This is a genomic window from Halopseudomonas oceani (assembly GCF_963677335.1).
GTDB lineage: Bacteria > Pseudomonadota > Gammaproteobacteria > Pseudomonadales > Pseudomonadaceae > Halopseudomonas > Halopseudomonas oceani.
Genome location: NZ_OY781932.1, coordinates 2779662 through 2836825, shown reverse-complemented (window position 1 = coordinate 2836825; position 57164 = coordinate 2779662). Strand labels below are relative to the sequence as shown.

Here is a 57164-nt window from a genome sequence, read left to right as displayed (position 1 = left end):
TTTCAATAGCGGAAATGTGTAGCATTTTGTGGCAGGATGGGGGCCGTTATCTCATTTCTGCTTTGCGCCCGATGCGAACCCGAATACTGGATCTGCCCGTTCAGACTGCCATTCATGAGCACCCCGAACACCAGTTGGTGATCGGCCTGAGCGGCTGCGCCGATTTTGAAGTGCAGGGGCAGGGTGGGGCGGTTAACCGGTTACATGCCTGTGTTGTGCCGGGTGGTGAGGCGCACGCCTTTTCCGGGCGTGGCCACAATCACATGTTGATCATGGATCTGCCGGTAGGCGTTGCTGATCATGGGCTCGAATACAGCATGGCGCGGTTGTTTGAGCGGCCGCGCTTTTTGCAGCTGGATCATCAGTTGCAGGGGCTGCTGGACTTTGCTCAACACGCGCTGGCTGATCCGAGTCCCGATCAGGATGGCCTGACCTGGCACCTCGGCGGCGTGTTGCTGGCGGCGCTCCAGCGTCGGGTTTCAGACACGCTGGTTGAGGCCCCACGACGCAGTGCGCTCAATTCGGCAGAGCTGCAGCGTCTGGATGCTTATGTTGCGGCCAATCTGGATCATCCGATCAGCGTTGCGGCGCTCGCTGCTCAAGTGTGCGTCAGCAGTAGCCATTTTCATGCGCTATTTCGTGAGTCTACCGGGGTAACGCCCCATCAGTATGTACTCGCACTGCGTTTGCGGGAGGCATCACGGCTGCTTCAGGAAACCGAGTTGCCGGTAGCAGAGGTTGCCAGTCGCTGTGGGTTTTCCAGTCAAAGTGCATTGACGCACGCCGTGCGGCGGCAGTGGGGGCAGACGCCTAGGGCTCTACGCTTGGGACGGGCCTGAGTTGCTGGTCAAATTACTCCATTAGCTGACTCGACGCGCCAGCCGGTGCTATGCAGTCTCCTCTTCGTGTCCCGATGCGCTGTCCTATGCTCCTCTGCAGCGCTGCTGCCTTCCGAGCTTTTGACAAAAACATCAGAGATTTCTGCAAGATTCCTCGGTTCTGCGCTTCTACAGTCGACTGCCGGCCTTTGACTGCCCGGAGGGCGGTCGGCTTCGTGCCGGTTCAATCACAACAAACGGGATGATTCGTCCTCTACGCTCGTATGGTCTAGGGTTGTAAGTAGGCGAACTCATATGTCCGCATCCCGCTGTCGGGAGTGGTCAATCCAGGAGCATGCCAGAATGTTTAAAGCCAGCGAGGCGCTGCAGGGCGATTTCCTGCGCAGTCAGCCAAGTGAATTTCTGCACAGGGTCAGTGCCAACTACGCCGTTGATGAAGACGATTATCTGCGCGAGCTGATCGAGTTGGCGCAGAGTCAGGACCTGAGCGCGATTGCGCGCAAGGCCAATCAACTGATTGTCGATGTACGCAAGCGTGACAACGCGGTCGACAGCATTGATGCGCTGTTGCAGCAATACAGTCTGGATACCCAGGAAGGCATCATGCTGATGTGTCTGGCCGAGGCGTTGCTGCGGGTGCCGGATGGCGATACCGCCGATGCGCTTATCCGCGACAAATTGAATGCCGCGCAGTGGGATCGCCACCTCGGGCAGAGCGAGCACACGCTGGTCAACGCCGCTGCATGGGGCCTGGTGATGACCGGCAAGGTGGTCAACATGGATCAGCGTCAGGACGGGACGCCGGGCACTGTACTGGGCCGTCTGATCAAGCGCAGCGGTGAACCTGTCATCCGCGCTGCGATGATGCAGGCAATGAAAATCATGGGTCGCCAGTTCGTCCTTGGTCGCACCATCACCGAGGCGTTGAAGAATGGTAAGCCGCAGCGTGACGAGGGCTACACCTACTCGTTTGACATGCTCGGCGAAGCTGCGCTGACCCGTGCCGATGCCGACAAGTATTTCCAGGATTACAGCAAGGCGATCGCCGCGCTGGTAGAAGACAAATACAAGGGGCGCAGCCCGAAGCCGACCATCTCTATCAAGCTGTCTGCCCTGCACCCGCACTACGAAGCGGCGCGCGAAGAGCAGGTGTTGCAAGAGCTGGGCGACAGCGTCCTGGCGCTGGTGCGCCAGGCCCGTGTCGGTGATGTGGGTATTACTATCGACGCCGAAGAGGCCGATCGCCTTGAGCTGTCACTGAAACTGTTCGAACGCGTGTATCGCCACCCTGACGTGCAGGGCTGGGGTAACTTCGGTCTGGTGGTTCAGGCCTATTCCAAGCGTGCGTTACCGGTTCTGTGCTGGTTGACACTGGTTGCGCGCTCCCAGGGCGACCGTATTCCGGTTCGGCTGGTCAAAGGGGCCTACTGGGACTCCGAGATCAAGTGGTCGCAACAGGCTGGTTTGAGCAGTTATCCGGTATTTACCCGTAAGGAGGCGACCGACGTCTCCTATCTGGCATGCGCCCGCTACTTGCTCAGCCCGTTGACCGAAGGTCATATCTATCCGCAGTTCGCTACCCATAATGCCCATACCGTCACCTGCATTCTGGATCTGGCCGGCCGCCGCGAATTCGAATTCCAGCGCCTGCACGGCATGGGCGATGCGCTGTATGACACCGTGATCGAACAGGCCAAATGTCCGGTCCGTATTTATGCGCCAGTCGGGGCCCACAAGGATCTGCTGCCGTACCTGGTTCGACGTCTGCTCGAAAACGGTGCCAACTCATCGTTTGTTCATAAGCTGGTTGATCCACGGGTGCCGGTGGATAGCCTCACCGCACATCCGGTAACTGCGCTCAAGCGCCACGCATCGCTGGCCAATCCGCGTATCCCGCTGCCACCGGCACTGTACGGTGAATCACGTCGTAACTCCCGGGGCGTCAACATGAATATCCTCAGTGAATGGCTGCCTCTGAAAGACGAGCTGGATAAGTGGTGGGATGCTCGCTGGACCGGTGCGCCACTGGTTAATGGCAAGCGGTTGGAAGGTGAAGTGCGTGCGGTTATGTGCCCCTACGAGCTGAGCCATCAGGTCGGTGAGGTGGTCTGGGCCTCGGCTGATCAGACCCGGGCGGCGATTGATGATCTGAGCGGCGCATTTGTGCGCTGGAATGCCACCCCGGTTGATGAACGTGCGGCTATTCTCGAGCGCGCCGCCGACAAGCTAGAAGAGCATATGCCCGAGCTGATGGCGCTCTGTACCCGTGAGGCCGGCAAGCTGCTGCAAGACGGTATCGATGAAGTGCGCGAAGCGGTCGACTTCTGCCGTTTCTACGCGATGCAGGCGCGTCAGCGCTTCGCCACCATCACGCTGCCTGGGCCGACGGGTGAAAGCAACGAGCTCTACCTGCAAGGCCGCGGTGTCTTCGCCTGTATCAGCCCGTGGAACTTCCCGCTGGCCATTTTCTTGGGTCAGGTCAGCGCTGCACTGGTTTGCGGTAACACCGTGGTTGCCAAACCGGCCGAACAGACCAGTCTTGTCGCCGTACGTTGTGTCGAACTAATGCACGAAGCCGGTTTGCCGGGTGACGTGCTTGCACTGCTGCCGGGTGATGGCGCACAGGTTGGCAGTGTCATCACTTCGGACCCGCGTATCGCCGGTGTGGCCTTCACTGGCTCCACCCAGACTGCACATGTGATCAACCGCGCGCTGGCCGCCCGCAACGGCGCGATTGCGCCGATGATCGCCGAGACTGGCGGTCAGAATGCAATGATCGTCGACTCCACTGCGTTGCCGGAGCAGGTCGTCAACGATGTTGTCAGTTCTGCGTTCCAGAGTGCCGGCCAGCGCTGTTCGGCGCTGCGCGTTCTGTTCGTGCAGGAAGATATTGCCGAGCGCGTTATTGAGCTGCTCAAAGGGGCGATGGCTGAGCTGCATGTGGGTGACCCGGCACGTCGCGATACTGATGTTGGCCCGGTGATTGACGCCGATGCTCGTGACGGGCTGCTCAAGCATGTACGTGAGATGAAGCAGGCAGGTTGCCTGATCGCCGAGACCCCGGTACCTGAGTCGCTGAATGGCCATTTTGTCGCCCCGGTTGCCTTCCGTCTGGATAGCATCAACGAGTTGAGCGACGAGCACTTTGGGCCAATTCTGCACGTGGTGACCTGGCGTGCACGTGACCTGGACAAGATCATTGATGATATCAACGCCACCGGCTTTGGCTTGACCCTTGGCGTGCATTCACGCAACGAGGATACTGCCGAGCATATTGATGCGCGGGTACGAATTGGTAATGTGTACATCAATCGCAACCAGATCGGTGCGGTGGTTGGCGTGCAGCCTTTCGGTGGTCAGGGGCTTTCAGGTACGGGGCCGAAGGCGGGTGGTCCGCACTATCTGCTACGGTTTGTCACTGAGCGCACGCGGACAATCAACACCACTGCGGTGGGGGGCAACGCCAGTCTGCTGTCGCTAGGTGATGGGGAACCTTAATAACTGGCAAAGAAGCAACAGGGATAGATGAGCAGCAAGGACAGTTCAGCAACCATGGATGCGAGAGCGGCTCGCGCTGACGACATTGACCGTCATGGTGCCGGCGGGTGTGCAGTCCGCCGGCGAGACCGATTCAAGCATCTCTAAGAGAGAGAATAAAAATGGAAGGTAATACTGCAGTCGTTACGGCGACGTTTATTGTGTACATCGGGGTGATGCTCGCGTTGGGCTATATTGCCTACAAGCGCACCACTAACCTGTCGGACTACATCCTCGGTGGGCGCTCGCTCGGTCCGGGCACTGCAGCACTGTCTGCCGGCGCGTCGGATATGAGTGGTTGGCTGTTGCTGGGCTTGCCGGGTTACGCGCTGTCTGCCGGCTATGAAGCGTCCTGGATCGCTCTCGGTCTGCTCGTCGGAACCTGGGCGAACTGGCTGATCGTCGCGCGGCGTCTGCGGGTCTACTCGCATCTGGCCAGTGATTCGCTGACCCTGCCAGCCTATTTTGAGAACCGGTTTGAAGATAACAGCCGCCTGTTGCGGGTGATTTCTGCTGTCTTCATCCTGCTGTTCTTCCTGTTCTACACCAGCTCCGGGCTGGTTGCTGCCGGCAAGCTGTTTGAAAGCACCTTTGGTTTCGGCTACGAGGTTGCTGTGGTTGTTGGCACCCTGGCGATCATTTCCTACACCTTCTTTGGTGGCTTCCTGGCGGTATCCTGGACCGATGTGATTCAGGGGCTGCTGATGGCGGCGGCATTGGTCGTGGTGCCGGTGATGGCGCTTAATGTTGTTGGTGGCTGGGACGCGGTGCACGGGGCAATGGAAGCACGCAACCCTGAACTGCTGAACCTCTGGACCAATGTAGAAGGCGAGCCGCTGGGTTTTGTGGCGATTATCTCGCTGCTGGGCTGGGGGCTCGGTTACTTTGGTCAGCCGCACATTCTGGCGCGCTTCAAGGCCATCGAGAGCGATGCTGCGCTGCCGACTGCGCGTCGCATTGCTGTGCTGTGGACCGGCGTTTGCCTGCTGGCATCGCTGGTGATTGGCTGGATCGGTATCGGCTACTTCGGAGAGGAAGGTCTGGCTGACGCAGAGACGGTGTTCCTGGCCTTGGTTCAGGCACTGATGCACCCGCTGGTTGCCGGTATTCTGCTGGCTGCGGTGCTGGCCGCGATCATGTCCACTGCCGATTCGCAGTTGCTGGTGTCGTCATCTGCTCTGGCGGAAGACTTCTATAAGGCGCTGTTCCGTCGCGATGCCTCCCAGCAGGAGCTGGTTTGGGTCGGTCGCGCGGCGGTGATCGGTATCGCCGCTCTCGCGCTGGTGTTTGCCTTTAACCCTGAAAGCACCGTACTGGGCCTGGTTTCCTACGCCTGGGCAGGCTTTGGGGCGGCCTTTGGGCCGGCGATCATCCTGTCACTGTTCTGGCGCCGGATGAACCGCTTCGGTGCGCTGGCCGGCATTATCGTTGGTGGTGTTACCGTTGTGGTCTGGAAGCAGATTGACAGCATTGGTCTGTACGAGATCATCCCGGGCTTTATTCTGGCAACCATCGCGATTGTTGTGGTGACTCTGGTTACTCCGGCCCCGGAAGGCAAGGTAACTGATCAGTTCGATGACATGGCCTCTCGGTTCTAATCGTCTGAGCGAAAAAAACCGCCGCACCCGCAAGGGCCGGCGGTTTTTTTATGCCGATGACTCGATGGTTCCGGCTCAGACGGTCAGCAGGAAGGTGTATTCCTCGGCAATATCGCGCATGGCTTGGTAGCGGCCGCTGGCACCGCCGTGCCCGGCACTCATCTGCGTTCGCAGCAGCAGTGGTTCGAAGTTGGTGCGCGTGGCCCGCAGTCGTGCGACCCACTTCGCGGCCTCCCAGTATTGCACCCGCACGTCGTGATAGCCGGCGGTCACAAAGAGAGCAGGGTAGGCTTGTGCGCGTACGTTCTCATAGGGGGCGTAGCCCTTGATGCGCTCGGCAACCTCAGGCTCGTTCGGATCTCCCCACTCTTCATATTCACCGATGGTCAGTGGCAGCTCCGGGTTATTCATGGTGTTCCAGACATCCACAAACGGCACATCCGCGACGGCTGCATGGAACAGCTCCGGGCGCTGATTGATTACGTTACCGATCAGCAGGCCGCCAGCGCTGCCGCCGGTGATGACCAGCTGGCTCGGGTCGGTCTTGCCCTGTTGAATCAAGTGCTCGGCGCAATGAATGAAATCGCTGAACGTATTGTCCTTGTGCTCCAGCTTGCCTTGCTGGTACCAGTGCTCGCCCATTTCCGCGCCACCTCGAACGTGCGCAATCGCGAAGCGCCAGCCACGCTCCAGCAGTGACAGACGGGCATGAGAGAACCAGGGGTCCATTGATGCACCGTAGGCACCATAACCGTAAAGGTATAGTGGGCCTGGGCCGCTTGTGTCATGGCGTTCAATCAGGCTGATCGGTACACGAGCGCCGTCCCCGGCAATCGCCCACAGGCGCTGGACTCGGTATTCCTCCGGAGCGAAGTGGCCCTCGACCGGTGTTTGCTTCAGAACATGCTGCTCGCCGGTCGCAAGGGTGAGGGCACGCACTTCGGCTGGGCGGTTGAGCGACTCGTAACGCAGGCGGACCTGGGGGCTGTGATACTCCTCACCCGCTTGCACGTGCAGGCTGTACACCGCATCGGGCATTTGCACTTGATAGGCGTCAGCACCGTCCGGCAGCACCTCCAGCTGAGTCAGGCCGGCGTTGCGGTATTGCAGAATCAGTGCACAACGTTGCACGTCGACGTCTTCGAGGGTACGTTCGGGGTCAGCGCTGCGCAGCACTTGCCAGTGCTGTTCCCCGAATGAGCCTGGTTGGCACAGGAACAAAGCAAAATTCTCTCCGGCACGGTTACTGCGGATAATGAAGCCCTGTTCGCCATGATCCGCGTCGTACTCATGACCGCTGCGGCGGGGTGCCAGGCAGCGCAATTCTACTGTTGGTTCGTCGGCGGGCAGATAATGACATTCGCTGGTGTTTTTGCTGTTGCTGGACAGACAGATGTATCGATCCGAGCTGGAGCGGTAAACCGACAGATAAAACAGCGCATCGCTCTCGTCGAATACCTTAGTCGGTTCCTGGTCTCGACGCAGGCGCCAGAGGTGCGCCGGGCGGGAGCTGTCATCCAGGCTAATGGCAAACAGGGTTTGATTGTCGTTGGCCCAGCAGAGACTGCCGCTGGCATCAGCCAGTGGCAGCTCATACTCTTCGCCGTCCACCAGCGAGCAGACGAACAGGCGATAGACCTCGTTGCCCTGGGTATCCAGGCTGTAGGCGAGCCAGTTCTGGTCTGGGCTGACACTGAAGTCGCCAAGCTCGAGAAAGTCCTCGTCGTTGGCCAGTTGATTAAGGTCCAGTAGCAGCTGTTCGGTCTGGATATCGATGTCCAGGCTGGTGGCGGTTTGACGGCGGCAACGGTAGTAGCGCGGGTACTCGGCTCCAGCTTCGGTGCGCTGATAGTAGAGCCAGTCGTCTTTGGGGCTTGGCAGGCCGAGGTCAGTTTCCCTTATGCGGCCGCGGATCTCCTGAAACAGCTGCTCACGCAATGCCTCATGGGGTGCCATCCAGTGATCGGTATGGCTGTTTTCTGCCTGCAGGTAGCTGATGACATCAGGGCTGTCGCGCTGCTCGAGCCAGTGGTATGGGTCGGTGCCGGGCTCGCGACGTGCAGTGGGTTGGTTGTGTTCAGGACTCATGGGCTAAAAACCGTTATCATGGCGCGGTTGATTTTGATCGGACGGATAGCAGGCAATGTTCAACGAAGCAGAGTATCAGACAGTCTGGTGGATTTACCTGGCAACGGCCGCTGGCTGCTGGTTGGTCTGGTGGAAAATGACTGCGCTGACGCGATGGTGGTTCATTCGTGAGCCGTTGTGTCTGGCCATGGGGGTGCTGCTGTTCACGCCGGTTGCAGTGGAGGCAGATGGCAGCTGGATGGCTCCGGCGCTACTTATCTACCTGCTCGATACCTTTCTTTCCACGGGCGAAAATCAGGCGCGCGCGCTGGGTGAGCTCGGCATGATGATGTCGCTGGCGTTTACCTGCTACGTTCCGATTGCGCTGGTGCGTGTTGCAGTACAACGCTGGTGGCGCCGGCGTCATCCCCCGGAGGAAGAAGAGCCGGCCGCAGCTGACGCCTGAGCCGAGTGCTACTCGCCCGTTTTGGCTTCGTACATCATGCGCGCAAGGCGCATGATCTGCTCTTGGAATTCAGTGCGCTGAGCGTCGGTCATCGGGCACATGTTTAGTTGCTCAAACAGGCGGTAGCCACGCACGGAGAAAAACAGGATGGCTGCCTGGGCTAGTCCGAGCGGGGATTGCTCCAGAATGTCGAACAGGCCTTGCACGTTGTCTGAGCTGGTTTGCAGCAGCGCGGGGTTGCTGGCAGCCGCGGCAAAAATAGCAGAGTCCAGGTTTTTCTCTTCGCTTGATTCGCTCATGTTGCTGAGCAACAGTGCCTTCAATTCGCGCATGGGCTCGTCGGGCAGTACGCTTTCATAGGCACCCCAGCGTACGCGGAAACGCTCAAGACGATACTCAATCATGGCGCTCAACAGTGCTTCACGGTCTGGAAACATGTTCTGCAGTGTGGCTTCATCGATCTTGCTGCGTTCGCTGAGGCTGGCGAAGGTCAGTTGCGATGCGCCCAGCTCACTGACGATGGCTTCTGCGGCGCGAAAGATGATCACTCTGAGTGCATCCGGGTTTTGACTGCTGACCGTGGTTTCCACTGGTAACCCCCTGTGAATTGCGTTCCTGCTCGCGACCGATTGTGGCTCGGGCGAGGGTAAAACGAGGCTGTTAGACGTGTTGCATCCGCGGGATACCCCGGGCAACAGCAGGGGTGTCGGATGACTTATATGCCGCATAGGGTACGCGGTCAGGGCGGCGGAGGCGAGTAGTTTTTAGCATTCCGCAGGCAACAAAAAACCCGGCCTGAGCCGGGTTTTTCTATTCAGTTATCGGATTAACCGATGATCTGAATGTTTGCAGCCTGCTTGCCTTTCGGACCAGTGGTCACGTCAAAAGACACTTTCTGGTTCTCAGCCAGGGACTTGAAGCCCTGAACCTTGATCTCGGAGAAGTGAGCGAACAGGTCGTCTCCACCGCCATCCGGAGTGATGAAACCAAAACCTTTAGTGTCGTTGAACCACTTAACTGTACCAGTTGCCATTTCAGCTAATTCCTATCAAATTGAAATACTTGAGCTTGCACTCAATTAAAGCGTGGGAATCAAAGATCACGAGAATGACAAACTTACGTACTGAAAAGTGCGCTTGCAGCCTACAACTCTATCTCTTGAAAACCTACGCGCTCACTCTGCGCCTTTCAGTGGGACAAGTCAAGAGCTCAACCAGACCCCTTCAAGGCGCGAATAAACGAAATTGAGTATACGACAGATTCAGGAAATGGCACGTCTTTCAAGAATTTTTTTCAAAACGCTGGAAATGCCCGTTTTACGCGCTTTCAGCCGCGCGTCGATAGGGGTAGACGTCCAGCACCTGACCGGCGCGAATTTGCTCCTGCAGGCCTTGCCAGTAGCTCGCCTCGAACAGGTCGCCGTGCAACCGCGAGAACAGGCGACGCTGATGCATGTCGGCAAATAGGAAGACGGGAAACTCTTCTGGGAATACATCGTTTGGCGATACCGAGTACCAAGGCTCCGAGGCCATTTCCTGCTCAGGATAAAGCGCTTCGGGGATTACCCGAAAGTTAACTTCGGTCAAATAGCTGATTTCATCGTAATCATAAAAAACGACACGGCCGTGGCGGGTAACACCAAAATTTTTCAATAACATGTCGCCAGGGAAAATATTCGCTGCGGCCAGTTCCTTGATGGCCTTGCCGTAATCCAGCAGGGCGTCGTAGGTTTGCTGCTCACTGGCATTTTCCAGATAGATGTTGAGCGGAGTCATGCGGCGCTCGGTCCAGCAATGACGAATCAGGATGGTGTCGCCTTCCTCTATGACCGTGGACGGGGCAACCTCCAGCAGTTCTTGCAGGCACTCCGGGTCAAAGCGATCACGCGGGAAACGGAAGTCGGCGAACTCCTGGGTGTCGGCCATGCGGCCCACCCGGTCGTGGCGTTTAACCAGACGGTATTTTTCAATGACCGTTGTGCGGTCGATGTTCTTGGATGGGGCGAAGCGATCCTTGATGATCTTGAATACGGTGTTGAAGCGGGGCAGGGTAAACACGCTCATGACCATGCCGCGTACGCCGGGCGCCATGATGAAGCGGTCGTCCGAGTGGGTCAGGTGAGCAATTAGCGAGCGGTAGAACTCGGATTTGCCCTGTTTGTAGAAGCCGATGGCGGTGTACAGCTCGGCCAGGTGCTTACCGGGTATCAGGCGTTTGATAAAGGCGATCAATTCACTGGGTACGGCGCACTCGACCATGAAGTAGGAGCGGGTGAAGGAGAAAATGATCGATACATCGGACTCGTCGGTAATAACGGTGTCGACGCTGATGCCCTGGTGTTCGCGGTTGACCAGTGGTAGTACGAAGGGCCACTGTTCCTGTTGGCTGATCAGGCGGCCGACCAAGTATGCTCCTTTATTACGGTAGAACACGCTTTGCACCATCTCAGCGGTCAAGCCACGATCCATCTGCGCCCAGTCGGGCAGCCCCTGCTGCAGCTGGTTAACGATCATATCCACATCGCGGGTCATGTCCTCCCAGGGGACGTCGAAGCTGTACTCGCTGAGAATCTGGTGGGCCAGACCCTGCAGCGAGCCTTCCGAGATAAACCCGCGGGTCAGCGAAATGCGTGACGGCGGGCGGGTAACCGGTCGGGTGCTGTGGACGAACATGGTGTCGTCACTGATTTGATCGTGTTGGTGCAGGCTGCAGAACACTGAGTTGAACCAGGTTTCGGCCAGCTCGTCGTCGAAGCGCTGATCAATCAGGGCGATGTAGGACTGGCGAATATCGGGCCAGACGGCGACATCGCGAACCTGGTCGCCAAGGGGCGCTGATGACGCCAGTTGGTCTGCCGTTTCCTGCACCTGCTCCTCGTAGGCATTGATCCGCAGCGTTGAGGCTTCCTGGATGTCATTCCAGCGGGCCTGTTCGAAGCGCGCGCGCGCGCCTGCGGTCAGGTCGCGGAAGATGCGACGGTAGCGGTCAAAGCCGGAAAGAATCTGCTGAGCAATCTGATCGGAAGCATAGGACATGAATAGCGCCTGCGGGGTAGGGAGCGAATGCTCGCAGCATAGCCAGTCATGAGGGTGCGGGGAAGGGTGTGTTGCGATCTGCCGCACCGAAGACCGGTGCGGCGATGGGGTGAATTACTGCACGGTTTCCTGGTCGGTAAACAGGTCGGTGAACAGCATGGTGGAGAGATAGCGCTCGCCAGAGTCGGGCAGGATGACGACGATGGTCTTACCCTGCATGCCAGGCTCTTCGGCAACCCGGCAGGCGGCAGCCATGGCCGCACCGCAGGAAATACCAACCAGAATGCCTTCCTCGCGCATCAGACGCAGGGCCATGTCCTTGGCTTCTTCGTCGGTGACCTGCTCGACCCGGTCAACCATGCCGAGGTCAAGGTTGGCAGGCACAAAGCCGGCACCGATGCCCTGGATTTTGTGCGGGCTGGGCTTGACCTCGTCGCCTTGCAGGGTCTGGGTAATAACCGGAGAGCTGGAGGGTTCCACCGCGATGGAGGTGATCTTTTTTCCGCAGGTCAGCTTGATGTAGCGGGAAATGCCGGTAATGGTGCCGCCGGTGCCGACACCGGAAACCAGCACGTCAATGCTACCGTCAGTGTCGTTCCAGATCTCTGGCCCGGTGGTCTTCTCGTGAATGGCCGGGTTGGCCGGGTTCTCGAACTGTTGCAGCAAGATATACTGCTCCGGGTGCTTGGTTGCCAGCTCCTGCGCCTTCTCGATGGCGCCTTTCATGCCCTTGGCTGGTTCGGTCAGTACCAGCTCGGCGCCCAGTGCCTTAAGTACCTTGCGCCGCTCCAGACTCATTGATGCCGGCATGGTCAGTACCAGCTTGTAACCGCGGGCGGCAGCAACGAACGCCAGCCCGATACCGGTATTGCCCGAGGTCGGCTCGACGATGGTCATGCCCGGCTTCAGGCGGCCGCTGGATTCTGCGTCCCAGATCATGCTCGCGCCAATACGGCATTTGACCGAATAGGCCGGGTTGCGGCCTTCGATCTTGGCCAAAATAGTCACGCCTTTGGGGCCAAGGCGATTGATACGAACCAGCGGCGTGTTGCCGATGGCCTGGGAGTTGTCTGCGAAGATGCGGCTCATGGCACGACTCCTTGTTGATAGGTGCAGCAGGGCAGGGGTAATCAAGCCAATCAGCCTATGCCGGGCGCTTACGCCCGTCAATGCGCTGCTTGACGCCCTCGGGCCTGATTGCTGCCCGTGATAATGGAAATCTCGCCGCCAATAATGAAGCGGTATCAGTCTGCCTTTGGTTGTGCCATGTCGCGTTTACAGTGAAAATCGTCGCAAGTTATAGTGCTCGATCATTTTTTCGTGCAATGCCTGGTCTTTACTACACCGGGCTCCGGCCCAAGGAACACTCAGATGAAGTTCGAAGGTACTCAGTCCTACGTCGCCACCGACGACCTTAAACTGGCGGTGAATGCTGCCATTACCCTGGAGCGCCCGCTGCTGATCAAGGGTGAACCGGGCACGGGTAAAACCATGCTGGCCGAGCAATTGGCCGAGTCCATGGGCGCCAAGCTGATTACCTGGCACATCAAGTCCACCACCAAGGCGCATCAGGGCCTGTATGAGTACGACGCGGTCAGCCGCCTGCGCGACTCTCAGCTGGGCGTCGACAAGGTTCACGACGTTGCCAACTACATCAAGAAGGGCAAGCTGTGGGAGGCGTTTGAGTCCGAAGAACGCGCCATTCTGCTGATCGACGAAATCGACAAGGCCGATATCGAGTTTCCGAACGACCTGCTACAGGAACTCGACAAGATGGAGTTCTACGTTTACGAGACCAACCAGACCATCAAGGCCAAGCAGCGCCCGATCATCATCATTACCTCCAACAACGAGAAAGAGCTGCCGGACGCCTTCCTGCGTCGCTGCTTCTTCCACTACATTGCCTTCCCTGATCGCGAGACCATGAAGAAGATTGTGGACGTGCACTTCCCGAAAATCGAAAGCGCACTGCTGTCCGAAGCCATGGACATTTTCTTCGATGTGCGCAAGGTGCCGGGTATCAAGAAGAAGCCGTCTACCTCCGAGCTGGTTGACTGGCTGAAGCTGCTGATGGCTGATCAGATTCCTGAGGCAGTGCTGCGTGACCGTGATCCGACCAAGGCGATTCCGCCGCTGTATGGCGCGCTGGTCAAGAACGAGCAGGATGTCCAATTGCTGGAACGCCTGGCCTTTATGACGCGTCGCCAGAACCGCTAGCAGGCGGTTGAAAGTCCAACTGCGCAGCGGGTGCGGCATGTCTGTCCGGCTATGAGCCTGAGGCGCGCCGCCTCGCCTGCTTTTCAACAACCTGCACAGGGGGTGCCCGATGTTACTGGGCCTGTTCAATGAAATGCGGGCAGCGAAAGTACCGGTGTCGGTACGCGAGCTGCTCGACCTGATCAATGCGCTGAAACACCACGTGGTGTTCGCCGATATGGACGAGTTTTACTATCTGGCGCGCACGGTCATGGTCAAGGACGAGCGGCACTTCGACAAGTTTGACCGTGCCTTCGGTGCCTATTTCAAGGGGCTGGAAAACCTCGACCAACTGATTGAGGCAATGATTCCGGATGATTGGCTGCGTAAGGAATTCGAGCGCATGCTGACTGACGAAGAAAAGGCCAAGATCCAGACCCTCGGTGGTCTCGACAAGCTGATCGAGGAGTTCAAAAAGCGCCTCGAAGAGCAGAAAGAGCGCCATGAGGGCGGCAACAAGTGGGTCGGTACCGGGGGCACCAGTCCCTTTGGTTCCGGCGGCTTCAATCCCGAGGGTATTCGTGTCGGCGACGCGGGCAAACGCCAGGGCAAGGCGGTCAAGGTCTGGGATCAGCGCGAGTACAAGAACCTGGATGATCAGATCGAGCTGGGTACGCGCAATATCAAGGTCGCTTTGCGCCGGCTGCGCAAGTTTGCGCGCCAGGGCGCTGCGGACGAGCTGGATATCGACGGCACCATTGATCACACCGCCAAGGATGCGGGTCTGCTGAACATTCAGATGCGCCCGGAGCGGCGTAACGCGGTCAAGCTGTTGCTGTTGTTTGATATTGGCGGCTCGATGGACGCGCACATCAAGGTGTGCGAAGAGCTGTTCTCCGCCTGCCGTACCGAGTTCAAGCACCTGGAGTATTACTACTTCCACAACTGCGTCTACGAGTCGGTGTGGAAGAACAACATGCGACGCACCAGCGAGCGCACCTCGACGCTGGACCTGCTGCACAAGTACGGTCCGGACTACAAGGTGGTGTTTGTCGGTGACGCGGCCATGGCGCCCTACGAAATCACCCAGCCGGGCGGCAGCGTAGAGCACTGGAACGAAGAGGCGGGCTACGTCTGGATTCAGCGCTTCATGGAAAAGTACAAGAAGCTCATCTGGATTAACCCGTACCCGAAGGATGCCTGGGAATACACCTCATCAACCAAGCTGATTCGCGAGCTGGTCGAGGATAAGATGTACCCCTTGACCCTTCAGGGTCTGGAAGACGGGATGAAGTACCTCAGCAAGTAGGCGGCGGCTTCGCCGCCGCAGTTGCAAGCCCAGACAGCAGCCGCAAGCTGAAAGCTATAAGCCTCAATCAGTCCCTGCAGGGGGCGCTTGAGGCTGAGGACCGTAGGGCGGAGTAAGCGCAGCGTCTTCGCCGCTTTTATCCCGCTAGCTGTTGCTTACGGACTTCTGTGGGCTTGCTGCTTAAGACGCGGAGACGCCGTTGGTTTTCTCCGCCCTACAGTGCTGATCTCCTGCGTTCTACCCGCAAAACAAAACCCGGCACAGTGCCGGGTTTGTTTTTAGCTTGCAGCTTGAGGCTTACCGCTTGTAGCTGCGGCTAAGCCGCAGTCGCTCAGCCCAACTGCACCGCTGGAGCCTGCGGGCGGTCGATGCTGACCTTCTCAGTCGGCGCCATCACGGTGGCGACACCATCCACAACCTGCTTGCCATCCTGATTGATCACGCGGGTGGCGATCTTTACGCGGTTCTTCGGCAGCTTTTCCAGCACTTCCAGCTCGATGGTGATGTTGTCACCCAGGCGCACCGGACGCAGGAAGCTCAGCTCCTGGCCGATGTAGATGCTGCCCGGTCCCGGCAGTTCGCAGGCGATTGCCGCCGAGATCAGTGCGCCGGAGAACATGCCGTGGGCGATGCGGCCCTTGAACGGCGTGGCTGCGGCAAATTCCTCGTCAAGGTGAACCGGATTGACGTCTCCGGAAACCGCGGCGAACAGTAGCAGATCATTTTCCTGTACCTGATGGGCAAGGCTGGCTTTGTCGCCAACATTGAGTTCGTCGTAGATGCGGTTTTCAAGCTTCTGCATGGCTGCTGCTCCGTTGCGGTAGGGTGGTCAGGCGCGAGTCCAGCCAGTCAAGCAGGTCGGAGATGACCTCATCCCGATTGGTTTCATTGAAGGCTTCGTGGCGAGCGCCCGGGTAAAGCCGCAATTCTACCTGCGATAGTCCGGCAGCGCGCAAGCGTTGTTGCAGTTTGGCCAAACCGCCACCGGCGCTGACCGGGTCGCTGTCTCCACCCAGAATCAGAACCGGCAGATTGGCGCGAATACTACTCAGTCGAGCCGGGCTGGCGATGTGCGTCAGCGCAGCAAACAGGCATTGCCAGTATTGACCGCTCAGTACGAATCCGCACAACGGGTCGGCGACGTACAGATCCACCTGCTGCGGATCGCGGCTAAGCCAGTCAAACTCGGTTCGGACGTCGCCGAAGGCGCGATTGAAACGACCAAAGGACAGGGTGTTCATTGTGCTGGCGGGCGCGTCGGGGCCGCGCAGCAGGCTTTCCAGCCGGGCGAGTTGTCGACCGATCCGGCATAGCGCTGCGGGGTTGGCGTTGCTGCCGCTGAGTACCGCAATGTCGATCTGGTCCGAGTGCTCTAGCAGTAGGCTCTGAACCACAAAGGTACCCATGCTGTGTCCGAGCAGAATCAGTGGAAGTGTCGGTGCTGCCTGACGTGCGTGTTCGATCACCAGCAGTAGGTCGGCGACCAGCGAGTTCCAGTCGGCACCGTCGGCGAGCTGTCCGCGCGGCTGGTCGGGGGTGCTGGTGCCGTGACCTCGTAGGTCCAGTGCCCAGACATTCAGGCCGACGGCGTTCATCTGCTCGGCCAGGTTCTGGTAGCGAGCGCCGTGTTCGGCCATGCCGTGGCAAATGACTACATTGGCACGGGGCAGGGTTCTAGAGGGCCAGTGGTGCAGGTTCAGGCTGGCGCCGTCGGTAGCAGAGAGTGTCAGTGATGTGTACGGCATTGTCGGTGGGCCCTGTCGTTGTTGTTATTGTTGTTGGCTGCGGTCTTGCAAGCTTGAGCTGGAGGCGGGGTATTCACAAACCAAATGAAACACTCCAGCATTTTGTATTTACGCTCAGCCCTGTTAGTTTTGAGCCACTTTAACAGCAGCACTCTGAGCTTCAATGCTCAATCGAAGCCAATGAATGGCGTCGCCTAATATAAGAAACTGCACCACCGGGGAATAGGAGAGTAACAATGGAAGCGTCCTTCTGGGCTGATAAGCGGCCGGCAGGGATTCCCAACGATATCGACCTGACTGAGTACAGCTCGATTATTGATGTGTTTGATCAGGCCTGTGTGAAGCACGCTAAGCTTTCCGCGTTCAGCAACATGGGTGTCACCCTGACTTACGCTGACCTGGATCGCCTGTCTGCTGCGTTTGCCAGCTACCTCCAGCAGCACACCTCGTTGCAGCCGGGCGACCGTATCGCGGTGCAGATGCCTAACGTGCTGCAGTTTCCGATTGCCGTATTCGGTGCCATTCGCGCCGGCCTGGTGGTCGTCAATACCAACCCGATGTATACCGCACGGGAAATGCGTCACCAGTTTCAAGATTCCGGCGCCAAGGCCTTGATCTACATGAATATGTTCGGTCATCTGGTGCAGGAAGTGCTGCCCGATACCGGGATCAAGTACCTGTTTGAAGCCCGTATGGGTGACATGCTGCCCGGAATGAAAGGCACGCTGGTCAACGCAGCGGTCAAGTACGTTAAGAAGCTGATCCCCGATTATTCGCTGCCGCAGGCGGTGCCGTTCAAAACGGCGCTCAAGCGTGGCAAGGGGCAACGTCCCAAGGCAGTGGTTCGTACCCTCGACGATGTGGCTGTATTGCAATACACCGGTGGTACCACTGGCGTGGCCAAGGGCGCGATGCTGACCCACGGCAACCTGGTGGCGAACATGCAGCAGGTGTATGCCAACATGCAGCAGCTCGACAGCAACGGCCAGAAGATCAACGGCGAAGCCGGTGAGGTCATCATCGCGCCGTTGCCGCTATACCACATCTTCGCGTTTACCGTTAACTGCATGTGCATGATGATCGCCGGCCACCACAACGTGCTGATCACCAACCCGCGTGATATCCCGGGCTTTGTTGCCGAACTCAAGAAGTGGCAATTCTCCTCGATTGTCGGGTTGAACACGCTGTTTGTAGCGCTGATGGACCATCCTGAGTTTGAAAAACTGGATTTTTCGCGTCTGAAGAGCACCGGCTCCGGTGGCACTGCGCTGGTTAAGGCCACTGCCGAACGCTGGCAGAAGAAAACCGGCTGCCTGATTGGCGAAGGGTACGGTCTGACCGAGTGCTCTCCGGTGGTGACCTCCAGCCCGGGCGACGGTTTGGCGCGTCTTGGCTCCGTGGGCCTGCCGGCGCCCGGCACTGCGCTGAAAGTGATCGATGAGGACGGTAATGAACTCGGTATCGGTGAGCGCGGCGAGCTGTGCGTGAAAGGGCCACAGGTGATGAAAGGCTACTGGAATCGTCCGGAAGCGACCGAGGAGGTGCTCGACGCCGACGGTTGGTTCCGCACCGGTGACGTTGCAATCATCGATGAAGATGGGTTTGTATCAATTGTTGACCGGATTAAGGATCTGATCATCGTCTCCGGCTTTAACGTGTACCCGAATGAGATCGAAGACGTGGTCGCGGCGCACCCGAAGGTTGCCAACGTGGCCGCTATCGGAGTGGAGGACGAGAAGTCCGGTGAGGCGGTCAAGTTGTTCGTGGTTGCCAGCGACCAGAGCCTCACAATTGATGAGCTCAAGGCTTATTGCCGCGCCAACTTCACTGGTTACAAGGTTCCGAAACACTACGAACTGCGTGATGCGCTGCCGATGTCTGCGGTTGGCAAGATTCTGCGTCGCGAGCTGCGCGACCAGTGATCAAAAGCCTTTCAGGGTGACCCGCCAGTCACCCTGAAAGGCCTTCAAAGTCAAGCCACAAGCGCTCTGGATACGATTTCAGGGTGCTGGTCTGCCTGTACAAAAGCTGCTAGTCTTCGGGCTCTTTGGCCCCTCGGATGCGTCATTTCGACGCTCGGCGAGGCGTCAGATGAGCGTCATGAAAAGAGTGCTTTAAGCACCTAAAGACACACCGAACATACTATAAGACTGCAGCGATACCAGTTCAGGAGCGGGCCTATATGCTTGAAAATTTCTGGAAAGACAAATATCCAGCGGGTGTTTCCTCCGAGATCGATCCCGACCAGTACCCCAACGTTCTCGCCGTCCTCAAAGACTCCTGCCAGCGCTTCGCAAACAAGCCTGCCTTTACCAACCTTGGTAAAACCCTGACTTACGGTGACCTTTACACCCTCTCAGGTCACTTTGCTGCCTACCTGCAAAAACACAGTGGCCTGCAGCCGGGCGACCGCATCGCTATTCAGATGCCAAACGTACTGCAGTACCCGATTGCTGTATTCGGCGCCATGCGCGCTGGCTATGTTGTGGTCAACACCAACCCGCTGTACACACCGCGGGAAATGGAGCACCAGTTCAATGACTCCGGCGCCAAGGCGCTGGTATGCCTGGCCAACATGGCCTACATGGCGGAAGAAGTGGTGCCGAAAACCGGCGTTAAGCATGTCATCGTCACCGAGCTGGGCGACATGCTGCCACCGCTCAAGCGTCTGCTGATCAATGCGGCGGTCAAGTACATCAAGAAGATGGTGCCGTCCTACAACATTCCGGGCATGGTTCGCTTCAATGACGCCATGGCCAAAGGCCGCAGCCTGAGCCTGACTGAAGCTAATCCGGCTGGTGGTGATGTTGCCGTGCTGCAGTACACCGGCGGCACCACCGGGGTTGCCAAGGGGGCGATGTTGACCCACCGCAACCTGGTCGCCAACATGCTGCAGGCCAAGGCGCTGATGGGCTCGAACATGGTGGACGGCGAAGAGATCGTCATTTGCCCGCTGCCGCTGTATCACATCTATGCGTTTACCTTCCATTGCATGGCAATGATGGTCAGTGGTAACCACAACGTACTGATCACCAACCCGCGGGACATCCCTTCGTTTGTGAAGGAGCTGTCCAAGTTCCGGTTTTCCGGTTTCGTTGGGCTTAACACCTTGTTCGTTGCTCTCTGTAACGATGCCGCATTCCGCGCTCTGGATTTCAGCAACTTCAAGGTCACCCTGTCTGGCGGTATGGCGCTGCAGCTGGCTACCGCCGAGCGCTGGAAGCAGGTTACCGGCTGTGATATCTGCGAAGGTTTTGGCATGACCGAAACCAGCCCGGTTGCCACCGTAAACCCGATCAGCAACATTCAGCTGGGCACCATTGGTATTCCGGTACCATCCACGCTGTGCAAGGTCATTGATGAAGACGGCAACGAACTGCCGCTGGGCGAACGTGGCGAGCTGTGCGTCAAGGGTCCGCAGGTGATGAAGGGCTACTGGCAGCGTCAGGATGCGACCGATGAAATTCTGGACGCCGAAGGCTGGCTGAAAACCGGTGACATCGCGATCATTCAGGAAGACGGTTACCTGCGCATTGTGGACCGCAAGAAAGACATGATTCTGGTCTCCGGTTTCAACGTGTACCCGAACGAGCTGGAAGACGTCATGGCGACCCTGCCGGGCGTGGTGCAGTGTGCTGCCATCGGTGTGCCGGACGAGAAGTCGGGCGAAGCGATCAAGGTGTTCCTGGTTAAATCCGCAGACTCGACCCTGACCGAGAAAGACGTGATCGCCCATATGCGAAGCAGTCTGACTGCCTACAAGGTGCCGAAGCACGTCGAGTTCCGTGATGCACTGCCGACCACCAACGTCGGCAAGATTCTGCGTCGCGAGCTGCGTGACGAGGAACTGAAGAAACTCGCCAGTCACTAAGCTGCACCCGTCGCTTCGATTTTGCGACAATAGAGCCCCGCCCGGCATCGCCGGGCGGGGTTTTTTAATGCCAAGGATCAACCATGTCAGCCAAGCACTTCAATGCGCCCGATTTCTCCCAGGTCATGGCCAGCGACCGTCATCGCCTGCTGCAGCAGTTTCAGCGCCTGCCCAAGGACGATCAGGGCAAGGCTGCAGCAACCTGGCTGGCGCGTTTTGAGGCTTCAAGCGAGCGAGTCAATGAGCGCACCCGGCTGATCCCGAAAATCATCTATCCCGATGCACTGCCGATTGCCGACAAGCGCGAGCAGATCAAGGCGGCCATCGCTGAAAATCAGGTCGTGGTGATCGCCGGTGAAACCGGCTCGGGTAAAACCACCCAGTTGCCGAAAATCTGTCTGGAACTGGGACGCGGCACCCACGGTTTGATTGGTCATACGCAGCCGCGGCGACTGGCGGCGCGCAGCGTGGCATCGCGTATTGCCGAAGAGTTGAATACGCCGCTGGGTGAGCTGGTGGGCTATCAGGTGCGCTTTACCGATCAGACCTCCGAGCGCTCGCTGATCAAGCTGATGACCGACGGCATTCTGCTGGCCGAAACCCAGAATGACCGTTACCTCAACCGCTATGACACCCTGATCATCGACGAGGCGCATGAGCGCAGCCTCAACATCGATTTTCTGCTGGGCTACCTCAAGACCATCCTGGCCAAGCGGCCTGATCTGAAAGTAATCATCACCTCGGCGACTATTGATCTGGAGCGCTTCTCGGCCCATTTCGACAATGCGCCGGTGATTGAAGTGTCCGGTCGTACCTACCCGGTGGATGTCTGGTATCGGCCGCTCAGCGCCGAACGGGACGAAGAGGGCAACACGGTCGAGGAAGACCTGAGTATCGATCAGGGTATCGTTGCCGCGCTGACCGAGATTCAGCAATTCGAGCGTAGTCAGGGTAAGGCGCCGGGGGATGTGCTGGTATTTCTGCCGGGCGAGCGAGAGATTCGCGATACCGCCGAGTACCTGCGCAAGGCCAACCTGAAACACACCGAGATTCTGCCGTTGTACGCGCGCCTGTCGGCCGCTGAGCAACAGAAGATATTTTCCTCCCACGCCGGGCGGCGTGTGGTGCTGGCAACCAACGTGGCGGAAACCTCGCTGACGGTGCCGGGCATCGTCTATGTGATTGACCCGGGCGAGGCGCGCATCAGCCGCTACAGCCCGCGCTCCAAGGTGCAGCGGCTGCCGGTTGAGGCTGTCTCGCAGGCCAGTGCCAACCAGCGCAAGGGTCGATGCGGCCGGGTCGCGCCCGGTATCTGTGTGCGGCTGTTCAGCGAGGAGGACTTCCTCGGTCGCCCGGATTTTACCGACCCGGAGATTCGCCGTACCAATCTGGCGTCGGTGATCCTGCAGATGCTGCATCTGCGCCTTGGCCGCATTGAGGATTTCCCGTTTATCGAGCCGCCGGACGGCCGGGCCATCAGCGACGGTTTTACCTTGCTGCAGGAGCTGGGTGCGGTCGACCGCAGCGGTGCGATGACCGACATTGGACGCCAGCTGGCGCGCCTGCCGGTCGATCCGCGGATTGGTCGCATGTTGCTGGAAGGGGCTCGTCAGGGCTGTCTGGCCGAACTGGCAGTGATTGCCAGCGCGCTGGCGGTGCAGGATCCGCGTGAGCGTCCGCTGGAAAAACAGCAGGCAGCCGATCAGGCCCATGCCCAGTGGAACGAGGAGGGCTCCGATTTTGCCGCCTTCCTGAATCTGTGGAACGGCTTTGAGGCCCAGCGTCAGGCACTGACCCAAAGCCAGCTGCGCAGTTGGTGCCGACGCAATTTCCTGAATTATCTGCGCCTGCGTGAGTGGCGCGAAACCCACCGGCAGATTCGTCTCACCTGCCGCGACATGGGGCTGGAAGAAAACAAGCAGCCGGCTTCCGGCGAGCCTGTGCACAAGGCACTGCTTGCAGGCCTGCTCAGTCACCTGGGCAACAAGACGGAAGAGGGCGATTATCTCGGCGCACGGCAACGCCGCTTCCTGCTGCATCCGTCCTCGGGCCTTGCAAAGAAGAAGCCGGCCTGGGTGATGGTCGCCGAGCTGACTGAAACCCGCCGTCTGTATGGTCGGCTGGCGGCAAAGATTGATCCGGTGTGGGTCGAGCCGCTGGCGGCGCACCTGGTCAAGACCAGCCACAGTGAACCGCACTGGGAGAAAAAGCGCGGTCAGGTCGTGGCCTTTGAGCAGGTCTCCCTGTACGGCTTGATCATCGTGCCAAAGCGCAAGGTGCACTTCGGCCCGATTGATCCGGTTGTCGCGCGCGAACTGTTTATTCGCCAGGCGCTGGTGGCGGGCGAATGGCACGGCAGGGCGGCCTTCAACAAGGCCAACCAGCAGTTGCTCAGCCAGCTGGATGAACTGGAAGCCAAGGCACGCAAGCGCGATATCGTGGTGGACGAGGAAACGCTGTACCGCTTCTTTGATCAGCGCATCCCCGAGAACATCTACCAGCTGGCGAGTTTCGAGCGCTGGCTCAAGCGCAGCAGCGAGACCGATCCCAAGCTGCTGCACATGACCCGCGACGACCTGCTGCAGCGCGAGGCCAATGATGTCAGCGCCGATCTGTACCCGGATCTGCTGCGTTGGGAGAGTGTGGCTTTGCCGCTCAGCTATCACTTCGAGCCGGGCCATCCGGCAGACGGCGTGACGGTGCGTATTCCTGCCTCGCTGCTGCGTCGTATCGACCCGCAGCGGCTCGACTGGCTGGTGCCAGGGCTGTTGTTCGACAAGTGCGTGGCGCTGGTACGTGGTTTGCCAAAGGCGATTCGCAAGAATTTTGTGCCGGTGCCGGACTTTGTGCGCGCCGCGCTGGAGCGCATGCCGTTTGCCGACGGTAGCCTGACCCAGGCGCTGGGCCGCGAGCTGACGCGGATGACCGGCGTACGGCTGGACGACGACGCCTGGACCGATGTTGAGTTGGAAGACCATCTGCGCATGCGTATCGAGGTGGTCGACGCAGAAGGCAAGCCGATTTGCGCCGGCCGTGATTACAGCGCCCTGTGCGCCCAGATCGACGGCCTGCCGCTGCAAGCTGAAGCACCGGTGGCGGAGCAGACATCCGCTGCCCCAGCGCAAACGCCCGGCACTTATGCGTTGCCGGAAACCCTGGTACGCAAGCAGGCCGGTATTGCGGTCAACTTCCACCCAGCCTGGGTGGAGCAGGGCGAGGAGGTCGTTGAGCAGCTATTTGACGTGCCACAGGTCGCTCTGCGTGAACATCGTCTTGGCGTGCAGCGGTTGCTGCTGCAAAGCCCGCAGCTGAATGAGCAGGCGCGGTATCTGCGCCAGAAGCTGACCACGCTCAAGGATGCCGCCATCTACTATCGCGACCTCGGTACGCAAAAGCAGCTGACGGACGATGTACTGCTGGGCGCAATCGATCGGGTGTTTTTGCCTGCCGGGGCGCCGTTGCCGCGTGATGCCGAAACCCTTGCTGCCCTGATCGAGGCCGGTCGTGGTGATTGGGTGCCTGCCTGTGAACAGCTGGCACAGCAGGTGCTGGCGATCCTCAAGCAATGGCACGGCTTGCGCAAGCGCTTCAAGGGCAAAGTGGATCTGGCCCATGCGCTGGCCATGAACGATGTCCGTGAGCAACTGTCTGAACTGGTCTTCCCGGGCTTTGCCCGCCAGGTGCCGGGCGAATGGCTGAGCCAGTACCCGCGTTACCTCAGTGCGATTGAGCAGCGGCTCGACAAGCTGCCGGGGCAGGTGCCGCGTGATCGCGCCTGGACCGACGAGCTGCAGGGTTTCTGGCAGCAGTACAAGGCGCTGAGCGAGCGTTTCCAGCGCGAAGGCCGCTGGGACCCGAGGCTGGACGAGTGGCGCTGGATGCTGGAGGAATATCGGGTGTCGCTGTTTGCCCAGCAACTGGGTACGCGCATGCCGGTGTCCAGCAAGCGGCTTGCGAAACTGTGGCGGGAAATCACTGCCTGAATGGCAGCCAACGAGCAAGGACGTGAGCGTGGTAACAGAACAGATTCAGGTGTTGAGTGACAACGGTGGGCTACTGCAGCTGCGGTGTCTCGGCAGTGAAAGTACCACAGCGCCAGTCCTACTGCTGTTGCACGGTGCGATGGCTGACAGCCGACTGTATCTGGCAGCCCAGCGCGGTTTGGCTGGTTTTCTGGCCGAGCAGGGCTGTTGCGTCTATGTCGCGGACCTGCGTGGCCACGGTGATAGCCTGCCCGCGCTGGGCGGGCAGCCTCCGATCGAACAGAACGACCTGATTCGGCACGATATTCCGGCGCTGTTGAACGCCTTGCTTGAGCGTCACCCGGCGCAACACCTGTTTGTCCTGAGCCACGGTTGGGGCGGCGTCTGGCTCGCCAGTGCGCTGATCCGCGAGCCGCAGCTGCTTGGCCGGATCAGCGGCCTGGTGCAACTGGCCGTGCGCCGCAGAGCGAAGGCGGGTGGTCGCTGGGTTCGTTTCGCCCGGCGGGCCCTCTGGGGCACCCTGGCTTCACTGATGGGCAGGTTCAAGGGCCGGATCCCGGCCAGCGCCATGGGACTGGGTAGTCAGGATGAAGCCTGCGCAATTCATGCCGCGAATCTGGCCTGGGAGCGCGGCGAATGGCGTGATCTTGACGATGGTTTCGACTATGCTAGCGCCTTGAAGAATCTGGCGTGGCCCCCCAGCCTGTATCTGGCCGGTGATCGCGATCGCGTGTTGGGGCACGTAGAAGACGTCAGACTGTTTGCCCGCGAGCTGGGCAGACATGATGCACAGGTAATCTTGCTGGAAAAGGGCCGGGGTTGCTCACGACACTACGGGCACACCGACCTGCTCACCCATCCGCAGGCAGAGCAGGATCATTTCCCGCTGATTGCCGACTGGCTGGCCCAGCGTCGGCAGGATTCGCACACACAAGAGCTGTTTCCTTGCGGTAACGCACCGGACGTTAAGGACGCAGCGTACATAACACGAGAAGAGGACCGACCGTGCACAAAGTCGTGATCAGCGGAACAGGTTTGTTTACCCCATCCGAGAGCATCAGCAACGAAGAGCTGGTTGCTAGCTACAATGCCTACGTAGAAAAATTCAACACCGAGAATGCTGCCGCAATCGAAGCCGGGACCGTCGAGCCGCTGGCTGGCTCCAGTACCGAGTTCATCGAAAAGGCCTCTGGCATCAAGGCCCGTTACGTCATTAACAAGAGCGGCATCCTGGATGTCGACCGTATGGTTCCCTCCATTCCCGAGCGCAGCGATGACGAGCAGTCGCTGCTGTGCGAAATGGCCGTCAAGGCAGCCCATCAGGCGCTTGAAGCCGCTGGCCGCACTCCGGCTGATATTGATGGCGTGATCGTTGCCTGTTCGAACCTGCCACGAGGCTATCCGGCGTTGTCGATCGAAGTCCAGGAAGCGCTTGGGATCGAAGGCTTTGGCTTCGACATGAACGTTGCCTGCTCCTCTGCCACCTTCGGTATCCAGAACGCAGCCAATACCGTTGCGTTGGGCCAGGCCCGTGCGGTACTGATGGTGAACCCGGAAGTCTGCACCGGCCATATGAGCTTCCGCGACCGTGACAGCCACTTCATCTTTGGTGATGCCTGCACCGCGGTTGTCATCGAGCGCGCTGAGGATGCCGTTTGCGAACATCCGTACGAGATCCTCGGCACCAAGCTGCTGACCAAGTTCTCCAACAACATCCGCAACAACTTCGGCTTCCTCAACCGTTGTGATGAGTCCGGTATTGGCGCGCGCGACAAGCTGTTCATGCAGAACGGCCGCAAGGTGTTCCGCGACGTGTGTCCGATGGTGGCTGACCTGATCGGTGAGCACCTGACCGAGACCGGTCTGGGCGTGACAGACATCAAGCGTTTCTGGCTGCATCAGGCTAACCTGAACATGAACATGCTGATTGCCCGCAAGCTGCTTGGCCGGGACCCGAGCGTCGAAGAAGCACCGGTGGTGCTCGACAAGTACGCCAACACCAGCTCCGCCGGCTCTATCATTGCCTTCCACCAGCATCAGGAAGACTTGCCGGTAGGTAGCCATGGTGTGATTTGCTCCTTCGGTGCCGGTTACTCCATCGGCAGCGTTATCGTTCGCAAGGGCTGATACGCGTGACCGGCGAGCAGGAACTGATTCAGCGCCTGCTCGCCGGCGACCAAAGCGCCTACCGTCAGCTGGTGACCACCTATCAGGGCGCCATGCGAGCGGTGGCGACTGCCATTGTCGGCATCTCCAATAGCGATGAAGTGGTGCAGGAAAGTTGGCTCGCGGTCGTGCGTAATCTCAACGGATTCGCCGGACGCTCAAGCCTCAAGACCTGGCTGCTGACCATTACCGCCAATACCGCCAAATCGCGTCTGCGCAAACACCGTCGTGAAGTCTTGCTTGATGACATCACCGGGCCGCACGGGACCATCGACGATGGCCGCTTTGCCGCTGACGGTCATTGGTCACAGGAGCCGGCACTGTGGCACAGCGACTCTCCGGAAGCCCTGCTCGGCGAACAGGCCTTGCGTGACTGCCTCGAACACACCCTCAACTCACTGTCTGAACTGCAACGCAGTGTCCTGATGCTGCGCGAGCGTCAGGGATTGGAATTGACCGATATCTGTAATCTTCTGGACATCTCGCACTCCAATGTACGGGTGCTGCTGCATCGTGCCCGACTGAGCGTATTTGCGACCCTGGAGCATTTTGAGGTGACCGGCGAATGTTGAGCTGCAAGGGGCTGGTAGGTTTGTCCAGTGACCTGCTGGATGGTGAACTGAGCCTGAAACAACGGCTGGCCGTGCGAGCGCATTTAGCGATGTGTGTGCGCTGTCGCCGCTTTATCCGCCAGCTACGGGTCAGTCAGCGGGTTATTCGCCAACTGCCAGATGCCGATGTGCCCGAACTGGAAGCGCTGCTGCGCGCGATGCAAACCCAGCGTCAGCGGGACGACTGACTCCCTCTCTGTCCCGTTCTCAGGGACAAAAATGCATTATTTCTCCTTGCCGCTGTAACAGGGCCGTTGCGCACTCGTCTAGTATGCAGAGGGTGGCAATGTCGCTGCGCTCGCTTGACCAATAACGCAGGAGAGTACGCATGAACAAGATCAATACTGTCGTAATCACTCTGGGGGCAACTTTGCTGGGTGCCAGTGTCGCAGCGCAGGCAACGGAGAACCCGTTTGCGGTACAGGAACTGCAGAGCGGCTACAGCCTTGCCGACAATCACGGTGCCGACGATATGGAAGGCAAGTGTGGTGAGGGTTCCTGCGGCGACGAAGAGGAGAAGAGTGAGCGCGAAGGCAAATGTGGCGAAGGCACCTGCGGCAGCTGAGCCATGACGGTGTTCAGATCCGGCATTCCATCAGGCACAGGGCTCGGGCTGCGTCGCAGCCTGCTGTCCGAACTGCTGGAGAGTGAGTCTGTCGTCGCTGACTTTCTTGAGTTGGCGCCGGAAAACTGGATCGGAGTCGGCGGGCGGTTGGGGCGCAGGTTGCGCGCCCTGACTGAACGCTACCCGCTGGTCTGCCATGGCTTGTCACTCAACCTGGCGGGCAGCGCGCCCTTGAGTCAGCGTCTGCTTACAGATGTGCGGCGTTTTCTTGATGAGCACAATGTCGCCGCCTACAGCGAACACCTCAGCGCCTGTGGCGATCATGCGCAGCTCTACGATCTGTTACCTGTGCCCTTTACTGATGAGAATGTCATGCGTATTGCCGGGCGCATTCATCAGGTTGAGGATGCGTTGCAACGTCCTTTGATTATCGAGAATGTCTCGGCTTACCTGACGTTGCCGGGGCAGATGAGTGAGGCGGAGTTTGTTTGCGCGGTGCTGGAGGAAGCGGACTGCCAGTTGCTGTTAGACGTCAATAATGCCTACGTAAACAGCGTGAATCTCGGTGGTGATCCGTTTGAGTTTATTCAGGCAATGCCCTCAGAACGTGTTGCCTACCTGCATATGGCGGGTCACTTTGACGCCGAGCCGGGACTGAAGATCGACAGCCACGGCGCGGCGGTGGCTGACCCAGTGTGGCAACTGCTGGAACAGACCTATGGGTTGCACGGCGTGCGGCCTACCTTGCTGGAACGAGACTTCAACATTCCCGCGCTGAGCGAGCTGTTGCCAGAGTTGCAACGAATCCGCGCGCTGCAAACCGGCAGGGTAGCTGCATGAGCACGGTCTTTGAAGCTGTGCAGTTGCGCTTTACCGAACGCGTGCGCCATCGCGCTGATGCGCCGCCACCGGCTGACCTGTCAGAGCAGCGGGTTGCCGTGTATGAGCGCCTGGTACATAACAACATCGCCGGTTTTCTGCGCGGCAGTTTCCCGGTGCTGCACCGGGTGATCCCCCAAGCGCGCTGGGCGCAACTCGCTGCTGAGTTCGTCAGCGGTCACGCCTGCGAGTCTCCGTACTTTCATGAGATCGGTCTGCAGTTCATCCAGTGGCTGCAGAACGGTTATGTCGCGGCGGCCGATGATCCAGCGTTTTTGCTGGAGCTGGCACATTACGAATGGGTCGAGTTGGCGCTGGATATTGCCGAGCAGGAGCCTCCGTCGGAAACGGACTCGGCAATCGAGTTGAATACGCCGTTGATCTGGTCTGACGTCGCCTGGCCGCTGGCCTATCAGTGGCCGGTGCAGCTGATAGGTGAGGGCTACCGGCAATCGGCGCCACCAGCCCAGCCGACGGTGTTGCTGGCCTGGCGTGATCGCGTTGATGCGGTGCGCTTCATGCAGCTGACGCCCTTTGCCTGGCAGTTGGCCTGCGCACTGCGTGATCTGGGCGGCAGCCTGGCCGAGCGTCTGCCTGCATTGGCTGAACGTTGCGGGCTAGCGGAGGATGACGCCCTGCGCGCAGGTAGCCTCAAGCTGGTTCGCGACTGGGCCGAGGCCGGGATTCTCGCCGCAGGCGCTGCCAGCGACTGATCAAGCGGACTTGGAACCGGTCCTCGAAGCACCGCTCGAAGTTGCTTCTATCTCTCTGATTTTCAACCAAAGCTTTTCTTGCCCGCCGAGACGATCAAGCGTCTCGGCGAAAAGTTCCCCTGTCACCGAATGTTCATGTTCGCGCAACTGATCTGAAATATGGCACTGCCAGTATTCCCTCCAACACCGGGCGTCGCCTCAACCGGCGAGCCCAAATGTGTTGTTTCACTGTCAACGCAAAACATAACTGAGGGAAGACTCAATGACTCTGCGCAAGCACTTCGCTGGATTCGCCGTAACCGCACTGGCTGCCGCCATTCCGGCAGTCGCCATGGCCGATGTAAGCATCTACGGCCGCGCCCACGTATCCGTCGATTTTCTGGATGACGGTGCGGACTACTCCGAAACCAACCTGTCCAGCAACTCTTCCCGTCTGGGCTTCAAGGGTGACCACGAGATCAACCCGAACCTGACTGCCTTCTTCCAGATCGAGCAGCAGATCGACTTCGGCACCGACAACGGCAGCTCTTTCAACACCCGCGACACGTTCGTTGGCCTGAAAGGCGGTTTCGGTTCAGCTCGCATGGGCCGTTTCGACAGCCCCTTCAAAGCAGCTCGTGGCCCGGCCAACCTGTTCGGCGACCAAGTCGGCGACATGCGTAACCTGACCCGCGTTGGTAACGCCCGCTTCGACGAGCGTTATGACAATACCCTGGAATACACCACTCCTGACATGAACGGCTTCTTCGCCAAGCTGGGTTACTCCGTTCAGGAAGGCACCGTAAACGAAGACGATACTGACGAAAGCGTAATCAGCGGCTCCCTGAACTACGCCGGCGACGCACTGGAAGCGGCTCTGGCTTACGAGTCTGCTGACGAAGACACCGGCCGCGGCGAGCGTGACGGCATCCGCGCTGCTGCTGCGTTCAAGGTCACTGATGGCTTCAAGCTGGTTGGTTTCTACCAGACTGTTGATTACACCAACCCGGCTGTGACTCAGGCTGTGCAAGACGCACTGACCTCTGACACCTACGGCCTGGGTGGCGAGCTGAAAGTCGGCTCTGCTACTGCCCTGAAAGCCATGTGGATGAGCCGCGATGCTGACGCCGACAACTTCGACAGCGACATGCTGGCTGTAGGCATCGAGCACAAGCTGGACAAGTCTGTCCGCGTATACGCCAACTACGCCATGGTCGATAACGACGAGAACGTTGCTCTGACTCCCTGGAGCCAAGCGCGTACCGCCAACCCGGCCGGCACTGCTGGTGAAGACGCTAGTGGCTTCTCCGTAGGCCTGCGTTACGACTTCTAATCCCGTCATCTGACAGGATTGAAGTACCCCAAAGCCGGACTGTTTGCGAAAACAGTCCGGCTTTGTCATTAAAGTGAAACCCTACAGTCTTAATCTCGTCGCCAGGTGGTCATGAAGTGTGATCACGAACGGATCTCAATGTTCACTTGTGCCAGGAGTTATACCCCATGCGTCAACTGCTCTGTCTCGCCGCCGCCGCGCTGCTGTCCGCTTGCGCCCAGCAGGCTCCCGTAAAACTGTACTCAGGCGCCGAACAGCCTGCTTCGCAGGTCCTGGTTGTTGAAATGCCCAACACCCTTGAGGTCCTGAATATCAACGGCCAGCCGGCGCCGGAAGCCAACCGCATGGTCGGCAACAACCTGCGCAAACTGGAGCTGCAGCCGGGCAAATACCGCATCAATGCGTACTTTGAAAACGGCTACGATGTGGGTGGCGGTCTGAGCCACGAAATCGTTCGTACCCGCAGTGCTACCTTCACCATCGACGGTCAGGCCGGTGAGGTTTGGCGCCTCGAATTCGATGAGCCGAGCAACCTGAAGCAGGCTCAGGAAATGGAAGACAACTTCGAAGGCGTCGCGGTCAACACTCGTACCGGTGAGCGCGTTGCCAGCGAGCCAGGTCCGCGCTATGTCTCTTTGCTGGGTGAAATGTTCGGCTCCGGCACCATGGTTGCCACCCAGGACCACGGCATCGCCCCGATTGGCGCGGCGCCGCAGAATGCCCAGATGCCGATGGCCGTACCGACTCCGTCGCAGGCTGCTGCGCCAGCCCAGACCCTGCCGCATGACGCCTCAACCCTGGCAACCCTGAAGCAAATTTACCTGATGCTGAGCCCGGAAAGCCGTGATGCCTTCCTGGAGTGGGCCGCTCAGTAACCTCGCAATACCCCGTAAGCTTGTGTGCTGCACCTTATTCCCCGCTCATGCGGGGATTTTTTTGTCTGTGTATCTGGCGGAAACGTCTGTGGGCTGGCGCTGCGTAGTAGGGTGGCGTAAGCCAAAGGCGTCTCCACCGAGTCGCTGGCAAAGCAGCGACCAGCGCGGGAACATCGGCTGGACACGCCCTACGGCGTCTCTGCGTCGATGGCTTGCTGTACCTGGCGGTAGAAAGCCAAACGGTCCTTGCTCTGGGTGCCGCCTTGCATGTCGGTAGCTTGCGGCCAGTTACCGTTGGAGGCGATTACCAGCTGGCGCTTGGGATCAATAAAGATGCCCTGACCGAAAATGCCCTGAGCAATGTAGGCTCCGTCATCCAGTGTCCACCATTGATAGCCGTATGCGGCACCGGGGCGGCCAATATCCACCTGCTTGGTTGTGGCCTGCTCAATCCAGCCGTCAGGCAGCACCTGTTCGCCGCCGGCGATACCGCCTGCCAGCATAAACAGGCCAAAGCGGGCGTAGTCCCGGGTGGCGGCCTGAACACAGCAGCCGCTGATTTCATGACCGGTGGAGCCGAGCAGCCAGGTTGCGTCCTGCTGCATGCCAAAGGGCTTCCAGATTTTCTCAGACAGGTATTCCGCCAGCGGTTTGTTGGCAGCGGAGCTGGCGAGCACGCCAATCAGGTTGGTTTCGCCGGTTTTGTACACCCACTTGGTGCCGGGCTCGGCTTCGGCCGGGAGCTGGCGCATGTAGCTCAAGGTCACGTCGACGCCGGGCTCGGCTGTGTGCGAGTTGAAGCGCGCCACGTCGGATTCCGGGTCGGCATAGTCCTCATTCCAGGCGACGCCCGAAGTCATAGTGAGAAGCTGCCGGATGGTCACGTTGTCGTAGGCTGACCCCTTGAGGTCGGGTATATAGTCCGACACCATGTCGTCGATACTTTTGATATAACCATCCTGAATGGCGGCGCCGACCAACGTCGAGGTAAACGACTTGGCGACCGAGAAACTGGTCCAGCGACCTTCTGGACCAAAGTCCAGACCGTACTTCTCCAGTCGCACCTTGCCGTCCTGCACAATGACCAAAGCGGCAGCGTGCTGGGAGGTCATAAAAGCATCCACATCCACGCCGACATCCAGCGGTGTGCCGTTGGGCAGGGGGTAGACATCGCTTCCGGCCTCTATCACCCGTGACTTGCTCAGAATCGGCAGGCGGTCCAATGCCCGAAAGCCGGCGTCGCGCTGTTCGCTGGTCCAGAACAGTACGTTGGTGCTAGTCGGCAGATTCAGCGCCAGTCGGCGCATATCCTGGTCCGCCGTGACCCAGAAAGCGCTGCAGGCGATCGCCAGCACTAGCAGGATCGAGAGAATCCCTTTCTTCATGCGTGTACTCCATCTTTTATTGTTGTAGGCGTAACTTACGGGAGTTGAGAGCAGGTTAGGGGATTGCGCCGGCTGCATAAGCCGGCGTGATTCGGTCGCTATGGGTTGCTAAATGGCGTGCCGCCAAGCACCAAGGGCAATCCTGTGCTGCTGAGGAGGGCGTGTCAGTCCTGTGGCGCCTTGGCAATCAGTTCACGCTGCACGCGCACCGCGGTGCGTTTGGGCCGCACCTGTTTGCCCCGGCCCTCCAGATGCGCGCGGGTAAAGGCGGCACCAAACAACAGGATCATCGAGGAATAGTTCACCCACAACAGCAACAACGCCAGCGAGCCAGCAGCGCCATAAGCCGACGCTGTCGCCGAGTAGGCCAGGTACAGGGCAATCAGGGAGCGGCCAGCAGCGAACAGTATCGCGGTGATGAAGGCGCCCACCAGCACATCGCGCCACGACAGCAGGACATCGGGCAGGATCTTGAACATCGATGCAAACAGCAGGGTAGTCAGCGCCAGTGAGAGGCAAAACTCCATCACCACCATGGCCGGTGCTGGAACGGGCAGCCAGCTGTCGGCAAAGGCCATCACCGCGCTGAAAGCGACAGATAGCGTTAGCGACACCAGCAAAATAAAACCGATCGCCAGAATCAGGGTCAGCGACAGCAGCCGGCTTTTGATCAATAGCCAGATGTTGTTACGCGACGGCCGCGGCGCCACGCCCCAGATCTGGTTCAGCGACTGCTGCATTTTGCCGAACACCGTAGTTGCCCCAACGATGGTGGCCAGAATACCGATCAACGCCGGCCATATGCCGCTCTGATCTATCTGCGAATTGGCCACCGCCGTCTGGATAACACCCGCGGCCTCAGGCCCGATGGTGCCCTCAAGCTGCGCAAACAGCTGACCCTCCACCGCGCTTTCCCCCAACACGAACCCCACCAGCGCCACTACCACAACCAGCACCGGCGCGATGGAAAACACCGTGAAGAACGCCAGAGCAGCGGCATAAATAAAGGCCTGGCTATCAAGCCAGTTCTGCACCGCTGCGCGGAAAATACCGAACCAGTGCTTGATCATAGGGCGCCACTGCCGTGGGTAATGAAAGCCATTGTCGAGAAAGCCTTATGTCGCTGTTGTTGTATGGGTCACGGGCATTGTAGACATGTGCGGCAGGGTGGGGCCAGTGGCAAGGGCGCTAGAAAGCCGACTTTGCGCAGCGCTGCTAGGACATATAGGTTCCGTCCCCGGTAGTTGAACGCATATTTATGTGATCATCTTATAGCCGGGCCTCGGCCGCAGGATGTTACGTGCAACCTACAAAGGTCATTTGGGTCACTTGTAGAAGTAGGTGGCGATTCAGTTTTTACAAATTGAAAGCCTTGGCAGTCAGAAATTGTACAAGTCTGATTAGGTGTATATTGAGGTACACGCAGCACTCTACGTTGTTCTGAACTGTAAACGCGGACCTTAAGATCAATATCATCGGTATTCAGGATAGTAAAAACCCCAAAATCGTATGCGTGCTCGTTATCAATCAGGAGCTCGCCAAGCGATTTTTGAAACTCGTCGCTAATGCCTATGAATATATGGTCATTGATCTTTTCTGTAAGGAAATAAACTCTGTATCTGTTTTCCGCTGTGCACTGGGTAGATAATGCCAATAGACTGACATATACATAAAGGGAAAGTAGCGTTCGCATTTAGAACCTCAAATAACGCCAGTATTTTACGGCTATTGCCATGAGCTCCACAGATTAGTCGCTTTGCTATGTGAAGAAACTCCACGGTAAAGGACTGTTAGATATGGCTCCGACGCCTCAGGGCTTAACATTGAGCCCGCCACGACAGGCACAGCTGGTCCCAGCAGCTTGAATGAGCCAGATGCATATGGCTGGAAGGGCTGAATATATGTAATAGGCTCAGCCATGCCCGTGGCCCAGGCATCTACAACGAGCACATCAACTTTTCCAGTGCTCGTGTTCATCTGATCTTCCCATGCCAAGGCCCATGCAGATGCGGACGATTGTTGCTGGACAACAAACTCTTTGCCTTGCGCAATTGCTTGCTCCTGTGTTTTAGCTTCGAAACGGGCCAGCTTTCGCTCCTCTCCAATTTCTACAATAGCCAAAGGAACGAGTAGATCACCTTGCGGTAGATCTGAAACACTCCATGCTGAGTGCGCAAGAACAAAACCGGCGAGAAGACTTGCTGGTTCAGATATGGCCACGATTTCTCCTTGCCGTATGACGCGAAGCTAACCAGCGCCCTGACAAGGGCGTCTGGTGGATGGCCGAAGGCCCGTGACAAATTTGATGGTCTTGTTAAATTAGGCCTAAGATGCCGGCTGTTGCCATTCCGCAAGCAAGCAAGACGAATGCAACAATAACGACTAACAGCCCAAGCACTCCACGCTGCCAACCTTTGAGGTTATTCCACCATTCTTCCATCTCTGAGAATGGACGGTTTACTGTTATTTCGAGCAAGCCCACAAGTCCAATAGCAACAGGAGTGCCTAACGCAATTAGCGCGAATGAATTCGGTGAGTAGCCTTGGCGTTGCAACCACAAAACAAACCAAAACACAGCGACCAAAGCTGCGGTTCCCAGGGCAAGCTTCTTAAACCCATTTTTTCGTATTGATGCGTCCATGCTCTCTCCTTGAACTTTAAAGCCTTTGTTAAGTCGTGTCGTGAAGCGGCGGCGGCTTTGATGAACTGTTAGGCGGGGTCATTGTTTTGGCTTTCGCTAGGTTTCCAGCTATCAGCGGTTTTGTACCAAACGTAGATACCCAATATGGTCCCTATCGGGATACCGAACAGCCAAAATGTACCGATAACTCTCGAAATGATTTTCCCGGATTTTGCCCCGTTTTTAGCGCCTTTAGCCGCGTACCAGTGCAATGCTGAAAACGGAAGTAATCCGATGCCAACGACGCCGATGGCTGCGTCTTCGCCATCACCGAAAGCAAGACGAATACCTATTAAAGCCATGATTACAGCAAAGCTTGTGAATGCGATAAAGAATAGTCTATGTAGTCTATAAAGACCCGGGTTTAAAATTTCGGAATCAGTTTGCATTCTACTTCCTTATATTTGTTGTCTACCGTCTGGTTGAGCGGGCGTTATCCCGTCCCTGCGAACGACTTAAACCAATTTTTATTATGTGTTGGAGCACTCCGACGTTACAATCTCTTGCAACATCTCGATGGTGAGATTGTGCGGCAAATCTGTAACGTCAGATGAGTTTGTTTTTTGCTCTATAAGATGATCTGGAATCTCAATATTTAAATCCTCCTCAATTGTCATTATTATTTCGACAATATCCAATGCATCACCTGCGATGGCCTGCTCTGAAAATGCGGATTTAATGGCCAAGTCTTTTGCTGGTATTCCAATAATGCTGGATGTTGCGTTCAGTACAGAGGTCTCTGCCGTAGAGCACGAATTTTGTGCTGAATAAGCAGGGAGTGTGGAAAACAGAAATGTCGCTAAACTTATTGTTTTGTAAGGTGACTTCATTTTACCTCCCATGCATAACGTACGCAGCACGCGCGGCTTTGGAATGAAGGCGGAGCCGCAATGGGAAAGCCGTCGCCACCACTGCGACTGTTAAGCGCTGACTCAGAATAGTGACAGAACATCATCGCTCCATTCATGGCTATATTTTGTCCAGTTTTTATCAGGCGGTGGAAAGTTCGTACGGCAATATCCTCTTTTAGCTTCGAAGTCGAAAGCGGCGTGTGGATAATCGTTTATCAATAAAAGCGCTTTATTGCCATCACCCGACCATACTATTTGCACTTCCGACGGCAAATGCTTATCTGTCACGTTTGTGACGTTGTAAATATGGAGGGCGTCGAGTATTGGATTCCCTTCTCGGCTTATGTCTAAACCATATAAATAACCTGTGTCCCCATCATCTTCGAATACAACCATAAAGCTATTCCTTGGCGACCCGCTTTCTAGAACGGTCTCAGTGCCGACAGTGAATTTGGTTTCGGCATATATCATTGCCTCATCTGCCATAGTAGAAGGGTTCCATGAAAGCGTGAAAATGATTAGTAGATGCTTGATGTTCATGCTTGCGCTTAACGTTGAAATTATATGGATCTATAGTCAAATTTTCCATTAGATAGTTTTTCCAGTTTTCTAGCTAATGAATGAGAGATAATCATCTCACTAAACCCCGAATCTGAATTACAGCCTGGCGCCTGGATCTGGATACTGGTTCCAATAAATGCTCTTACTTTAGATAGTTTCAAATCGTCTAGGTTAAGAATAATGGAAAAACTGGGTAAGAATGATCTGATTGCTAGCTGCCGCTCATTGACTATTAATGTAACGTGATGATCATGACCATTAATAGACACATGCCCCCGTGTTTTTCTTCCCTCATCCGCATTTGCCTGAGTCCTACTTTTGAAACCACGCGAGGCAATAATGGTGGCTAAAAAAATTGAAGCACCTGCAATCAGCGGCGCTATCAGAGAGAATCTGTCCATATTTTGTCCGTATAACGCCGCCAGCACGCGCGATTTTGTAGTGAAGGCAAAGCCGCAACGGAAAATACGTCGCCGTGCCTGGCCTTGTTATGCATTGCTGCTAGCACCCACTTCTGAGTTACGAGGAATGTCTTTCAGTAGATAAAGGGTTAGCAAGTAAACTAAAGCGACTGGTGGAATGAAAGAAACTACAAACCCAATAATTGACAACGCTTTGGGGTACTTTGATTTTCTTTGGGCTAACTGGTTTGAAAAATATGTAACACTGGAAACCCAGCCCGCGATAAAAAGCAGTATTAAGTGGCCATATTGAGTCAGATTGATATTCATTTTTGCTTTCCCTGCTTACTGTTCCCGATCAGATATATGCATAACGCCCAAAGCAGCGGCGCGCGTTAGCGCGTCCAGCCCGCAGGGCGATGCTGCCTTTGTTTGTTATGTGTTTTTTTGATTTTGAACATAGCTAATAGCCTTTGTGCCGAGCGGAAAATGCAGCTTGCCCCAAGTGAAAACTGTGGACCACTCATCTGCTGACGGAGCCTGAAGCAGTGCTTTTACTGGTGAACCGCGCCTACTAATCACTTTGACGCGATAAACTCCAGAAAGGACGCCATTTACTGCTGTTTCGTACTCTGAAATTCGGGTTGATTCAGTACAAGGAAACCACTCGCCCCAGAAAGACTCAAACTGCAAATGAAGCTCATCGTCATTTTGGAGGTTTAGATAAACATCAAAATCTAGACCATTTTGCTTTTTGATGTTCATCGCTAGTTCCACATACTGAGGGCTTGTCTCAATCTCCATTTCGAGATGAGGGTGTGCCGCCTTTATCCGCTCAAAAGTTTCTCTTGCTATCTCAAAAGTGCTCATTTCTCTATGGACACATAACGTCAGCCATGAGCCGCGGCTGCAAAGCAGCCGTCGCGCTCCATGGCTTTGTTAGGCCTCATCTTTTCTCAAACTATCCGATCGTCTCGACCACTGTGCCGCTGTGGTCCTTAATGTGTGTTTTCTTGACGTGCAGCACTATTCCATTGAAGGCCCGCAAGCCGTAGATTCCCTCGCGTTGCTTAAGCACCGACTGGAGTTCGTCTAGAACGTTCGTCTGAATTTCAAGCCGAAGCGTATTACCGTCGATCGAGTACTTGTTATTAGCTCCAGAAGCGAACACGACCTTGCACTCGCCCCCAATGAGGGAAAACTCCTTGCCGAACGGCAATCGGTACGGAAGCAAGCCGAGAATCTCCTTGACTTGGCGCGCTCCAAGGGAGATCTGCATTTCAGGCTTCCTCAGTAGGCGCTTATTCTCTCTCCAGGCAAGCTGATCAACAAAGACGTAGCCAGTGTTCGAGCCCTCTGCGGCGGCGCCGGCAGCAAGCTTCTCCTGTACATCTTTCTTTTCCAGAAGCGAGCCGCGCTCCAGATCGGTCAGCAGGAGTGGCAAATGCTCCTTGAATACTTCCAGCACCTTCAAAGTTTTCCACTGCTTCACCGCGAGCTCTTCATCTTCCGTGATCCCAACGACCTGCAAGAACTCGACATGCCCGTTCGGCGTTTCGATGGGGGGCAGCTCTGGATCATGAGTGAAGACAACTGAGCGAATAAGCGTCTCCGATTCCGAAGCAATCGGACCGTTGGAGTTCAGGTAGTCCCCGTTGGCGAAGACGTTACCGGTGTTGAAGACGTATCGCGCAAGGTTTTGAAGGAAACTGAGAGTCCAGCCCGGCGGCTCCTCGGCCGCTGCGTCCGTCTTGAGCCGCATCGTGAGCTCGAACCCCCAGCCACTAACGTCTTTGTTCTCGGACTGCTTCTCGTAGAGTTCGCTAAAGCCGTAGGTTATGAAGTGCCAGTGTGGCACCGGGTCGAGACGCTTGTAGGCGCTTATCCCCCTGATCGGGTCGGGACCGCCAAGCTCGTAGCTGATGAGCGTGCCATAGTGCTTAGGCTCCTGACCTGCGTAGCGAGGAGCTAACGCCTTATCGATGGCTTCCCAGCCTGGCGACTGAAGGTCATCTAGTTCCATCCGTTCCCCCATGAATCGATGTGTCTTTTTGGCCGTCGGCAACCTGGCAGGCCGTTGATGATGATGCCTAACGCCCTAATAACCGGCAGCCGAAGCGCAGCGTAGGCTGTCCGGCGCGCGCCTTTTGCGCGCGAAGTTCATTAGCTTGTTATGTGTTTTGGCGCGAGACCGCTTTGTAGGCAACAAGCTTGGTTTCCCCATCTGAGAAAGTCTGATGCTGACATGTGACGCTTTGCCCTGGAGAAAACTCCCAGATTTCTTCATCTGGCACGTCTTCAGAATCAGCGATTGTGTATGTCCCATTACTATTCTTTGAAGCATTTACTGGCCGCCACACAAGGGTGCCTTCATCCAGTAGCTTTACGTAGATCGTATCCATACTCGCTTAGAACACATAACAGTGATTAGACCGCACGCAGCACTAATGCATAACCGCGCGTTCGAGATAACTCGGCGCGTCGGTCGCTTATGTTTGGGGCTTTCTTGAATGAAATCATGCGGTTATCACCTTCCTTGGTGGTTCGAGCGTATTCGCGCGATGGCGAGATTATATAAATACGTTACTACCCTTCGGTGCGGTAGAGCCGGGGTGCGCTTGAGTAACTGCCGTTCCTGGCATGGTTTTGCCTAATCAATACACCATTTTGCTGGCCGGGCGCTACTGGTTAGCGGCTTAGTAGTCTTTGGCTTGGGCATCGGTTGGCATGGCCCAGAGGTGGGCGGCGACCAGGGCTTTCCAGGAGCCGAACTGGGCGAGCCATTGTTGGGTAAAGGCTTGGTCCGGTGCTTCGGGCAGGTTGAGCAGTGCGCCGAGGCGTTTGCGCACGACGACGTCGCCGTGCATGGAGCCGTCGAGTACGCCGTAGCCGCGCAGCAGGATATAGCTCTGGGTCCAGGGGCCGATGCCTTTGATGCTGGCGAGGCCTTCGGCAATGGCTGCGGCGGGGGACGGGGTGGTGGCGGCCCAGGTATCCAATGGCAGCTGGTTGCTTTCTACTGCCTCGGCCAAACGTATCAGGGTGGCGGCTTTGCTGGCGGACAGGCCGCAGCTGCGCAGCTCGTCTGGTGATGCGCCCAGCAGCGCGCTGGGTCGGGGATGGCAATGCATGCCGTTGGCCAGTGGCGTACCCAGTGCGCGAATGACGCGGCGGCGTACGGATATGGCGGCTTCGACGCTGATCATCTGGCCGATGACCGCCCAGCAGGCGGCTTCAAACGGGCTGGCGCTTTGCGGCATGCGCAGGCCGGGTGTTTGCTTGAGTAGCCGGGCGATCTCGGGGTGCGCGCCGTGGGCAATGCGCAGGCCGTCGATATCCTGATTGAGGCCTAGCAGGTTGCGCAGGTAATGCAGGAGCGCAGTGGTGTCAGGTTCTGCAATCGACAGTTGGGCCAGCACGCTGCCGGGTTCGCTGAAATCCAGTTGCAGCAGGGTGGGGTGACCTTGCCAGTCCAGGGCCTTTTCGATGCGCTGGCCTGTTGTGCGTTCTGACACCTGTTCGCGGTCACGGGCGTAGAAACGCAGCACATCGGTATGACGATAGTCTGCGGGTAGGGTGAGGCGCAGTGTGGTGCCGGCTTCAGTCATCCTTTGGTCTCTGTGCCTCACGTTGCAGGAGCGCGCGCTTGCGTTCTACGCCCCAGCGATAACCAGACAGACTACCGTCGCTGCGGACAATACGGTGGCAGGGCACGACGATAGCCAGCGGGTTGGCAGCGCAGGCGCCGGCTACCGCCCGTGCGGCGCTGGGCGAGCCCATGGCCTCGGCCAGCTCGGAGTAGCTTTGGGTCTGGCCGGGCGGGATGGCTTGCAGCGCCTGCCAGACGCGCCGTTGAAAGGCGGTGCCGCGAATGTCCAGCGGTAGCTGCTGCGCCTGATGTGGTGACTCGATCAGCGCGACCACGGCACTAAGCTGGTCGCCAAGGCCCGTATCGGGCGTGCACTGGGCTTTCGGAAAGCGTGCCCGCAGATCGGCTTCCAGCAGGGTGTCATCATCGCCTAGCAGGATGGAGCAGATGCCCTGTGCGCTGCGGGCGACCAGCACGCGGCCGAGCGGGCAGGGGCCGATGGCAAAACCGATCTGCTGCTTGCAGCCGCCCTGACGATAATCCGCCGCAGGCATGCCGAGTTCACCGGGGGCTTCAGCGTAGAAGTGGCTGGTCGAGCCAAACCCCGCGGCGAAAGCGGCGTCTGTTGCTGTCGGGGCGTCGGCAAGCTGTTGCTGCAGACGTTTTTGCCGCACGGCGCGGGCGTACTCTTTGGGGGTTAAGCCGGTCTCTCTGCGGAACTCGCGTTGCAGGTGCCAGCGGCTGAGCCCGGCTGCTTCGGCCAGTTGCTGCAAGGTTGGCGCCTGCTCGGCCTGCTCAATCAGGCGGCAGAGGCGGGTAATGCGCGCCTGCCGTTCGGCATGCGGGTCATCATCCGGTTTGCAGCGCAGGCAGGGGCGAAAGCCCGCTGCACGGGCCTCGCTGGTGTTGTCGAAGAAACGCAGGTTTTCGGCGCGTGCGTGACGGGACGGACAGCTTGGGCGGCAATACACGCCTGTGGTGATGACGGCATAAATGAAGGTGCCGTCCGCAGCGGCGTCACGCGCCAGGATCTGCTGCCAACGCTGCCGGTTCAGGTGCTCAGGAGTTGTCTGGGTCATTGCCGTGTCTCGCCGAGGTGTCTGCTATCGATGTTGCCTGCGGCAGATTGGGGCTGCATCCGGTATCTTGCTACTGAATCGGCAGCCGGTCATCATCGGCTGCTGTGTCATTTGCCGGATGGGTTTTGCTCCATGGTGCCGAAACGCTTAAGTTCGATCAATGATGTTGATGCCGCCAGCTGGGACGCTCTGCTCGCGGCGGACTACCCGTTTCTGTGCCACGGCTTTCTGCGCGCACTGGAAGAAAGCGGAGCGGTATGCGCGGCCTCTGGCTGGGAGCCTGCACACCGGGTGGTCGAGCAGAATGGTGATCTGCTGGCATTGATGCCGCTGTATCGCAAAAGCCATTCCTGGGGCGAGTACGTATTCGACTGGCAGTGGGCTGAGGCCTGGGAGCGGGCAGGGCAGCGCTATTATCCGAAATACCTCAGTGCGGCGCCGTTTTCACCGGTGCAGGGGCCGCGTTTGATCGCACGGGACCCGGCGGCGGCTGGCGCGCTGCTTGGCGGGCTGGATGCCGAGTTGCAGGCCGGTGAGGTGTCCAGCCTGCACCTGCTGTTCAACCTTGGCGCAGAGAATGACTTGTTGCAGGAGCATGGTTGGCTGCAGCGCCTGGGTTGCCAGTTTCACTGGTACAACCGCGACTACCAGTGCTTCGATGACTTTCTGGCCGCCTGCAACTCTCGCAAGCGCAAGAACTTTCGCAAGGAGCGGCAGGCGATTCGCGATCAGGGCATCGAGTTCCGTTGGCTGACCAGCGATCAGCTGGATGAGGCGGCCTGGCGGCAGTTCTACCCGTTTTACGCGGCGACCTATTACAAGCGCGGACAGGAGCCCTATCTGCCGCCTGAGTTTTTTACCCTGTTGAACCGGTACTGCCAGGCTAACGTCCGCCTGTTGTTTGCCATGCAGGATGAGCGGCCAGTTGCCGGCGCGCTGTTTCTCGTGGGTGGCGACACCTTGTATGGCCGCTACTGGGGCTGCCTTGAGGAGTTTGACCGCCTGCACTTTGAGACCTGTTTTTATCAGGGTATGGAACGTTGCATTGCTGAGGGGTTAAAGCGGTTTGATGCGGGGGCGCAGGGTGAGCACAAGCTGGTGCGCGGCTTTGAACCGGTGTTGACCCAGTCATGGCACAAGCTGCAGCCGGGCTTGCACGGGGCAGTAGCGGATTTTCTGCTGCGCGAGCGGGCGGGAGTAAAAGCCTATCAGCAGGAGGCGCTCAGCTACCTGCCATTCCGGCAGGCAGCTGAGTAGCGGGTTTACTCGGCGCTGTCTTCCAGGCGCTTGGCGCTGATGATGGTGACCGGGTTGACCGGCACGTTCTGGTGGCCGCCGCGGCTGGTGGTCTGCACCTTGCCGATGGTTTCGACAACATTCTCACCGCTGACGACCTTGCCGAAGACCGCGTAGCCAAAATCGCGGGAGCCGTGATCGAGGAAGTCGTTGTTGTCCAGGTTGATGAAGAACTGGCTGGTGGCGCTGTCAACCACGCCGGTGCGCGCCATGGCGATGGTATAGCGCAGGTTGCGCAGGCCGTTGTCGGCTTCGTTCTTGATCGGGTTGCCGGTTTCACGTTGACGCATGTTGCTGTCGAAGCCGCCGGTCTGAATCATGAAGCCGGGAATGACGCGGTGGAAGATAACGCCGTCGTAGTGGCCTGCCTCAACGTAGCGCAGGAAGTTGGCGGCGCTGATGGGTGCCTGCTCTTCGTTCAGCTCGATGACGATGTCACCCAGGTTGGTGCTCAGCTGTACTCGGGGGTTGTCGGCCAGCGCGGCAGTGCTGAGCAGAAGGAGGGTGGCGGCACCAATCAGGTGTTTCAGCATGGTTGACTCCGTGGTCAGTGGGTAGATAGTCCTGCTTCGGCAGGCTCTGTTGTTGGTATGGCACGGTTGCTGTCGACCTGGGCGAGAAAACCCAGCAACACCTCGTTAAAGGCTTCGGGCTGGTCGACTGGCGTAGCGTGCCGGGAATCTTCGATGACCTCAAGTCGCGCGTCGCCCATGCGACTGACGTATTCGCGTTTCAGTTCCACCGGGGTGTAGTCGCGGTCCGCGCTGACAACCAGCACCGGACAACTGATGCGATCCAGCTGATTGCTGACGCCCCAGCCGACGATGGCGCGCAAGGAGGCCAGGTAGCTCTTGCGGTCGTTGGCGCACCAGCGCTCGATGAAGGTATCGCGGTGCTGCTGTTGCTCGGGCTTGGGAAACAGCAGGCGCGCCAGTCCCTTGGCAATGGTTGGCATTGGCAGGATGTGGGCGAAGAACAGGCGCTTGCCAGCCATCCAGTACTCGGCAGCGCGGCGTGGAATGACTTCGGGCGCACTGTTGACGATGGTCAGACTGGCGGGTACGTCAGGTGCATCGGTGGCCAGCTGGAAGGCGATCATGCCGCCCATGGAAAGGCCGACAATGTGCGGCTTTTGCAAGCCCATGGCCTTGATGAACGCCAGACAGTCTTTGGCGAACAGGGCAATAGAGTAGCCCTTGCCGCTCTTGTCGGTGCCGCCGTGGCCGCGCATGTCGAGACAGAGGACGCGATAGTGCGCGGTCAGCGCGGGAATCTGATACTCCCAGTCCTGTTCGCTGGAGCCCAGACCGTGCAGTAATAACAACGGTGGGCCTTCGCCCTGGTCGGTGTAATGGAACTGACAGTCATTCAGTCTGATCTGCGGCATGGACGGCGTCCCTGGCGAATAAAGACAGCATTCTATGCACGGACTTCTCGGCAATTGAAGCCCTGAGTCACTCTGTCATTGAATGTTCAATGATCAGGTCGGCCAGAATTCGGGTCGCCGGACCAACCGGACGATCCTTATTGGCGTACAGAAACAGCGGCACAGAACGGTTGGCGCCTTTTTCCAGCGGTAGCGGTTTGAGGCGGCCTTCAGTGATCAGGTGGCGAATTTCGTGGCAGGGTAACCAGGCAAACCCCAGGCCGCTGGCAATCATGCGCGCAGCGGTGCCCAGGCTGGCGACGGTCCAGCGCTGCTCTGCGCCAAGCCACCCCGAGTCGCGCGGTTTGTGCTGGCCCGAGTCGCGAATAACGATCTGCAGGTGATTTTGCAGGTCGTCATGGGTCAGGTTGCGTTGTAGTTGGTGAAGTGGGTGCTCTGGGTGGGCAACGGCGATGAAGTCGACCGAATTGAGTTGCTGTGGCAGAAACCCGGCGATGCTCAGGCCGGAGACGGCCAGGTCGGCAGAGCCATCGAGCAGGCGATCTTCCACTCCGGAGAGCACTTCCTCGCGCAGCTGGACCCGGCAGCCGCGGCTTTGCGGCATGAAGGCGCGCAGGGCGCTGGCCAGGCGCTCGGTCGGGTAAGCGGCGTCTACCACAAGGTGTACTTCAGGCTCCCAGCCCAGCTCCATCTCGGTGGCCAGCATCTCTAGTTGCGAGGCTTGCGAGAGCAGCTGCCGCGAGCGTCTTAGCAGGACGGCTCCGGCGTCGGTCAGTACCGCCTTGCGACCTTCGATCTCGAGCAGCGGAACACCCAGCTGCTCCTGCATACGCGCTACGGTGTAGCTGACTGAAGACTGCGACCGATGCAGCGCCTCGGCGGCCTGGGCAAATCCGCCGTGATCAATCACCGCCTGCAAGGTGCGCCATTGCTCGAGGGTTACACGTGGTGCTTTCATCTTGCCATCCTCTGCCGTATCGTTGGTCTGCACGACCTTGACCTGCGTCGTAATTCTGTTTGCTGCAAGGAGCATTCGATGCGTATTCTCGCTTCCGCCAGTGCGCTGGCCTGCCTGCTGTTGCCTGCTGTCTCACAGGCCTTTCCGATTAATCTGGAAGCGCATCTCGATGGCGTCACCATCGAAACCCAGACGACGGATATCAGCAATATTGCGACAGTAACGCTGCGCAACGCAGGTTCTAACGCGGCGCTGTGCGAGGCAACCTTCATCAATGGACCGGAGCGACCGGCTCCGCGCCGAGTGCGCCTGGCCGCAGGTGAGCGCACGGTGGTCAGTCAGTCTTTTCTGCGTGCCATTACCCAGGTGCGGGTGACGGTTAACTGCAGCGCGATCTAAATATATCAATTTGTTCGATTGGTATTAGCGTATTTTTGCGCTTTTTTATCTTTTTATTGGTTCTATCATGGCTCCATCCTTTACCGAAAGATGGAGATGAATCATGAAAAAGATCCTCGTAGTGCAGTCCAGTGCTCGTCAGGATGGCTCGCTGACCCGAGAGTACACCGCCCAACTGGTAAACCAGATTCAAGCTGCCAACCCCGGTTCCTGGGTGGTTACCCGTGACCTTGGTGCCGAGCCTGTGCCGCACCTCGACAGCAGCTTGCTGGGCGGCTGGATGAAGCCGACTGACGAGCAGACGGATGCAGAGAAGGACGCGGCTGCCCGCTCCGACATCTTGATCGATGAATTGCTGGCAAGCGACATCGTCGTCATCGGTTCGTCCATGTACAACTTTGGCATTGCGTCGACACTGAAGAGCTGGTTTGACCACGTGCTGCGCGCGGGTCGCACCTTCAAGTACACCGAGAATGGCCCGGTTGGACTGACCGAGGATCGCAAGGTGTACGTGGTTACCGCCCGTGGTGGTCGCTACGCTGGTACATCAATCGATTTTCAGGAGCCCTATGTTCGCCAGCTGCTGGGGTTCATTGGTATCAAGGATGTTGAGTTCATCAACGTTGAGGGTCAGGCTCTGGGCCCGGAAGAGGCTGCCAAGGGGCGTGCCGAAGCGGAAGAAGTGCTGGCTGCGATCGCCTGATAAATGACAGGCAATAAAAAACCCGGCATTAGCCGGGTTTTTTAATTTGGCTCCGCGACCTGGACTCGAACCAGGGACCCAATGATTAACAGTCATTTGCTCTACCGACTGAGCTATCGCGGAATGGACGCTGCGCACTTTACCAAAAAAATGATGAAAGTCAACGCCTTGAAACCAATTGATCAATCAGGCGTGAAACTCACGCCTTCATGACCGCAGCCATTGCCTGGGCAACGGTATCGATGTTGCTGTTGTTCAGTGCGGCGACGCAAATACGACCACTGCCTACGGCGTAGATGCCGAACTCGTCTGCCAGGCGGGCGACCTGTTCCTTGCTCAGGCCCGAGAAGGAGAACATGCCGCGCTGACGCTGGATGAAGCTGACGTCCTGTTCGACGCCGGCTTCCTGAAGCTTCTGTACCAGGGCTGCGCGCATGTCGCGGATGCGGTCACGCATTTCGGCCAGTTCTTCTTCCCACAGGGCGTAGAGCTCAGGATTGGTGAGAACGGCAGCAACGACTTTGGCGCCGTGGGTCGGCGGGTTGGAGTAGTTGGTGCGGATGACGCGTTTGAGCTGCGACAGCACCGGGGCGGTTTCTTCCTTGGCGGCGGTGACCATGGTCAGGGCGCCAACGCGCTCGCCGTACAGCGAGAAGGACTTGGAGAAGGAGCTGGCAACCAGAAACGGCAGGCCGGATTCGGCGAACAGACGCACGGCAACGGCGTCGTCTTCCAGGTTCTCGCCAAAGCCCTGATAGGCGATGTCGAGGAAGGGCACCAGTTGGCGGCGACCAACGACGTCAATCACCTTGGCCCAGTCGGCCAGGTTCAGGTCGACGCCGGTCGGGTTGTGGCAGCAGGCGTGCAGGATGACCACGCTGCCTTCGGGCAGGGCTTCCAGATCGGCCAGCATGCCGGTCAGGTTCAGGCCGTTGGTGGCCGGATCGAAGTAGGTGTAGTTAACGACATCGTAACCGGCGGCCTCAAACAGCGCACGGTGGTTTTCCCAGCTGGGGTTGCTGATGGCAACGGTACGCTTGTTGGCCAGGCGGTACAGGAAGTCGGCACCCAGCTTCAGCGCGCCAGTGCCACCAAGTGCCTGAGCGGTGATGATGCGACCAGAGCTCAGCAGGGCTGAATCGGCGCCGAACAGCAGTTTCTGAACCGCCTGGTCATAGGGCGCCAGACCGTCGATGGGCAGGTAGGCGCGAGCGGCGTGTTCGGCAACACGGGCTTCTTCGGCGGCTTGAACGGCGCGCAACAGCGGCACCTTGCCAGCTTCGTTGCTGTATACCCCAACACCCAGATTGACTTTGTTCGCACGGGTATCGGCATTGAACGCTTCGTTCAAGCCAAGGATAGGATCACGCGGGGCCAGTTCTACCGGGGAAAACACACTCATGATATGGGCAAACTCGATACAGGTGAATGTAGGGTGTCGGGCTATGCCAGGGGATAGCACTGTTGCCATTTAAGGTGGCGGAAGGGGTGCTGCACTCCGCCAACGGGGTGGTTCAGTGCCATCTTAGCGGCCGTTCATTATAAGGAACTGATCGCATAACTCCAATCGGGTTCCCGCTGCACAGTGCTTCTTTTTGCCGCGCTTGTTGCCGGCAGATCTGCAGCTGCATTGCTGACGCTCGGGACGGTGCTGCCGTCACTGACGCTCGGGCAGGGCATCATCCAGGTTGGTCGGGTATGATGGCCGATTGTCGTGAATGTGTGAGGTCTGGATCGATGGATCAGTTCAATCTGCAAACCCGCTTTGAACCGGCGGGAGATCAGCCGGTGGCGATTGCTCAGCTGGTAGAGGGGCTTGAGGCGGGACTGTCGCACCAGACCCTGCTGGGTGTGACCGGGTCCGGCAAGACCTTCACGATTGCCAATGTCATTCAGAACGTGCAGCGGCCAGCCATCATCATGGCGCCAAACAAGACGCTGGCTGCGCAGCTGTATGGTGAGTTCAAGGAGTTCTTCCCGAATAACTCGGTCGAGTATTTCGTTTCCTACTACGACTACTATCAGCCGGAAGCCTATGTGCCTTCGTCCGATACCTATATCGAGAAAGACGCCTCCATCAACGATCACATTGAGCAAATGCGGTTGTCGGCCACCAAGGCGCTGATGGAGCGGCCTGACGCCATCATCGTGGCGACGGTCTCTGCTATTTATGGTCTGGGTGACCCCGAGTCCTACCTGCGCATGGTGCTGCACGTCGACCGTGGTGATCGGGTGGATCAGCGTACTCTGCTGCGGCGGCTTGCCGAGTTGCAGTACACCCGCAACGACATGGAGCTGGCTCGCGCGACGTACCGGGTGCGTGGCGATGTGATTGACATCTTCCCGGCTGAATCCGACCTCGAAGCGATTCGTATCGAACTCTTCGATGATGAGGTCGAAACCATCAGCTTTTTTGATCCGCTTACTGGTGAAGTTTTACGTAAGGTTCCGCGTGTAACTGTTTATCCTAAAAGCCATTATGTGACGCCTCGTGAGAAGTTGCTTGAGGCCGTGGAACATATCAAGGTTGAGCTGGAAGAACGTCTGGCAGTGCTGAAAGAACAGAATAAGCTGGTTGAAATGCAGCGTCTGGAGCAGCGCACCCGGTTCGATCTGGAGATGATTCTGGAGCTGGGTTACTGCAACGGCATCGAGAACTACTCGCGCTATTTGTCTGGTCGTGAGCCGGGCGCGCCGCCGCCAACGCTGTTTGATTATCTACCGCAAAACGCCTTGCTGATCATCGACGAATCCCACGTGTCGGTGCCGCAGGTGGGGGCGATGTACAAGGGCGACCGCTCGCGTAAGGAAACCCTGGTCGACTACGGCTTCCGCTTGCCTTCGGCATTGGACAACCGGCCGATGCGTTTCGACGAGTGGGAGGCGATCTCGCCACAGACCATCTTCGTTTCTGCCACCCCCGGCCCTTATGAAGAGGCGCATGCCGGGCGGGTGGTTGAACAGGTGGTGCGGCCAACCGGCCTGGTTGATCCGCAGATTGAGGTACGCCCGGCGACCACCCAGGTTGATGATCTGCTGTCCGAGATTCGTCTGCGGGTAGATAAGGAAGAGCGGGTGCTGGTCACCACGCTGACCAAGCGCATGGCCGAGGATTTGACGGACTACCTAGGTGATCACGGCGTGCGCGTGCGCTACCTTCACTCGGATATCGACACTGTGGAGCGGGTTGAGATTATTCGCGACCTGCGTACCGGCGCCTTTGATGTGCTGGTGGGCATCAACCTGCTGCGCGAAGGTCTGGATATGCCGGAGGTGTCGCTGGTTGCGATTCTGGACGCGGACAAGGAGGGCTTTCTGCGCTCCGAGCGCTCGCTGATTCAGACGATCGGCCGGGCGGCGCGAAACCTCAACGGCAAGGCCATTCTCTACGCCGACCGTATTACCGGGTCGATGGAGCGCGCAATCGGTGAAACCGAGCGGCGTCGTGAGAAGCAGATCAGCTTCAATAAAGAGCACGGCATTACGCCGCGGGGCGTTACCAAAAGTGTGGCAGATATTCTTGAGGGCGCTGTTGTGCCTGGCAGCCGCAGTGGTCGTCGCCGCCAGCAAAAGGTGGCGGAAGAGGGGGCTGGGTATTCTGCGCCGCGGACGCCGGGCGAGATCACCAAGCGCATTGGCGAGCTGGAAGAGAAAATGTTCCAGCATGCGCGTGATCTGGAGTTTGAGTCAGCGGCTCAGTTGCGTGATCAGATTCAGAAATTGCGTGATCAGCTGATGCAGGTCTGAATCGGGCTTAAGGGTTTTTGTGCGTTATTTGAGCGATTTGGGCAAAGAATAATCAGGCGTTGGTCGTTTGTTGATCGCCATGTCGCTGATTCAAGCTTTTTTCAGGTTTTCAGTGACTTAGTGGTTGACAGTGCAAAAGGAGGTGCGTAAAGTTCGCCTCCATCGCAGGCACGTAGCTCAGTTGGTTAGAGCACCACCTTGACATGGTGGGGGTCGTTGGTTCGAATCCAATCGTGCCTACCAAATTAGAAACCCGGTCCCTGTGGCCGGGTTTTTTTCTTTCTGCACCGCTTAAGGTGCTTCTGCAGTAGCCTGAAAGGGCTGCCGGCAATCGTGATGCCGGTCCGACTGCAGCGAGTTGCCGGAGCGGTTCATCCATCACGTGGCCTTGCGTAGGGGTCACCACTGAGAAGGAGCGGCATATGCCCGTAATCACTCTTCCTGACGGCAGTCAGCGCGTTTTTGAAAACCCCGTTTCCGTTGCAGATGTTGCGCAGTCAATTGGTGCTGGTCTTGCCAAGGCGACGATCGCCGGTAAGGTCAACGGTCGCCTGGTAGACGCTTGTGACCTGATTGAGCAGGACGCAACGTTGCAGATCATTACTGCCAAAGATGAGGAAGGGGTCGAGATTATTCGCCACTCCTGTGCTCACCTGGTGGGTCATGCAGTCAAGCAGCTGTATCCGAGCGCCAAGATGGTTATTGGTCCGGTTATTGATGACGGCTTCTATTACGATATCTCCTTTGAGCGTCCCTTTACGCCGGAAGATATGGCCGCTATTGAAAAGCGCATGGCTGAGCTGATCGACACCAATTACGACGTGATCAAGAAAATGACCCCGCGCGACGAGGTCATCAAGGTGTTTGAGTCCCGTGGCGAAGAGTACAAGCTGCGTCTGGTAGAGGATATGCCGGACGAGAAGGCTATGGGTCTGTACTACCACGAAGAATATGTCGACATGTGCCGTGGCCCGCACGTGCCGAATACGCGTTTCCTGAAAGCCTTCAAGCTGACCCGTATCTCTGGTGCCTACTGGCGCGGCGATGCCAAGAACGAGCAGTTGCAGCGTATCTACGGTACTGCCTGGGCGGACAAGAAGCAGCTGGCAGCCTATATCCAGCGCATGGAAGAGGCTGAGAAGCGCGATCACCGCAAGATCGGCAAGCGTCTGGACCTGTTCCACACCCAGGAAGAAGCGCCGGGTATGGTGTTCTGGCACCCCAACGGCTGGTCTATCTATCAGGTGCTTGAGCAGTACATGCGCAATGTCCAGCTGGGTGCCGGTTATAAAGAGATCAAGACGCCGCAGGTGGTTGATCGCGTGCTCTGGGAGCGCTCCGGGCACTGGGAGCACTACGGGGCGAACATGTTCACCACTGAGTCGGAAAGCCGTGATTACGCGGTCAAGCCGATGAACTGTCCGTGTCACATCCAGGTGTTCAATCAGGGTCTCAAGAGCTACCGCGAGCTGCCGCTGCGTCTGGCCGAGTTCGGCTCCTGTCATCGCAATGAGCCGTCCGGTTCGTTGCACGGCCTGATGCGCGTGCGTGGCTTTACCCAGGACGATGCGCACATCTTCTGTACTGATGAGCAGGTTAAGAAAGAAGCGAGTGATTTCATTGCGCTGACCCTGCAGGTGTACAAAGACTTCGGCTTCGATGACGTTGAGCTGAAACTGTCCACTCGTCCGGAAAGTCGTGTTGGTGACGATGCTCTGTGGGATCGTGCAGAGCAGGGGCTGGAAGATGCGCTGAACGAGGCGGGTTTGAAGTGGGAGCTGCAGCCGGGCGAGGGCGCATTCTATGGTCCGAAGATCGAATTTTCCCTGCGTGACTGTATCGGTCGTGTCTGGCAGTGCGGTACGCTGCAGCTGGACTTTATGCTGCCAGGCCGTCTGGGTGCTCAATATGTTGCCGAAGATGGTGCGCGCAAAACGCCGGTCATGCTGCATCGCGCGATCTTGGGTTCGTTCGAGCGCTTCATCGGTATTCTGATCGAACATTACGCCGGTGACTTCCCGGCGTGGCTGGCGCCGACGCAGGCGGCGGTACTGAATATCACCGATAATCAGGCCGAATTCTGCAGTGAAGTCGAGAAATCCCTGAAGGATATGGGGTATAGAGTGGTTGCGGACTTGAGAAACGAGAAGATCGGCTTTAAAATCCGCGAGCATACTTTGCACAAGACTCCCTACCTGCTGGTTGTAGGTGATCGGGAAGTCGAGTCGCACACCGTGGCCGTGCGCACGCGAGAGGGTAAAGATCTGGGTTCAATGACTGTAACCGAGTTCGCTGATTTCCTATCTCGCGCTGTGGCACAACGAGGCCGCCCGAATTCGGAGCAATAAAGATTAAACGCGAGATGAGACAAGACAAAAGAGCCGCACAACGCCCGCCGATTAACGAAAACATCACGGCGCGCGAAGTGCGCCTGATTGGTGCAGATGGCGAGCAGATCGGCATCGTATCCATTCAGGAAGCAATGGCCGCAGCTGAAGAAGTCAAGCTGGACCTGGTTGAAATCTCTCCCGATGCGGCGCCACCTGTGTGCCGCATCATGGACTACGGCAAGCACATCTTCGAAAAGAAGAAACAGCAGGCCGCAGCGCGCAAGAATCAGAAGCAGATTCAGATCAAGGAAATCAAGTTTCGTCCAGGGACGGAAGAGGGTGACTATCAGGTCAAGCTTCGTAACCTGATTCGTTTCCTCTCTGAAGGGGACAAGGCCAAGGTATCGTTGCGATTCCGTGGTCGCGAAATGGCCCATCAGGAGCTGGGCATGGAGCTGTTGAAACGGGTCGAAAACGACCTGCTTGAATACGGCACCGTGGAACAGCACCCGAAGATGGAAGGTCGTCAGCTGATGATGGTCATCGCCCCCAAAAAGAAAAAGTAATCTCCAGGGCAACGCCAGGCCTTGCGATTATTTGATGCACTTCAATTTGGAGTAACTGAACATGGCAAAGATGAAGACCAAAAGTGGCGCTGCCAAGCGCTTCAAGAAAACCGGGAACGGCATCAAGCACAAGCATGCTTTCAAAAGCCACATCCTGACCAAGATGAGCACCAAGCGTAAGCGTCAACTTCGCGGCACTTCGCAGCTGAATGCTGCTGATGTCCAAAAAGTCGAGCGCATGCTGCGTCTGCGTTAATCATCAAGGTACAGGTTAGAGGAAGAAAGCAATGGCTCGTGTAAAACGTGGTGTCATGGCGCGCAAGCGTCACAAGAAAGTTCTCAAGCTGGCTAAAGGTTACTACGGCGCGCGTTCACGCGTGTTCCGCGTTGCCAAGCAAGCGGTTATCAAAGCTGGTCAGTACGCATATCGTGACCGCAAGCAGCGCAAGCGTCAGTTCCGCGCGCTGTGGATTGCCCGTATCAACGCTGGTGCTCGTCAGAACGGTCTGTCCTACAGCCGCCTGATCGCTGGCCTGAAAAAGGCGTCCGTCGAGATCGATCGTAAGGTTCTGGCCGATCTGGCCGTGAACGAAAAAGCGGCGTTTACCGCGATTGTCGAAAAAGCAAAGGCTAGCCTGGCTTAAGCCCTCGTTACGACAATCACCGCGCCCTCGGGCGCGGCTGGCAACGTCAATGATAGGGGAAGAGCCTCAAAGCTCTTCCCCTATTTTTGTTTCTGGAGTACGTGTTGATGGAAAACCTCGACGCCCTGGTCGCACAAGCACTTGAGGCAATCAAACAGGCAGCTGATGTGGCTGCGCTGGAGAATATCCGCGTTCAGTATCTTGGCAAGAAGGGCGAGCTGACCCAGGTGATGAAGACCCTGGGCAACATTCCGGCCGAGGAGCGTCCCAAGGTCGGTGCGCTGGTCAACCAGGCTAAAGAGCAGGTTCAGAGCGTGCTCAACGGTCGTAAGTCAGAGATGGAAAGTGCGGCGATGAATGCCCGTCTGGCTGCCGAGCGGGTGGATGTCACGTTGCCTGGTCGCGGTCAGGCTACCGGTGGTTTGCACCCGGTTACCCGTACCATGGAGCGGATTGAACAGATTTTTTCCCACGCCGGTTATACCGTCGCGGAAGGCCCCGAAGTAGAGGACGACTACCACAACTTCGAGGCGCTGAATATTCCGGGTCACCACCCGGCGCGTGCTATGCACGACACTTTCTATTTCAATGCCAATACCCTGCTGCGAACCCATACCTCGCCGGTACAGGTGCGCACCATGGAAAGCCAGCAGCCTCCGATTCGCATCATCTGCCCGGGTCGGGTCTACCGCTGCGACTCCGACCAGACCCACTCGCCGATGTTCCACCAGGTTGAAGGTCTGCTGATCGATGAGGGTGTCAGTTTTGCCGACCTGAAGGGTACCATCGAGCAGTTCCTGCGCGAGTTTTTCGAGGCCGATCTCGAAGTGCGTTTCCGTCCCTCATTCTTCCCCTTCACCGAGCCGTCCGCTGAAGTGGATATTCGTCGCCGTGTGGTCAAGAACGGCGAAGAAAAGGCCGACTGGCTGGAAATATTGGGTTGCGGCATGGTGCACCCGGAGGTGCTCCGCATGTCTGGTATCGACCCGGAGAAATATCAGGGGTTTGCATTCGGGATGGGCGTAGAGCGTCTGACCATGCTGCGTTATGGCGTGGGCGATCTGCGTATTTTCTTCGACAACGATCTGCGTTTCCTTGAGCAGTTCCGTTGAGCGCCGCACCCGCAACCCTTTTGACAGCAGGAATCGATAATGAAATTCAGTGAACAGTGGCTGCGCACCTGGGTAAACCCTGAGGTCTCTCGCGACGACCTGGTAGCGCGCCTGTCCATGACCGGACTCGAAGTAGACAGCGTCACCCCGGCAGCCGGTGAGTTCTCCGGCGTTGTGGTGGGCGAGATTCTCAGTGCCGAGCAGCACCCCGATGCCGACAAGCTGCGCGTGTGCCGCGTCAGCAATGGCAGTGAGGAGTTTCAGGTAGTCTGCGGCGCGCCGAATGCGCGAGCCGGCATCAAAATCCCGTTCGCCATGGTTGGCGCAGTGCTGGGCGAGGACTTCAAAATCAAGAAGGCGAAGCTGCGTGGTGTCGAGTCATTCGGCATGCTGTGCTCCGCCGCTGAACTGCAGATTTCTGAAGACCACGACGGCCTGTACGAACTGCCTCAAGATGCCCCGGCCGGCCAAAGCGTGCGCGAGTACCTTGGTCTCGATGACGCCATCATTGAAGTGGATCTGACGCCGAACCGTGGCGATTGCTTGTCTATCGCCGGTCTGGCCCGCGAAGTGGGTGCCAACTACGGCGTTGCGGTTGCTCGCATCAAGGTTGAGCCTGTGGCGGCCGTGCACGACGAGGTGCGCCCGGTTGATCTCCAGGCTGCGGACGCCTGCCCGCGTTATGTGGGACGTGTTATTCGCAACGTTGATCTGTCACGCCCAACGCCGCTATGGATGGTTGAGCGTCTGCGTCGCAGCGACATTCGCAGCATTGACGCGGTTGTCGATATCACCAACTACGTGATGCTCGAACTGGGGCAGCCGATGCATGCCTTCGATCTGGCCGAGATCAAGGGCGGTATTCGTGTTCGCATGGCGGAAGAGGGTGAAAAACTGGTGCTGCTCGATGGCCAGGAAATCAGCCTGCGCGCCGACACTCTGGTGATTGCGGACCACGAGCGTCCGCTGGCCATGGCTGGCATCATGGGTGGCGAACATAGTGGCGTTAGTGAGGGCACGCGGGATCTGTTCCTGGAAAGCGCTTTCTTCGACACCATTGCCATTGCTGGCAAGGCGCGTGGTTACGGCCTGCACACTGATTCCTCGCACCGCTTCGAGCGTGGCGTTGACTGGCAGCTGCAGCGCGAAGCTATCGAGCGCGCTACCGCACTGATCCTCGAGATCGTCGGTGGTGAGCCGGGTCCGGTTATCGAGGCAGTAGAACAGGGGGCGCTTCCTACACTGAAGCAGATCACTTTGCGTAAGGATCGCATTGCGCAGATGCTCGGCATGCAGATGAGCGAGAGTGATGTGGTTGGCTACCTTACTGGCCTGGGTCTAGGCGTCAGTGCTATTGCTGATGGCCAGTGGCAAATCGACGTGCCGAGTCACCGGTTTGACATCAGCATCGAGGTGGATTTGATTGAGGAACTGGCCCGGCTTTACGGCTACAACCGTCTGCCGGTTAGTGCGCCGACGGCTGCCCTGACCCTGTCTGGCAAGCCGGAGGTGCGTGGTGAGCTGCCTGCGCTGCGACGTCTGTTGGTTGCTCGTGGCTACCATGAAGCCATTACCTACAGCTTCATCGAGCCGGGTCTGAGCAAGCAGTTTGAGCCGAGTATCGAACCACTGGCGCTGGCCAACCCGATCTCGAGCGATATGGCTGTCATGCGTCCCTCGCTATGGCCGGGTCTGAGCAAGGCGGTGCA

Annotated in this window: 52 protein-coding genes and 2 tRNA genes (1 of these 54 only partly in view); 29 read left to right on the top strand and 25 right to left on the bottom strand. The window is 57.9% G+C overall.

Going from position 1 to position 57164, the window contains the following annotated elements:
- Positions 1 to 71: 71 nt before the first annotated feature.
- The 3 genes from ACKPCU_RS13275 to putP all read left to right on the top strand — a co-directional run bounded on the left by ACKPCU_RS13275 (position 72) and on the right by putP (position 5974).
- A complete protein-coding gene (locus ACKPCU_RS13275) occupies positions 72 to 839 on the top strand; it encodes an AraC family transcriptional regulator (protein ID WP_321347360.1) in 768 nt (255 codons plus the stop codon).
- 342 nt (positions 840 to 1181) lie between these two features.
- Positions 1182 to 4337: a bifunctional proline dehydrogenase/L-glutamate gamma-semialdehyde dehydrogenase PutA gene (gene putA, locus ACKPCU_RS13270; RefSeq protein ID WP_104739559.1), complete on the top strand. Its 3156-nt coding sequence runs from the start codon at positions 1182 to 1184 to the stop codon at positions 4335 to 4337.
- Between the two features lie 161 nt (positions 4338 to 4498).
- A complete protein-coding gene (gene putP / locus ACKPCU_RS13265) occupies positions 4499 to 5974 on the top strand; it encodes a sodium/proline symporter PutP (protein ID WP_104739558.1) in 1476 nt (491 codons plus the stop codon).
- 75 nt (positions 5975 to 6049) lie between these two features.
- Here the strand turns inward: putP and ACKPCU_RS13260 are convergent, their stop codons facing one another.
- Entirely contained in the window at positions 6050 to 8062 is a 2013-nt protein-coding gene (locus tag ACKPCU_RS13260; RefSeq protein ID WP_321347358.1) for a S9 family peptidase, read from the bottom strand.
- A 55-nt stretch (positions 8063 to 8117) separates the two neighbouring features.
- Between ACKPCU_RS13260 and ACKPCU_RS13255 the strand changes: the two genes are divergently transcribed.
- Positions 8118 to 8507, top strand: a complete 390-nt coding sequence (locus ACKPCU_RS13255) for an MFS transporter (protein ID WP_321347356.1) — start codon at positions 8118 to 8120, stop codon at positions 8505 to 8507.
- Between the two features lie 8 nt (positions 8508 to 8515).
- Here ACKPCU_RS13255 and ACKPCU_RS13250 read toward each other — a convergent pair whose 3' ends face one another.
- From ACKPCU_RS13250 to cysK, 4 genes are all read right to left on the bottom strand, one after another.
- Positions 8516 to 9097: a TetR/AcrR family transcriptional regulator gene (locus tag ACKPCU_RS13250; RefSeq protein WP_104739555.1), complete on the bottom strand. Its 582-nt coding sequence runs from the start codon at positions 9095 to 9097 to the stop codon at positions 8516 to 8518.
- Positions 9098 to 9333: 236 nt separating this feature from the next.
- Entirely contained in the window at positions 9334 to 9540 is a 207-nt protein-coding gene (locus tag ACKPCU_RS13245) for a cold-shock protein (RefSeq protein ID WP_083727464.1), read from the bottom strand.
- A gap of 283 nt (positions 9541 to 9823) precedes the next feature.
- Positions 9824 to 11542, bottom strand: a complete 1719-nt coding sequence (gene aceK / locus ACKPCU_RS13240) for a bifunctional isocitrate dehydrogenase kinase/phosphatase (protein WP_321347351.1) — start codon at positions 11540 to 11542, stop codon at positions 9824 to 9826.
- A 114-nt stretch (positions 11543 to 11656) separates the two neighbouring features.
- Complete coding sequence (cysK, locus tag ACKPCU_RS13235; protein ID WP_104739553.1) at positions 11657 to 12631, bottom strand: cysteine synthase A; 975 nt, start codon at positions 12629 to 12631, stop codon at positions 11657 to 11659.
- A gap of 282 nt (positions 12632 to 12913) precedes the next feature.
- On the opposite strand from cysK, the gene ACKPCU_RS13230 reads away from it, so the two are divergent.
- Positions 12914 to 13759, top strand: a complete 846-nt coding sequence (locus ACKPCU_RS13230) for an AAA family ATPase (RefSeq protein WP_321347347.1) — start codon at positions 12914 to 12916, stop codon at positions 13757 to 13759.
- A 109-nt stretch (positions 13760 to 13868) separates the two neighbouring features.
- Positions 13869 to 15047 carry a vWA domain-containing protein gene (locus ACKPCU_RS13225; RefSeq protein ID WP_104739551.1) on the top strand — a complete coding sequence of 393 codons (1179 nt, stop codon included), beginning with the start codon at positions 13869 to 13871 and terminating at the stop codon, positions 15045 to 15047.
- 331 nt (positions 15048 to 15378) lie between these two features.
- On the opposite strand, the gene ACKPCU_RS13220 is transcribed toward ACKPCU_RS13225, so the two are convergent.
- Both ACKPCU_RS13220 and ACKPCU_RS13215 read right to left on the bottom strand, forming a co-directional pair.
- A complete protein-coding gene (locus tag ACKPCU_RS13220; protein ID WP_321347344.1) occupies positions 15379 to 15849 on the bottom strand; it encodes a MaoC/PaaZ C-terminal domain-containing protein in 471 nt (156 codons plus the stop codon).
- Positions 15836 to 16792, bottom strand: coding sequence for an alpha/beta hydrolase (locus ACKPCU_RS13215; RefSeq protein ID WP_321347343.1), 957 nt, complete (start codon positions 16790 to 16792; stop codon positions 15836 to 15838). The genes ACKPCU_RS13220 and ACKPCU_RS13215 overlap by 14 nt, the downstream gene beginning before the upstream one ends.
- 236 nt (positions 16793 to 17028) lie before the next feature.
- On the opposite strand from ACKPCU_RS13215, the gene ACKPCU_RS13210 reads away from it, so the two are divergent.
- From ACKPCU_RS13210 to ACKPCU_RS13155, 12 genes are all read left to right on the top strand, one after another.
- Positions 17029 to 18714 carry a long-chain-fatty-acid--CoA ligase gene (locus ACKPCU_RS13210; protein WP_321347341.1) on the top strand — a complete coding sequence of 562 codons (1686 nt, stop codon included), beginning with the start codon at positions 17029 to 17031 and terminating at the stop codon, positions 18712 to 18714.
- A gap of 260 nt (positions 18715 to 18974) precedes the next feature.
- The gene (gene fadD1, locus ACKPCU_RS13205) at positions 18975 to 20663 is read left to right on the top strand and encodes a long-chain-fatty-acid--CoA ligase FadD1 (RefSeq protein WP_321347339.1); all 1689 of its coding nucleotides are present in this window, start codon (positions 18975 to 18977) and stop codon (positions 20661 to 20663) included.
- An 83-nt stretch (positions 20664 to 20746) separates the two neighbouring features.
- Entirely contained in the window at positions 20747 to 24646 is a 3900-nt protein-coding gene (gene hrpA, locus ACKPCU_RS13200) for an ATP-dependent RNA helicase HrpA (RefSeq protein WP_321347337.1), read from the top strand.
- 22 nt (positions 24647 to 24668) lie between these two features.
- Positions 24669 to 25667, top strand: coding sequence for an alpha/beta fold hydrolase (locus ACKPCU_RS13195; protein ID WP_321347335.1), 999 nt, complete (start codon positions 24669 to 24671; stop codon positions 25665 to 25667).
- Positions 25652 to 26773, top strand: a complete 1122-nt coding sequence (locus ACKPCU_RS13190) for a beta-ketoacyl-ACP synthase III (RefSeq protein WP_321347334.1) — start codon at positions 25652 to 25654, stop codon at positions 26771 to 26773. Before ACKPCU_RS13195 ends, ACKPCU_RS13190 begins: the two co-directional genes overlap by 16 nt.
- A gap of 5 nt (positions 26774 to 26778) precedes the next feature.
- Entirely contained in the window at positions 26779 to 27384 is a 606-nt protein-coding gene (locus ACKPCU_RS13185) for an RNA polymerase sigma factor (protein WP_104739544.1), read from the top strand.
- Positions 27378 to 27611: an anti-sigma factor family protein gene (locus ACKPCU_RS13180; protein WP_321347332.1), complete on the top strand. Its 234-nt coding sequence runs from the start codon at positions 27378 to 27380 to the stop codon at positions 27609 to 27611. The genes ACKPCU_RS13185 and ACKPCU_RS13180 overlap by 7 nt, the downstream gene beginning before the upstream one ends.
- 140 nt (positions 27612 to 27751) lie before the next feature.
- Positions 27752 to 27988, top strand: coding sequence for an HvfA family oxazolone/thioamide-modified RiPP metallophore (locus ACKPCU_RS13175; protein WP_104739542.1), 237 nt, complete (start codon positions 27752 to 27754; stop codon positions 27986 to 27988).
- Between the two features lie 3 nt (positions 27989 to 27991).
- Positions 27992 to 28828, top strand: a complete 837-nt coding sequence (locus tag ACKPCU_RS13170; RefSeq protein ID WP_321347329.1) for an HvfB family MNIO-type RiPP peptide maturase — start codon at positions 27992 to 27994, stop codon at positions 28826 to 28828.
- Positions 28825 to 29580, top strand: a complete 756-nt coding sequence (locus ACKPCU_RS13165; protein WP_321347328.1) for an HvfC family RiPP maturation protein — start codon at positions 28825 to 28827, stop codon at positions 29578 to 29580. The genes ACKPCU_RS13170 and ACKPCU_RS13165 overlap by 4 nt, the downstream gene beginning before the upstream one ends.
- Positions 29581 to 29842: 262 nt before the next feature.
- Positions 29843 to 30892, top strand: a complete 1050-nt coding sequence (locus ACKPCU_RS13160) for a porin (protein ID WP_321347326.1) — start codon at positions 29843 to 29845, stop codon at positions 30890 to 30892.
- A 167-nt stretch (positions 30893 to 31059) separates the two neighbouring features.
- Entirely contained in the window at positions 31060 to 31767 is a 708-nt protein-coding gene (locus tag ACKPCU_RS13155; protein WP_104739538.1) for a DUF2057 family protein, read from the top strand.
- Between the two features lie 188 nt (positions 31768 to 31955).
- Here ACKPCU_RS13155 and ACKPCU_RS13150 read toward each other — a convergent pair whose 3' ends face one another.
- From ACKPCU_RS13150 to ada, 13 genes are all read right to left on the bottom strand, one after another.
- Positions 31956 to 33152 carry a serine hydrolase domain-containing protein gene (locus ACKPCU_RS13150; protein ID WP_321347325.1) on the bottom strand — a complete coding sequence of 399 codons (1197 nt, stop codon included), beginning with the start codon at positions 33150 to 33152 and terminating at the stop codon, positions 31956 to 31958.
- Between the two features lie 164 nt (positions 33153 to 33316).
- On the bottom strand, positions 33317 to 34222 hold the full coding sequence (locus ACKPCU_RS13145) for a YihY/virulence factor BrkB family protein (protein WP_321347322.1): 906 nt from the start codon (positions 34220 to 34222) through the stop codon (positions 33317 to 33319).
- A gap of 655 nt (positions 34223 to 34877) precedes the next feature.
- The gene (locus ACKPCU_RS13140) at positions 34878 to 35372 is read right to left on the bottom strand and encodes a hypothetical protein (protein WP_321347321.1); all 495 of its coding nucleotides are present in this window, start codon (positions 35370 to 35372) and stop codon (positions 34878 to 34880) included.
- Between the two features lie 94 nt (positions 35373 to 35466).
- The gene (locus ACKPCU_RS13135) at positions 35467 to 35793 is read right to left on the bottom strand and encodes a hypothetical protein (RefSeq protein ID WP_321347320.1); all 327 of its coding nucleotides are present in this window, start codon (positions 35791 to 35793) and stop codon (positions 35467 to 35469) included.
- A 68-nt stretch (positions 35794 to 35861) separates the two neighbouring features.
- The gene (locus tag ACKPCU_RS13130) at positions 35862 to 36221 is read right to left on the bottom strand and encodes a hypothetical protein (RefSeq protein WP_321347318.1); all 360 of its coding nucleotides are present in this window, start codon (positions 36219 to 36221) and stop codon (positions 35862 to 35864) included.
- An 81-nt stretch (positions 36222 to 36302) separates the two neighbouring features.
- Positions 36303 to 36662, bottom strand: coding sequence for a phosphopantetheine-binding protein (locus tag ACKPCU_RS13125; RefSeq protein WP_321347316.1), 360 nt, complete (start codon positions 36660 to 36662; stop codon positions 36303 to 36305).
- A gap of 102 nt (positions 36663 to 36764) precedes the next feature.
- Positions 36765 to 37223, bottom strand: coding sequence for a DUF2251 domain-containing protein (locus ACKPCU_RS13120; RefSeq protein ID WP_321347314.1), 459 nt, complete (start codon positions 37221 to 37223; stop codon positions 36765 to 36767).
- 20 nt (positions 37224 to 37243) lie between these two features.
- A complete protein-coding gene (locus ACKPCU_RS13115) occupies positions 37244 to 37645 on the bottom strand; it encodes a hypothetical protein (RefSeq protein ID WP_321347312.1) in 402 nt (133 codons plus the stop codon).
- 87 nt (positions 37646 to 37732) lie between these two features.
- Positions 37733 to 37975 (bottom strand): hypothetical protein, encoded by a 243-nt coding sequence (locus tag ACKPCU_RS13110; RefSeq protein WP_321347310.1) that lies wholly within the window; start codon positions 37973 to 37975, stop codon positions 37733 to 37735.
- Positions 37976 to 38080: 105 nt separating this feature from the next.
- A complete protein-coding gene (locus ACKPCU_RS13105) occupies positions 38081 to 38515 on the bottom strand; it encodes a hypothetical protein (RefSeq protein WP_104739532.1) in 435 nt (144 codons plus the stop codon).
- 91 nt (positions 38516 to 38606) lie between these two features.
- Positions 38607 to 39668 (bottom strand): suppressor of fused domain protein, encoded by a 1062-nt coding sequence (locus tag ACKPCU_RS13100; protein ID WP_321347307.1) that lies wholly within the window; start codon positions 39666 to 39668, stop codon positions 38607 to 38609.
- A gap of 673 nt (positions 39669 to 40341) precedes the next feature.
- A complete protein-coding gene (locus tag ACKPCU_RS13095; RefSeq protein WP_321347305.1) occupies positions 40342 to 41253 on the bottom strand; it encodes a DNA-3-methyladenine glycosylase 2 in 912 nt (303 codons plus the stop codon).
- The gene (gene ada / locus ACKPCU_RS13090) at positions 41246 to 42313 is read right to left on the bottom strand and encodes a bifunctional DNA-binding transcriptional regulator/O6-methylguanine-DNA methyltransferase Ada (RefSeq protein WP_321347303.1); all 1068 of its coding nucleotides are present in this window, start codon (positions 42311 to 42313) and stop codon (positions 41246 to 41248) included. Before ada ends, ACKPCU_RS13095 begins: the two co-directional genes overlap by 8 nt.
- 132 nt (positions 42314 to 42445) lie before the next feature.
- On the opposite strand from ada, the gene ACKPCU_RS13085 reads away from it, so the two are divergent.
- The gene (locus ACKPCU_RS13085) at positions 42446 to 43570 is read left to right on the top strand and encodes a GNAT family N-acetyltransferase (protein ID WP_321347301.1); all 1125 of its coding nucleotides are present in this window, start codon (positions 42446 to 42448) and stop codon (positions 43568 to 43570) included.
- A 5-nt stretch (positions 43571 to 43575) separates the two neighbouring features.
- On the opposite strand, the gene ACKPCU_RS13080 is transcribed toward ACKPCU_RS13085, so the two are convergent.
- From ACKPCU_RS13080 to ACKPCU_RS13070, 3 genes are all read right to left on the bottom strand, one after another.
- Positions 43576 to 44142, bottom strand: coding sequence for a peptidylprolyl isomerase (locus ACKPCU_RS13080; RefSeq protein ID WP_104739527.1), 567 nt, complete (start codon positions 44140 to 44142; stop codon positions 43576 to 43578).
- A 14-nt stretch (positions 44143 to 44156) separates the two neighbouring features.
- Positions 44157 to 44996, bottom strand: a complete 840-nt coding sequence (locus ACKPCU_RS13075; RefSeq protein ID WP_321347298.1) for an alpha/beta fold hydrolase — start codon at positions 44994 to 44996, stop codon at positions 44157 to 44159.
- A 67-nt stretch (positions 44997 to 45063) separates the two neighbouring features.
- Positions 45064 to 45954 (bottom strand): LysR family transcriptional regulator, encoded by an 891-nt coding sequence (locus ACKPCU_RS13070; protein WP_321347296.1) that lies wholly within the window; start codon positions 45952 to 45954, stop codon positions 45064 to 45066.
- Positions 45955 to 46032: 78 nt separating this feature from the next.
- On the opposite strand from ACKPCU_RS13070, the gene ACKPCU_RS13065 reads away from it, so the two are divergent.
- Both ACKPCU_RS13065 and ACKPCU_RS13060 read left to right on the top strand, forming a co-directional pair.
- On the top strand, positions 46033 to 46353 hold the full coding sequence (locus ACKPCU_RS13065; protein WP_104739525.1) for a 3-phosphoglycerate kinase: 321 nt from the start codon (positions 46033 to 46035) through the stop codon (positions 46351 to 46353).
- Between the two features lie 103 nt (positions 46354 to 46456).
- Positions 46457 to 47056 carry an FMN-dependent NADH-azoreductase gene (locus ACKPCU_RS13060; RefSeq protein ID WP_321347293.1) on the top strand — a complete coding sequence of 200 codons (600 nt, stop codon included), beginning with the start codon at positions 46457 to 46459 and terminating at the stop codon, positions 47054 to 47056.
- A 47-nt stretch (positions 47057 to 47103) separates the two neighbouring features.
- On the opposite strand, the gene ACKPCU_RS13055 is transcribed toward ACKPCU_RS13060, so the two are convergent.
- Positions 47104 to 47179, bottom strand: a tRNA-Asn gene (locus ACKPCU_RS13055).
- 76 nt (positions 47180 to 47255) lie between these two features.
- On the bottom strand, positions 47256 to 48458 hold the full coding sequence (locus ACKPCU_RS13050; protein ID WP_104739523.1) for an amino acid aminotransferase: 1203 nt from the start codon (positions 48456 to 48458) through the stop codon (positions 47256 to 47258).
- 335 nt (positions 48459 to 48793) lie between these two features.
- Here ACKPCU_RS13050 and uvrB point away from each other — a divergent pair, with 335 nt between their 5' ends.
- The 8 genes from uvrB to pheT form a co-directional block, all read left to right on the top strand.
- On the top strand, positions 48794 to 50803 hold the full coding sequence (uvrB, locus tag ACKPCU_RS13045) for an excinuclease ABC subunit UvrB (protein WP_104739522.1): 2010 nt from the start codon (positions 48794 to 48796) through the stop codon (positions 50801 to 50803).
- Positions 50804 to 50969: 166 nt separating this feature from the next.
- Positions 50970 to 51046 (top strand) — tRNA-Val (locus tag ACKPCU_RS13040).
- A gap of 179 nt (positions 51047 to 51225) precedes the next feature.
- Positions 51226 to 53151 carry a threonine--tRNA ligase gene (gene thrS / locus ACKPCU_RS13035; protein WP_321347290.1) on the top strand — a complete coding sequence of 642 codons (1926 nt, stop codon included), beginning with the start codon at positions 51226 to 51228 and terminating at the stop codon, positions 53149 to 53151.
- A complete protein-coding gene (gene infC, locus ACKPCU_RS13030; protein ID WP_188656508.1) occupies positions 53148 to 53699 on the top strand; it encodes a translation initiation factor IF-3 in 552 nt (183 codons plus the stop codon). Before thrS ends, infC begins: the two co-directional genes overlap by 4 nt.
- A 61-nt stretch (positions 53700 to 53760) precedes the next feature.
- Complete coding sequence (rpmI, locus tag ACKPCU_RS13025) at positions 53761 to 53955, top strand: 50S ribosomal protein L35 (protein WP_083727856.1); 195 nt, start codon at positions 53761 to 53763, stop codon at positions 53953 to 53955.
- A gap of 31 nt (positions 53956 to 53986) precedes the next feature.
- The gene (gene rplT, locus ACKPCU_RS13020) at positions 53987 to 54343 is read left to right on the top strand and encodes a 50S ribosomal protein L20 (RefSeq protein WP_083727855.1); all 357 of its coding nucleotides are present in this window, start codon (positions 53987 to 53989) and stop codon (positions 54341 to 54343) included.
- A 107-nt stretch (positions 54344 to 54450) separates the two neighbouring features.
- The gene (gene pheS, locus ACKPCU_RS13015) at positions 54451 to 55455 is read left to right on the top strand and encodes a phenylalanine--tRNA ligase subunit alpha (RefSeq protein WP_104739519.1); all 1005 of its coding nucleotides are present in this window, start codon (positions 54451 to 54453) and stop codon (positions 55453 to 55455) included.
- Positions 55456 to 55494: 39 nt separating this feature from the next.
- Positions 55495 to 57164 carry the 5' portion of a phenylalanine--tRNA ligase subunit beta gene (gene pheT, locus ACKPCU_RS13010; RefSeq protein ID WP_321347286.1) on the top strand. It continues 709 nt past the right edge of the window, so the window shows 1670 of its 2379 coding nt (coding positions 1-1670); the start codon lies at positions 55495 to 55497; the stop codon falls past the right edge of the window.

Bases quoted from the DNA above. Each gene is read 5' to 3' on its own strand.
- ACKPCU_RS13275 (WP_321347360.1), top strand. From the start codon at position 72: ATGCGAACCCGAATACTGGATCTGCCCGTTCAGACTGCCATTCATGAG.
- putA (WP_104739559.1), top strand. From the start codon at position 1,182: ATGTTTAAAGCCAGCGAGGCGCTGCAGGGCGATTTCCTGCGCAGTCAG.
- putP (WP_104739558.1), top strand. From the start codon at position 4,499: ATGGAAGGTAATACTGCAGTCGTTACGGCGACGTTTATTGTGTACATC.
- ACKPCU_RS13260 (WP_321347358.1), bottom strand. From the start codon at position 8,062: ATGAGTCCTGAACACAACCAACCCACTGCACGTCGCGAGCCCGGCACC.
- ACKPCU_RS13255 (WP_321347356.1), top strand. From the start codon at position 8,118: ATGTTCAACGAAGCAGAGTATCAGACAGTCTGGTGGATTTACCTGGCA.
- ACKPCU_RS13245 (WP_083727464.1), bottom strand. From the start codon at position 9,540: ATGGCAACTGGTACAGTTAAGTGGTTCAACGACACTAAAGGTTTTGGT.
- aceK (WP_321347351.1), bottom strand. From the start codon at position 11,542: ATGTCCTATGCTTCCGATCAGATTGCTCAGCAGATTCTTTCCGGCTTT.
- cysK (WP_104739553.1), bottom strand. From the start codon at position 12,631: ATGAGCCGCATCTTCGCAGACAACTCCCAGGCCATCGGCAACACGCCG.
- ACKPCU_RS13230 (WP_321347347.1), top strand. From the start codon at position 12,914: ATGAAGTTCGAAGGTACTCAGTCCTACGTCGCCACCGACGACCTTAAA.
- ACKPCU_RS13225 (WP_104739551.1), top strand. From the start codon at position 13,869: ATGTTACTGGGCCTGTTCAATGAAATGCGGGCAGCGAAAGTACCGGTG.
- ACKPCU_RS13220 (WP_321347344.1), bottom strand. From the start codon at position 15,849: ATGCAGAAGCTTGAAAACCGCATCTACGACGAACTCAATGTTGGCGAC.
- ACKPCU_RS13215 (WP_321347343.1), bottom strand. From the start codon at position 16,792: ATGCCGTACACATCACTGACACTCTCTGCTACCGACGGCGCCAGCCTG.
- ACKPCU_RS13210 (WP_321347341.1), top strand. From the start codon at position 17,029: ATGGAAGCGTCCTTCTGGGCTGATAAGCGGCCGGCAGGGATTCCCAAC.
- fadD1 (WP_321347339.1), top strand. From the start codon at position 18,975: ATGCTTGAAAATTTCTGGAAAGACAAATATCCAGCGGGTGTTTCCTCC.
- hrpA (WP_321347337.1), top strand. From the start codon at position 20,747: ATGTCAGCCAAGCACTTCAATGCGCCCGATTTCTCCCAGGTCATGGCC.
- ACKPCU_RS13180 (WP_321347332.1), top strand. From the start codon at position 27,378: ATGTTGAGCTGCAAGGGGCTGGTAGGTTTGTCCAGTGACCTGCTGGAT.
- ACKPCU_RS13175 (WP_104739542.1), top strand. From the start codon at position 27,752: ATGAACAAGATCAATACTGTCGTAATCACTCTGGGGGCAACTTTGCTG.
- ACKPCU_RS13170 (WP_321347329.1), top strand. From the start codon at position 27,992: ATGACGGTGTTCAGATCCGGCATTCCATCAGGCACAGGGCTCGGGCTG.
- ACKPCU_RS13165 (WP_321347328.1), top strand. From the start codon at position 28,825: ATGAGCACGGTCTTTGAAGCTGTGCAGTTGCGCTTTACCGAACGCGTG.
- ACKPCU_RS13160 (WP_321347326.1), top strand. From the start codon at position 29,843: ATGACTCTGCGCAAGCACTTCGCTGGATTCGCCGTAACCGCACTGGCT.
- ACKPCU_RS13155 (WP_104739538.1), top strand. From the start codon at position 31,060: ATGCGTCAACTGCTCTGTCTCGCCGCCGCCGCGCTGCTGTCCGCTTGC.
- ACKPCU_RS13150 (WP_321347325.1), bottom strand. From the start codon at position 33,152: ATGAAGAAAGGGATTCTCTCGATCCTGCTAGTGCTGGCGATCGCCTGC.
- ACKPCU_RS13145 (WP_321347322.1), bottom strand. From the start codon at position 34,222: ATGATCAAGCACTGGTTCGGTATTTTCCGCGCAGCGGTGCAGAACTGG.
- ACKPCU_RS13135 (WP_321347320.1), bottom strand. From the start codon at position 35,793: ATGGACGCATCAATACGAAAAAATGGGTTTAAGAAGCTTGCCCTGGGA.
- ACKPCU_RS13130 (WP_321347318.1), bottom strand. From the start codon at position 36,221: ATGCAAACTGATTCCGAAATTTTAAACCCGGGTCTTTATAGACTACAT.
- ACKPCU_RS13125 (WP_321347316.1), bottom strand. From the start codon at position 36,662: ATGAAGTCACCTTACAAAACAATAAGTTTAGCGACATTTCTGTTTTCC.
- ACKPCU_RS13120 (WP_321347314.1), bottom strand. From the start codon at position 37,223: ATGAACATCAAGCATCTACTAATCATTTTCACGCTTTCATGGAACCCT.
- ACKPCU_RS13115 (WP_321347312.1), bottom strand. From the start codon at position 37,645: ATGGACAGATTCTCTCTGATAGCGCCGCTGATTGCAGGTGCTTCAATT.
- ACKPCU_RS13110 (WP_321347310.1), bottom strand. From the start codon at position 37,975: ATGAATATCAATCTGACTCAATATGGCCACTTAATACTGCTTTTTATC.
- ACKPCU_RS13105 (WP_104739532.1), bottom strand. From the start codon at position 38,515: ATGAGCACTTTTGAGATAGCAAGAGAAACTTTTGAGCGGATAAAGGCG.
- ACKPCU_RS13100 (WP_321347307.1), bottom strand. From the start codon at position 39,668: ATGGAACTAGATGACCTTCAGTCGCCAGGCTGGGAAGCCATCGATAAG.
- ACKPCU_RS13095 (WP_321347305.1), bottom strand. From the start codon at position 41,253: ATGACTGAAGCCGGCACCACACTGCGCCTCACCCTACCCGCAGACTAT.
- ada (WP_321347303.1), bottom strand. From the start codon at position 42,313: ATGACCCAGACAACTCCTGAGCACCTGAACCGGCAGCGTTGGCAGCAG.
- ACKPCU_RS13085 (WP_321347301.1), top strand. From the start codon at position 42,446: ATGGTGCCGAAACGCTTAAGTTCGATCAATGATGTTGATGCCGCCAGC.
- ACKPCU_RS13080 (WP_104739527.1), bottom strand. From the start codon at position 44,142: ATGCTGAAACACCTGATTGGTGCCGCCACCCTCCTTCTGCTCAGCACT.
- ACKPCU_RS13075 (WP_321347298.1), bottom strand. From the start codon at position 44,996: ATGCCGCAGATCAGACTGAATGACTGTCAGTTCCATTACACCGACCAG.
- ACKPCU_RS13070 (WP_321347296.1), bottom strand. From the start codon at position 45,954: ATGAAAGCACCACGTGTAACCCTCGAGCAATGGCGCACCTTGCAGGCG.
- ACKPCU_RS13065 (WP_104739525.1), top strand. From the start codon at position 46,033: ATGCGTATTCTCGCTTCCGCCAGTGCGCTGGCCTGCCTGCTGTTGCCT.
- ACKPCU_RS13060 (WP_321347293.1), top strand. From the start codon at position 46,457: ATGAAAAAGATCCTCGTAGTGCAGTCCAGTGCTCGTCAGGATGGCTCG.
- ACKPCU_RS13050 (WP_104739523.1), bottom strand. From the start codon at position 48,458: ATGAGTGTGTTTTCCCCGGTAGAACTGGCCCCGCGTGATCCTATCCTT.
- uvrB (WP_104739522.1), top strand. From the start codon at position 48,794: ATGGATCAGTTCAATCTGCAAACCCGCTTTGAACCGGCGGGAGATCAG.
- thrS (WP_321347290.1), top strand. From the start codon at position 51,226: ATGCCCGTAATCACTCTTCCTGACGGCAGTCAGCGCGTTTTTGAAAAC.
- rpmI (WP_083727856.1), top strand. From the start codon at position 53,761: ATGGCAAAGATGAAGACCAAAAGTGGCGCTGCCAAGCGCTTCAAGAAA.
- rplT (WP_083727855.1), top strand. From the start codon at position 53,987: ATGGCTCGTGTAAAACGTGGTGTCATGGCGCGCAAGCGTCACAAGAAA.
- pheS (WP_104739519.1), top strand. From the start codon at position 54,451: ATGGAAAACCTCGACGCCCTGGTCGCACAAGCACTTGAGGCAATCAAA.